At 65.7% G+C, this 56666-nt stretch carries 50 protein-coding genes and 1 pseudogene (1 of these 51 cut by a window edge); 27 read left to right on the forward strand and 24 right to left on the reverse strand.

Annotated features, from left to right (window positions below):
- Positions 1-46 precede the first annotated feature (46 nt).
- Complete coding sequence (locus tag APT63_00800) at positions 47-1375, forward strand: MFS transporter (GenBank protein ID AMA44264.1); 1329 nt, start codon at positions 47-49, stop codon at positions 1373-1375.
- Between the two features lie 23 nt (positions 1376-1398).
- On the opposite strand, the gene APT63_00805 is transcribed toward APT63_00800, so the two are convergent.
- The 3 genes and pseudogenes from APT63_00805 to APT63_00815 form a co-directional block, all read right to left on the reverse strand.
- Entirely contained in the window at positions 1399-1713 is a 315-nt protein-coding gene (locus APT63_00805; protein AMA44265.1) for a ribonucleotide reductase, read from the reverse strand.
- Between the two features lie 70 nt (positions 1714-1783).
- A complete protein-coding gene (locus tag APT63_00810) occupies positions 1784-3466 on the reverse strand; it encodes a type II secretion system protein E (GenBank protein AMA44266.1) in 1683 nt (560 codons plus the stop codon).
- Positions 3467-3595: 129 nt separating this feature from the next.
- Positions 3596-3874, reverse strand: a pseudogene (locus tag APT63_00815) (hypothetical protein).
- Between the two features lie 127 nt (positions 3875-4001).
- On the opposite strand from APT63_00815, the gene APT63_00820 reads away from it, so the two are divergent.
- Complete coding sequence (locus APT63_00820) at positions 4002-4478, forward strand: AsnC family transcriptional regulator (protein ID AMA47755.1); 477 nt, start codon at positions 4002-4004, stop codon at positions 4476-4478.
- On the opposite strand, the gene APT63_00825 is transcribed toward APT63_00820, so the two are convergent.
- Positions 4475-5839 (reverse strand): adenylate cyclase, encoded by a 1365-nt coding sequence (locus APT63_00825; GenBank protein ID AMA44267.1) that lies wholly within the window; start codon positions 5837-5839, stop codon positions 4475-4477. The genes APT63_00820 and APT63_00825 overlap by 4 nt on opposite strands.
- A 167-nt stretch (positions 5840-6006) precedes the next feature.
- Here APT63_00825 and APT63_00830 point away from each other — a divergent pair, with 167 nt between their 5' ends.
- The 5 genes from APT63_00830 (at position 6007) to APT63_00850 (ending at position 13247) form a co-directional block, all read left to right on the forward strand.
- A complete protein-coding gene (locus APT63_00830; protein ID AMA44268.1) occupies positions 6007-7149 on the forward strand; it encodes an acetylornithine deacetylase in 1143 nt (380 codons plus the stop codon).
- Between the two features lie 120 nt (positions 7150-7269).
- Positions 7270-8568 (forward strand): N-acetylglutamate synthase, encoded by a 1299-nt coding sequence (locus APT63_00835; protein AMA44269.1) that lies wholly within the window; start codon positions 7270-7272, stop codon positions 8566-8568.
- Positions 8569-8785: 217 nt separating this feature from the next.
- On the forward strand, positions 8786-10228 hold the full coding sequence (gene gabD, locus APT63_00840) for an NAD-dependent succinate-semialdehyde dehydrogenase (GenBank protein ID AMA44270.1): 1443 nt from the start codon (positions 8786-8788) through the stop codon (positions 10226-10228).
- A gap of 182 nt (positions 10229-10410) precedes the next feature.
- Entirely contained in the window at positions 10411-11691 is a 1281-nt protein-coding gene (locus tag APT63_00845) for a 4-aminobutyrate aminotransferase (GenBank protein ID AMA44271.1), read from the forward strand.
- 224 nt (positions 11692-11915) lie between these two features.
- Positions 11916-13247, forward strand: coding sequence for a histidine kinase (locus tag APT63_00850; GenBank protein AMA44272.1), 1332 nt, complete (start codon positions 11916-11918; stop codon positions 13245-13247).
- Between the two features lie 38 nt (positions 13248-13285).
- On the opposite strand, the gene APT63_00855 is transcribed toward APT63_00850, so the two are convergent.
- Positions 13286-14269 (reverse strand): diguanylate cyclase, encoded by a 984-nt coding sequence (locus APT63_00855; GenBank protein AMA44273.1) that lies wholly within the window; start codon positions 14267-14269, stop codon positions 13286-13288.
- A gap of 245 nt (positions 14270-14514) precedes the next feature.
- Here APT63_00855 and APT63_00860 point away from each other — a divergent pair, with 245 nt between their 5' ends.
- Positions 14515-16410 carry a diguanylate cyclase gene (locus APT63_00860; GenBank protein AMA44274.1) on the forward strand — a complete coding sequence of 632 codons (1896 nt, stop codon included), beginning with the start codon at positions 14515-14517 and terminating at the stop codon, positions 16408-16410.
- 10 nt (positions 16411-16420) lie between these two features.
- On the opposite strand, the gene APT63_00865 is transcribed toward APT63_00860, so the two are convergent.
- From APT63_00865 to APT63_00875, 3 genes are read right to left on the reverse strand one after another with little or no spacing between them, the layout of a single operon-like run.
- Entirely contained in the window at positions 16421-17173 is a 753-nt protein-coding gene (locus APT63_00865; GenBank protein ID AMA44275.1) for an ectoine/hydroxyectoine ABC transporter ATP-binding protein EhuA, read from the reverse strand.
- Positions 17170-17844 (reverse strand): amino acid ABC transporter permease, encoded by a 675-nt coding sequence (locus APT63_00870; GenBank protein AMA44276.1) that lies wholly within the window; start codon positions 17842-17844, stop codon positions 17170-17172. The genes APT63_00865 and APT63_00870 overlap by 4 nt, the downstream gene beginning before the upstream one ends.
- Positions 17841-18632, reverse strand: coding sequence for a cystine transporter subunit (locus tag APT63_00875; GenBank protein ID AMA47756.1), 792 nt, complete (start codon positions 18630-18632; stop codon positions 17841-17843). Before APT63_00875 ends, APT63_00870 begins: the two co-directional genes overlap by 4 nt.
- A gap of 162 nt (positions 18633-18794) precedes the next feature.
- On the opposite strand from APT63_00875, the gene APT63_00880 reads away from it, so the two are divergent.
- From APT63_00880 to APT63_00920, 9 genes are all read left to right on the forward strand, one after another.
- On the forward strand, positions 18795-19730 hold the full coding sequence (locus APT63_00880; GenBank protein AMA47757.1) for a serine acetyltransferase: 936 nt from the start codon (positions 18795-18797) through the stop codon (positions 19728-19730).
- Positions 19731-19966: 236 nt separating this feature from the next.
- Positions 19967-21967, forward strand: coding sequence for a choline transporter (locus tag APT63_00885; GenBank protein AMA44277.1), 2001 nt, complete (start codon positions 19967-19969; stop codon positions 21965-21967).
- A 558-nt stretch (positions 21968-22525) separates the two neighbouring features.
- Positions 22526-23854, forward strand: coding sequence for a porin (locus APT63_00890; protein ID AMA44278.1), 1329 nt, complete (start codon positions 22526-22528; stop codon positions 23852-23854).
- 158 nt (positions 23855-24012) lie between these two features.
- The gene (locus tag APT63_00895; protein ID AMA44279.1) at positions 24013-24651 is read left to right on the forward strand and encodes a peroxidase; all 639 of its coding nucleotides are present in this window, start codon (positions 24013-24015) and stop codon (positions 24649-24651) included.
- Between the two features lie 342 nt (positions 24652-24993).
- Positions 24994-25959: an ABC transporter substrate-binding protein gene (locus tag APT63_00900; GenBank protein ID AMA44280.1), complete on the forward strand. Its 966-nt coding sequence runs from the start codon at positions 24994-24996 to the stop codon at positions 25957-25959.
- Positions 25960-26016: 57 nt separating this feature from the next.
- Positions 26017-27165, forward strand: a complete 1149-nt coding sequence (locus APT63_00905) for an alkanesulfonate monooxygenase (protein ID AMA44281.1) — start codon at positions 26017-26019, stop codon at positions 27163-27165.
- Positions 27166-27175: 10 nt separating this feature from the next.
- Positions 27176-27973, forward strand: coding sequence for an alkanesulfonate transporter permease subunit (ssuC, locus tag APT63_00910; protein AMA44282.1), 798 nt, complete (start codon positions 27176-27178; stop codon positions 27971-27973).
- Entirely contained in the window at positions 27970-28782 is an 813-nt protein-coding gene (gene ssuB / locus APT63_00915; protein ID AMA44283.1) for an aliphatic sulfonate ABC transporter ATP-binding protein, read from the forward strand. The genes ssuC and ssuB overlap by 4 nt, the downstream gene beginning before the upstream one ends.
- Before the next feature lie 31 nt (positions 28783-28813).
- Positions 28814-29029, forward strand: a complete 216-nt coding sequence (locus tag APT63_00920; protein ID AMA44284.1) for a transporter — start codon at positions 28814-28816, stop codon at positions 29027-29029.
- A gap of 87 nt (positions 29030-29116) precedes the next feature.
- Here the strand turns inward: APT63_00920 and APT63_00925 are convergent, their stop codons facing one another.
- From APT63_00925 to APT63_00940, 4 genes are all read right to left on the reverse strand, one after another.
- On the reverse strand, positions 29117-29743 hold the full coding sequence (locus APT63_00925) for a TetR family transcriptional regulator (GenBank protein ID AMA44285.1): 627 nt from the start codon (positions 29741-29743) through the stop codon (positions 29117-29119).
- Complete coding sequence (locus tag APT63_00930) at positions 29743-31335, reverse strand: glutamate--cysteine ligase (protein ID AMA44286.1); 1593 nt, start codon at positions 31333-31335, stop codon at positions 29743-29745. The genes APT63_00925 and APT63_00930 overlap by 1 nt, the downstream gene beginning before the upstream one ends.
- Before the next feature lie 138 nt (positions 31336-31473).
- Entirely contained in the window at positions 31474-31857 is a 384-nt protein-coding gene (locus tag APT63_00935; protein AMA44287.1) for a hypothetical protein, read from the reverse strand.
- Positions 31857-34178: an RNA-binding transcriptional accessory protein gene (locus APT63_00940; GenBank protein AMA44288.1), complete on the reverse strand. Its 2322-nt coding sequence runs from the start codon at positions 34176-34178 to the stop codon at positions 31857-31859. Before APT63_00940 ends, APT63_00935 begins: the two co-directional genes overlap by 1 nt.
- Before the next feature lie 280 nt (positions 34179-34458).
- On the opposite strand from APT63_00940, the gene APT63_00945 reads away from it, so the two are divergent.
- Both APT63_00945 and APT63_00950 read left to right on the forward strand, forming a co-directional pair.
- Complete coding sequence (locus APT63_00945; protein AMA44289.1) at positions 34459-35199, forward strand: two-component system response regulator; 741 nt, start codon at positions 34459-34461, stop codon at positions 35197-35199.
- A gap of 124 nt (positions 35200-35323) precedes the next feature.
- Positions 35324-36637, forward strand: coding sequence for an ATPase (locus APT63_00950; protein ID AMA44290.1), 1314 nt, complete (start codon positions 35324-35326; stop codon positions 36635-36637).
- 53 nt (positions 36638-36690) lie between these two features.
- On the opposite strand, the gene APT63_00955 is transcribed toward APT63_00950, so the two are convergent.
- A complete protein-coding gene (locus APT63_00955) occupies positions 36691-37596 on the reverse strand; it encodes a ribosomal protein S6 modification protein (GenBank protein ID AMA44291.1) in 906 nt (301 codons plus the stop codon).
- A complete protein-coding gene (locus APT63_00960) occupies positions 37593-38075 on the reverse strand; it encodes a ribosomal protein S6 modification protein (GenBank protein AMA47758.1) in 483 nt (160 codons plus the stop codon). Before APT63_00960 ends, APT63_00955 begins: the two co-directional genes overlap by 4 nt.
- Before the next feature lie 112 nt (positions 38076-38187).
- On the opposite strand from APT63_00960, the gene APT63_00965 reads away from it, so the two are divergent.
- Complete coding sequence (locus APT63_00965; GenBank protein ID AMA44292.1) at positions 38188-38589, forward strand: RNA-binding protein; 402 nt, start codon at positions 38188-38190, stop codon at positions 38587-38589.
- A 28-nt stretch (positions 38590-38617) separates the two neighbouring features.
- On the opposite strand, the gene APT63_00970 is transcribed toward APT63_00965, so the two are convergent.
- Positions 38618-39424: a phosphoesterase gene (locus APT63_00970; GenBank protein AMA44293.1), complete on the reverse strand. Its 807-nt coding sequence runs from the start codon at positions 39422-39424 to the stop codon at positions 38618-38620.
- A gap of 108 nt (positions 39425-39532) precedes the next feature.
- Here APT63_00970 and APT63_00975 point away from each other — a divergent pair, with 108 nt between their 5' ends.
- The 3 genes from APT63_00975 (at position 39533) to APT63_00985 (ending at position 42779) form a co-directional block, all read left to right on the forward strand.
- Positions 39533-40435, forward strand: coding sequence for a molecular chaperone Hsp33 (locus APT63_00975; GenBank protein AMA44294.1), 903 nt, complete (start codon positions 39533-39535; stop codon positions 40433-40435).
- Between the two features lie 181 nt (positions 40436-40616).
- Positions 40617-42158 carry a phosphoenolpyruvate carboxykinase gene (locus APT63_00980; GenBank protein AMA44295.1) on the forward strand — a complete coding sequence of 514 codons (1542 nt, stop codon included), beginning with the start codon at positions 40617-40619 and terminating at the stop codon, positions 42156-42158.
- A 198-nt stretch (positions 42159-42356) separates the two neighbouring features.
- Complete coding sequence (locus APT63_00985; protein ID AMA44296.1) at positions 42357-42779, forward strand: thioesterase; 423 nt, start codon at positions 42357-42359, stop codon at positions 42777-42779.
- A 42-nt stretch (positions 42780-42821) separates the two neighbouring features.
- On the opposite strand, the gene APT63_00990 is transcribed toward APT63_00985, so the two are convergent.
- From APT63_00990 to APT63_01005, 4 genes are all read right to left on the reverse strand, one after another.
- Positions 42822-43289 (reverse strand): hypothetical protein, encoded by a 468-nt coding sequence (locus APT63_00990; protein ID AMA44297.1) that lies wholly within the window; start codon positions 43287-43289, stop codon positions 42822-42824.
- Between the two features lie 211 nt (positions 43290-43500).
- Positions 43501-45840 carry a CbbBc protein gene (locus APT63_00995; GenBank protein AMA47759.1) on the reverse strand — a complete coding sequence of 780 codons (2340 nt, stop codon included), beginning with the start codon at positions 45838-45840 and terminating at the stop codon, positions 43501-43503.
- A 5-nt stretch (positions 45841-45845) separates the two neighbouring features.
- Positions 45846-46676, reverse strand: coding sequence for a formate dehydrogenase accessory protein FdhD (locus APT63_01000; protein AMA44298.1), 831 nt, complete (start codon positions 46674-46676; stop codon positions 45846-45848).
- A 131-nt stretch (positions 46677-46807) separates the two neighbouring features.
- Complete coding sequence (locus APT63_01005; GenBank protein ID AMA44299.1) at positions 46808-47470, reverse strand: haloacid dehalogenase; 663 nt, start codon at positions 47468-47470, stop codon at positions 46808-46810.
- Between the two features lie 65 nt (positions 47471-47535).
- Here APT63_01005 and APT63_01010 point away from each other — a divergent pair, with 65 nt between their 5' ends.
- Both APT63_01010 and APT63_01015 read left to right on the forward strand, forming a co-directional pair.
- A complete protein-coding gene (locus APT63_01010) occupies positions 47536-48099 on the forward strand; it encodes an ADP-ribose diphosphatase (protein ID AMA44300.1) in 564 nt (187 codons plus the stop codon).
- Positions 48096-48926 (forward strand): 3'(2'),5'-bisphosphate nucleotidase CysQ, encoded by an 831-nt coding sequence (locus APT63_01015; protein AMA44301.1) that lies wholly within the window; start codon positions 48096-48098, stop codon positions 48924-48926. Before APT63_01010 ends, APT63_01015 begins: the two co-directional genes overlap by 4 nt.
- Here the strand turns inward: APT63_01015 and APT63_01020 are convergent.
- From APT63_01020 to APT63_01040, 5 genes are all read right to left on the reverse strand, one after another.
- A complete protein-coding gene (locus APT63_01020) occupies positions 48915-49373 on the reverse strand; it encodes a thioesterase (protein ID AMA44302.1) in 459 nt (152 codons plus the stop codon). The genes APT63_01015 and APT63_01020 overlap by 12 nt on opposite strands.
- Entirely contained in the window at positions 49370-50779 is a 1410-nt protein-coding gene (locus tag APT63_01025) for a Fis family transcriptional regulator (GenBank protein ID AMA44303.1), read from the reverse strand. Before APT63_01025 ends, APT63_01020 begins: the two co-directional genes overlap by 4 nt.
- Positions 50776-52590, reverse strand: coding sequence for an ATPase (locus APT63_01030; GenBank protein AMA44304.1), 1815 nt, complete (start codon positions 52588-52590; stop codon positions 50776-50778). Before APT63_01030 ends, APT63_01025 begins: the two co-directional genes overlap by 4 nt.
- A 38-nt stretch (positions 52591-52628) precedes the next feature.
- Positions 52629-53504: a dTDP-4-dehydrorhamnose reductase gene (locus APT63_01035; protein AMA44305.1), complete on the reverse strand. Its 876-nt coding sequence runs from the start codon at positions 53502-53504 to the stop codon at positions 52629-52631.
- Positions 53505-53566: 62 nt separating this feature from the next.
- A complete protein-coding gene (locus APT63_01040) occupies positions 53567-54649 on the reverse strand; it encodes a dTDP-glucose 4,6-dehydratase (GenBank protein AMA44306.1) in 1083 nt (360 codons plus the stop codon).
- Positions 54650-54978: 329 nt separating this feature from the next.
- Between APT63_01040 and APT63_01045 the strand changes: the two genes are divergently transcribed.
- Both APT63_01045 and APT63_01050 read left to right on the forward strand, forming a co-directional pair.
- Positions 54979-56085, forward strand: coding sequence for an agmatine deiminase (locus APT63_01045; protein ID AMA44307.1), 1107 nt, complete (start codon positions 54979-54981; stop codon positions 56083-56085).
- Positions 56086-56542: 457 nt separating this feature from the next.
- On the forward strand, positions 56543-56666 hold the beginning of the coding sequence (locus APT63_01050; GenBank protein AMA44308.1) for a hypothetical protein. Its footprint extends 1166 nt past the window's final position; only the first 124 of its 1290 coding nucleotides appear in the window; the start codon lies at positions 56543-56545; its stop codon lies beyond the right edge, outside the window.

The following is a 56666-nucleotide window of genomic DNA, read 5'->3' on the forward strand; positions in this document are numbered from 1 at the left end:
CCACTCGGACCCTAAGGTCCGAAGCCAGCCATCAGGAGCACCACCCATGCACATGAGCGCAGACCCCCAGCAGCACGCCGCCCGACCCACCCCCGCGACAGGCATTTCCATCGATGACGCACCCCTCAACCTGCTGGTCGTGCTGGTGGCCATCAGCGCCTTCGGCGGCATCATCGTCGACGGCTACATCCTGGGGGTGATCGGCGCGGCCATCACACCGGCCGCGACCGAGCTGAGCCTGTCACCGCTGAGCCAGGGCCTGATCGCCGCCAGCGCGCTGATCGGCATCTTCGTCAGCGGGCTGGTGTTCGGCCGCGTCGCCGACCGCTTCGGCCGCAAGCGGGTGTTCTTCTGGAACCTGGTGGGTTTCATCGGCGTCTCGCTGGCGCAGCTGTTCGTGGTCGGCACCTGGGACCTGGTGGCCCTGCGCATGCTGCTGGGCCTGCTGATCGGTGTGGAGTACGCGGTCGGCACGTCGCTGCTGGCCGAGTTCGCGCCACGCCGGCACCGCAGCCTGTTGCTGGGCAGCATCGCGCTGTTCTGGTTCGTGGGGTTCGTCGCGGCGTTCTTCGTCGGGCATTTCTGGGCGCCTGAAGCCTGGCGCGGCCTGCTCGCCAGCAGTGCGATCCCGGCCCTGGTGACGTTGCTCATTCGCTTCGCCATCCCGGAGTCGCCGCGCTGGCTGCAAAGCCGTGGACGCGAGCAGGAAGCCCTGGCCATCGTGCACCGCCGCTACGGGCCTGAGTATGGCCTGCCCAGCGTGAAGCAGGTGCAGGGCGAAACGACGTTGCGGCAGTTCTTCGTCGAGAACGACTGGCGCCGGGTGCTGTACGCCGGGCTGTTCTGGTTCTGTCAGGTCGGTCCGATGTTCGCCATCTTCACCTTCATCCTGCCCGTCCTGGACAGCCTGGGGGTGAACGACGGGTTTACCACCGATCTGCAGATGAACGGGGTGCAGATCCTCGGCGCCTTGCTGGGGCTGTGGTGGCTGTCCAAGGTGTCACGGCGCACGTTCGTCATCTCCACCTTCGCGGCCATGTTCGCCTTGCTGCTGGTGCTCGGGCTCTGGGGCAACCCGCCGCCGCTGGCGTCGCTGGTGCTGTTCGGCGTGTTCGTGCTGGTGATCACCGGGTCGAACAACATCCAGTACGTGTATCCACCGGAGATGTTCGAGACCCGTTTTCGCAGCACCGGCGTCGGGTTCGCGGCGGCATTCAGCCGGATCGGTGCGGCCGGGGCGACCTACCTGCTACCGGTCACCCTGCAGCACCTGGGGATTTCCATGACGTTGCTGATCGCCTCGATCTTCCCCTTGGTCGGGCTGGTCACGTCGCTGTGGTGGGCGCCGCAGACCAAGCACCTCGGGTTGGACTGAGGCGATTCAGGCGCGCGCGTGGCTCATGGCCGCGCCGTGCCGCTGGCCAGGATCGCACTGGCCAGTTCCATGTCGCTGGCCTGCAGCCCGGGCTGCTCGGCGCGCACCCGGTGCAAGGCCGCTTCCAGATAGGGGCCGCGGATCGCGCCCTGACTGGCGACGTAGCTGCCGGCATCGTCACGGGCGGCGGCGACCAGCTTGTGATCCCTGGAGGTCAGGTAGGTCGAGGCCGTGGTCGCGCCCGACGAGAGCACGTCGCGCCAGAAGCCGTCGGCCATGGCCGAACCGATGGGCAGGGCGAGCAGGGCAGCAGCGGCGATCGTTGTTTTCAGACGCATGGGGTCACCTTGGCAAGGCATGGAGGAATGCCCCTTCGAGCGCGCCCGAGGCATCAAGTTCCCCACCTGCTCAGGCCTCGTCGCAGACACGCCGGACCTCCTCGGCACAGGTCAATCCGCGCGCGACCTTGTCCTGGCCGCTGCGGCGCAGGCTCCACAGGCCTTCACGCTCGGCCTGTTGTCGCAACGCCGTCAGGTCGCCGTGTGGCGTCAGCGCCTGGCGTGTCCCGTCGGTCATCACCAGCAGTTCGAACAACCCGGTGCGACCCTGGCAGGCCGTGCCTCGGCAGGTCGGGCAGGTGCCTTGGGCGTGCGTCCCCGTACCGTGGCACGCCGGGCACGGCGCACGCACCAGGCGCTGCGCCATGACGCCCAGCAACGTGGCCTTGATCAGGTAGTCGGCGACGCCCAGGTCGCGCAACCGCGCAATCGCACTGCAGGCATCGTTGGTGTGCAGCGTGGACAGCACCAGGTGGCCGGTCAGGGCTGCCTGCACCGCCACCTGCGCCGTGCTGGCATCACGAATCTCGCCGATCATCAGGATGTCGGGGTCCTGGCGCAGCAGCGCGCGCACGCCTGCGGCGAAATCCAGGTCCAGGTGAGGCTGGACCTGCAACTGGTTGAACGCCGGGTCCAGCCGCTCGATCGGGTCTTCGATGGTGCACAGGTTGACCGTCGGCCCGGCCAGCCATGCCAAGCTCGCGTACAACGTGCTGGTCTTGCCCGAGCCGGTGGGGCCCGTCACCAGCAGCAGACCGTGAGGGCGCCGCAGCAGCCGTTGCCAGCGCGCCAGCATCTCGCCTTCCAGGCCCAGCCCGAACAGGCCTTGCTGGAGCTGCAAGGCGTCGAACAGGCGCAGCACCAGCTTTTCGCCAAACGGTGTGGGCAGCGTCGACAGGCGCAGCTCCACGTCGCCACCGTTGGGCAGTCGGGTGCGCAGGCGACCATCCTGCGGCCGACGTTTCTCTGCCACGTTCATGCGCGCCAGGTGTTTCAGGCGGCTGGTCAGCGCCAGGGCGATGCCGCCTGGGAAGGTGTAGACCGGGTGCAGCAGGCCGTCGATCCGATAGCGCAAGTGGGCCTGGTCCTGACGCGGTTCCAGGTGAATATCGCTGGCTCGCTGCTCGATGGCGTACTGCAGCACCCAGTCGACGATGTGCACCACGTGCGTGTCCTGGGCGCTGCCGTCGCTTGGTCCTTGGCCCAGGGCAAGCAGATGCTCGAGTTCCACCAGGTCGGTGGTCGGGCGCTGGTGGGCACCCTGGACCGATGCGGCCAGGCGAAACAGGGTCTGACCCAGCTGCCGCAACTGCCGCGGGCAGGCCAGTACGCGGCGGACCGGACGGCCGAGACCCTGGGCCAGGTCGGCCTCCCAGTCGCGACGGTAGGGCTGGGCGCTGGCGATGGTCACGCCGGTCTCGTCCGCTGCCACGGGCAGGATGCCGTGGCGCTGGGCGAAGCCTGGCGAGATCAGCCCGGTGATGTGGGCCAGGTCCAGCTGCAAAGGGTCGAGCCGCAGGTACGGTTGCCCGACCTGATCGGCCAGCCACTGGCCCAGACGCTCGAGATCCCAGGTCCGGCCGGGGTGCAGGGCATCCTCGAAAGCAAAGGTCGCGAGGTGTTCGAGCGGGTGGTCGGTGACCACCGGGCTTTCGCGGGCCTGGGCAGCCTGTGCGGGGGTGAGCCGTGCGGTGTCGACCAGGCGGTCGAGCAGGCGATGCAGGTCGAGCGAGCCGTCGTCCGGTGTGTACATGAGGGGCATCCTTGCCGAGTCATCGATGGTCCTGGCAAGGCTAGCGGTTCAGGCATGTTCCAGCGCGGCACAATCGTTACCGTGTCTTGCGTCCTGTACGCAGGCCTCGGTCAGCAACGGCTGGCAACGCACGCTGGCGTCCTCGACGCAGATCAGGTTGCGGATCTTGCGGGCGATCAACTGCGCCCGTGGCGCCGCCAGTCCGCTCACGGCGATTTCCATGTCCAGCAGGTCGCCGCGCTGACGCACGTGCAGCTCGTGGGGCATCAGCGACTGCAAGGCAAACAGGTTCAGCACCCGACAGACGCTGTCGGACTCGGCCTCGGCGCTGAGCCAGTAGCGGACTTCCGCGGGGGCAGGGTGGGCGTCGAAAGCGTGTTGGGCGACAAGACGTTCAGGGTGGGACATGGCAGGCGCTCCAGGACAGATGACGCATTTTCCCATTCCGGTTCGGACAATGCTTCGCTCATGGTGCTCGAAAAAAGGCTGGAGGCGCATGATACTGGTCGTCTACTTGCCTATTCGAGAAACGATCATGCACAGTGAGTTGGACGCCTACGACCGGCGCATTCTGGCGTTGCTGCAAGAGGACGCTTCGCTGTCCAGCGCGCAACTGGCCGAACGGGTGGGGCTGTCGCAGTCACCCTGCTGGCGCCGGGTGCAGCGATTGAAGGAAGAAGGGGTCATCCGGGGGCAGGTGACCCTGCTCGATCGCAAGAAGGTCGGCCTGAACACGCAGATCTTCGCCGAGGTCAAGCTCAACGCCCATGGACGCTCCAACTTCGCCGAGTTCACCGAGGCGATCCGCGGCTTCCCCGAAGTGCTGGAGTGTCATGTGCTGATGGGGTCGGTGGACTTCATGCTGCGGATCGTCACCCCGGACATCGAAGCCTACGAGCGGTTCTTCTTCGAGAAGCTGTCCAATGTGCCGGGGATCCAGGAGGTCAACTCGATCGTGGCCTTGTCCGAAATTAAGTCCACGACCTGCCTGCCGTTGACGGCCAGGGCTTAGCCGACCAGCTGCTTCCAGGCCCGGCTCTGGTTGATCACGTGGGTCAGTTCGACACGGGCGGCCAGCACCTCTTCGCCCAGCGGCTGGTTGGCCAACTGGTGCAGCTTGACCAAGTCACCGTACAGGCGATCCACCTGCGGCACCTCGAGCACCTGGCGCGCGTGGTGCAGCCAGGCCAGCAGACGTTCGATGCGCGGCAGCTGTTCGGCCAGGTCCTCGGGCTGCTGGTTGTAGCGTGGCAGTTGCAGGTCGAGGGCTTCGGCGCCCAGCTGGTGCGCCAGCCAGTTGCCCAGTTGCGCACCGCCCTGACGCTCGCCACGCTTGTTGCGCTCCACGGTCCAGGCACGTGCCGTCAACCAGCGCGCGGTCTCCAGAGAGAACTGCCCCCAGCGCGTCTCCAGCAGCTCGTCGGCGAACTGCTCGGGCGCCGCGCGGCGGACGTCCTCGTCCTCGTTGCCGGCCAGCACCAGCGGGCGCCAGTCTTCGAGCAGCGCGTCGAGGCGGGCGCGCAGGGTGTGGGTGGTGACGCGGGGCGCGGCCTGGCCCAGGGTGGTGACCAGGGCGCGCAGCTCGCCCAGGCAGTCGCCCCAGTCCTGCAACAGGCGCCAGTGGCCGGTGTGGCGGTACTGCTCGGCCAGGCGCTGGCTGCTGCCCAGCAGTTGCCAGGCCAGGGCGGCGAACGCATCGTCCAGGGTCATGTCGGCGTCCAGCTCGCTGACCGGCAGGTCGAGGGTGTGCTGGTCGGGGTCGAGCAGGCGGTAGCCGCGCTCGGCCTTGCTGATGTCGCAGGGCATCAGTGGCAGGCTGGCGGCCAGCTCGGCAGCCAGCTCGAGCAGCGCCTGCGGGTCGCCTTCGCGCAGCTCCAGCTCCAGCTCGCTGATGGCTTCCTTGTGCTTGCCGACGATCACGAAGCCCTGGTCGAGGGCGGCCTCGATGACCACCTTGCTCTTGCCACGGCCCCAGGCGATGTCCGCGACCTCACGGGTGAAATCGGTGGTGAACAAGGGCTTGATGCGCTTCTTGTCCAGGTCGCGCAGGGCCTCGGGCCAGCAGCTGTCGTCGAGCTTCTTCAGGTCGAGCTTGACCTTCTCCAGCGGCCATTCGTATTCGTTGCGCTCGGACAGGCCGGCCACGCTCTGGCCACGGCATTTGAGCGTCTGGATGATGGCGTCGCCATCGCGACGCAGGCGCAGGGCGACCTTGGCCGCGGCGAGGTCGCGCTCTGGCGTGTCGAAATACTGGTTGAGCAGTTCGCGCGTCTGCCAGCCGGACTTGTTGCGCTTCTTCAGCAGGGGGTGCTCGCGCAGGGCGTCGAGGGTCTCGCGGCTGGCGCGCAGTTTGAGTTCGGTTTCTTTGTGCATCGCGGGGTGATCCAGGCTCAGGGGTGGGTGCCTACATAATTTGCCGGGCATTCGTGCAGGCAAAAGCGCCTCGGCAGACGTGACGAGTGTACAGCAGTCGGCCTTTGACGGTTTATTCCCGGTGCCGGATGGTCCTATGATGGGGGCCGACTCCGAGGAGAACGCGCATGCCCCTGCCGCCGCTCAAAGACCAGTTCGCCGCCTTGATCGCCGCGCCCTCGGTCAGTTGCACCCAGGCCAGCCTGGACCAGTCCAATGCCCCGGTGATCGAGCTGCTGGCCGGCTGGCTGGGCGACCTGGGGTTCGTCTGCGAGATCCAGACCGTCAGCCCGGGCAAGTTCAACCTGCTGGCCAGTCGCGGCACCGGACCCGGCGGGCTGGTACTGGCCGGGCACAGCGACACCGTGCCGTTCGACGAACAGCTGTGGCAGACCGACCCGTTGAAGCTCGAAGAGATCGACGGGCGCTGGGTCGGCCTGGGCAGTTGCGACATGAAGGGCTTCTTCGCCCTGGTGATCGAGGCAGTGCGGCCGTTGCTCGAGCATGACTTCAAGCAACCGCTGCTGATCCTGGCCACGTGCGACGAGGAAAGCTCGATGTCCGGTGCCCGTGCCCTGGCCGACGCCGGGCAGCCGCTGGGCCGTGCCGCCGTGATCGGCGAGCCGACCGGATTGCGCCCGGTGCGCCTGCACAAGGGCATCATGATGGACCGCATCGACATCCTGGGCCGCAGCGGCCATTCGTCCGACCCGAGCCTGGGCCGCAGCGCCATGGAAGCCATGCACGCGGTGATGGGCGAGATGATGGACCTGCGCCGTGAGTGGCAAAAGACCTACCGCAACCCGCAGTTCACCGTGCCGACCCCGACCCTGAACTTCGGCTGCATCCATGGCGGCGACAACCCCAATCGGATCTGCGGCCAATGCGCACTGGAGTTCGACCTGCGCCCGCTGCCCGGCATGGACCCGGAGCCGCTGCGCGCGGCGATCCGGGCCAAGCTGGCGCCACTGGCCGAGCGCCACGACGTGCGCATCGACTACGCGCCGCTGTTCCCCGAGGTGCCGCCGTTCGAGCAGCCGGCCGACAGCGAACTGGTGCTGCTGGCCGAACGACTGACTGGGCATCGTGCCGAAGCCGTGGCCTTCGGCACCGAAGCGCCGTACCTGCAGGCACTGGGCTGCCAGACCCTGGTGCTGGGCCCGGGCGACATCGCCTGCGCTCACCAACCTGGCGAATACCTGGAGGTGTCACGCATCGAGCCGACCGTGCGTCTACTGCGTGAGCTGATCCAGCACTACTGCCTGAATTGACTGCCTACCTCAATCGTTCATGTTTTCAAGGAGACCGCGTGTGATGCCTGACCTGTTCCGACGATGACGTTCCTGTGCCACGCGTCGCCCTTTTTTTCCCCCTTTGCCACAGGCCTTGTCATGCCCGAATACGTCAACTGGTTGCGCCACTCCTCTCCCTACATCAATGCCCACCGCGACTGCACCTTCGTCGTGATGCTGCCGGGCGATGGTGTCGATCATCCCAACTTCGGCAACATCGTCCACGACCTGGTGCTGTTGCACAGCCTGGGCGTGCGCCTGGTGCTGGTGCACGGTTCGCGGCCGCAGATCGAAAGCCGTCTGGCCGCGCGCGGCCTGGCGCCACGCTATCACCATGGCCTGCGCATCACCGACGCGGCCACGCTGGACTGCGTGATCGATGCGGTGGGCCATCTGCGCATCGCCATCGAGGCGCGCCTGTCGATGGACATGGCGTCCTCGCCCATGCAGGGCGCGCGGCTGCGCGTGGCGACCGGCAACCTGGTCACGGCCCGGCCCATCGGCGTGCTCGAAGGCGTCGACTACCACCACACCGGTGAGGTACGTCGGGTCGACCGCAAGGGCATCGGCCGGCTGCTCGACGAGCGCTCCATCGTGCTGCTGTCGCCGCTCGGCTATTCGCCGACCGGGGAGATCTTCAACCTGGCCTGCGAGGACGTCGCTACCCGCGCGGCCATCGAGCTGGGCGCCGACAAGCTGCTGCTGTTCGGTGCCGAGGCCGGCCTGCTCGATGCCCAGGGTCACCTGGTGCGCGAGATCCGGCCCCAGCAGGTGCCTGCGCACCTGGAGCGGCTGGGCAGCGACTACCAGGGCGAGCTGCTCGATGCCGCCGCCGAGGCCTGCAAGGGCGGTGTGGCGCGCAGTCACATCGTCAGCTATGCCGAGAACGGCGCGCTGCTGACCGAACTGTTCACCCGTGACGGCGGCGGCACCCTGGTCGCTCAGGAGCAGTTCGAGATCGTGCGCGAAGCCTCCATCGAGGACGTCGGCGGTCTGCTCGACCTGATCACCCCGCTGGAAGCGCAGGGCATCCTGGTGCGGCGGTCGCGCGAGGTGCTCGAGCGCGAGATCGAACAGTTCAGCGTGGTGGAGCGCGACGGCATGATCATCGCCTGCGCCGCCCTGTACCCGATCGCCGACTCCGAGTGCGGTGAGCTGGCGTGCCTGGCGGTCAACCCGGAGTACCGGCACGGCGGGCGCGGCGACGAGCTGCTCGAGCGCATCGAGACCCGTGCGCGGCAGATGGGCCTCAGAACCCTGTTCGTGCTCACCACGCGCACGGCGCACTGGTTCCGCGAGCGTGGTTTCGCGCCCAGCGAGGTCGAGCGCCTGCCGGCGGCACGTGCTTCGCTGTACAACTACCAGCGAAACTCGAAAATCTTCGAAAAGTCACTCTGACTGGGCAGGAGGCAGGGCCGTTCGTTCTTTTTTTCGAACAGGCTATTGTTCTCCACCTAGCGGACCCTTAGGATTCGTTTGAGATTTCAAACGCCTGATGCCGTGTACCGACCCCGTTCGCCGTACACGGCGCGATGCCCGAAGACCGCCCTGCGGGGCGTTTCCCACCCTCGACCATTCGCTCCGTGCGCGCACGGCGCTGTTAAAGGAAGCCGACATGCAGCTCAAAGACGCTCAGTTGTTCCGCCAGCAAGCCTTCATCAACGGTGAATGGCTGGACGCGGACAACGGCCAGTCCATCCAGGTGACCAACCCGGCCACCGGTGAAGTGATCGGCAGCGTGCCGAAGATGGGCACCGCGGAAACCCGCCGTGCCATCGAAGCGGCCGACAAGGCCCTGCCGGCCTGGCGCGCGCTGACCGCCAAGGAGCGTTCGGCCAAGCTGCGTCGCTGGTTCGAACTGATGATCGAGCACCAGGACGACCTGGCTCGCCTGATGACCACCGAGCAGGGCAAGCCGCTGGCCGAAGCCAAGGGCGAGATCGCCTACGCCGCCTCGTTCATCGAGTGGTTCGCCGAAGAAGCCAAGCGTGTCTATGGCGACACCATTCCGGGCCACCAGGCGGACAAGCGCCTGATCGTGATCAAGCAGCCGATCGGCGTCACCGCAGCCATCACCCCGTGGAACTTCCCGGCAGCGATGATCACCCGTAAAGCCGGCCCGGCCCTGGCCGCAGGCTGCACCATGGTGCTCAAGCCCGCCTCGCAGACCCCGTACTCCGCCCTGGCCCTGGTCGAGCTGGCCACCCGTGCCGGCATCCCGGCCGGCGTGCTGAGCGTGGTGACCGGCAGCGCGGGCGAAGTCGGCGGCGAGCTGACCTCCAACGCCCTGGTGCGCAAGCTGTCCTTCACCGGCTCGACCGAGATCGGTCGCCAGCTGATGCAGGAATGCGCCAAGGACATCAAGAAAGTCTCCCTGGAGCTGGGCGGCAACGCGCCCTTCATCGTGTTCGACGACGCTGACCTGGACAAGGCCGTCGAGGGCGCGATCATCTCCAAGTACCGCAACAACGGTCAGACCTGCGTCTGCGCCAACCGCATCTACGTGCAGGACGGCGTGTACGACGCCTTCGCCGAGAAGCTCAAGGTCGCGGTCGCCAAGCTCAAGATCGGCAACGGTCTGGAAGAGGGCACCACCACCGGCCCGCTGATCGACCATAAGGCCGTGGCCAAGGTCCAGGAGCACATCGAGGACGCCGTTTCCAAGGGCGCTCGCGTGCTGTCCGGCGGCAAGCTGATCGAAGGCAACTTCTTCGAGCCGACCATCTTGGTCGACGTGCCGAAGACCGCTGCCGTGGCCAAGGAAGAGACCTTCGGCCCGCTGGCGCCGCTGTTCCGCTTCCAGGACGAAGCCGAAGTCATCGCCCTGTCCAACGACACCGAGTTCGGCCTGGCCTCGTACTTCTACGCCCGCGACATGAGCCGTGTGTTCCGTGTCGCCGAGGCCCTGGAGTACGGCATGGTCGGCATCAACACCGGCCTGATCTCCAACGAAGTGGCGCCGTTCGGCGGCATCAAGGCCTCGGGCCTGGGTCGCGAAGGTTCCAAGTACGGCATCGAGGACTACCTCGAGATCAAGTACCTGTGCCTGAGCATCTGATCATCGTGTAAGGCTTTACCTCTGCCAGCGAGGCGCGAGAGCGACGTCTCGCTGGTTTTTTTCATACCCGCAGCACCTGGTGGCCAGGGCCCTGCCGCAGTCGATCAACGCATGCTGCCGCAGTCGAATACCAGCCACCCCCGAATGTAAGCGCCACGCTGTTGTGGCGCGATGAGGGCATTATGAGCAAGACCAACGAATCCTTGATGCAGCGCCGTGTCAACGCCGTCCCACGTGGCGTCGGCCAGATCCACCCGATCTTCGTCGACACCGCCGAGAACGCGACCGTGATCGACGTCGAAGGCCGCGAGTTCATCGACTTCGCCGGCGGCATCGCCGTACTGAACACCGGCCACCTGCACCCGAAAGTCGTGGCGGCCGTGCAGAAGCAGCTGACCAAGGTCAGCCACACCTGCTTCCAGGTCCTGGCCTACGAGCCGTACGTGGAGCTGTGCGAGAAGATCAACGCCAAGGTGCCAGGCGACTTCGCCAAGAAGACCCTGCTGGTCACCAGCGGCTCGGAAGCGGTCGAGAACGCCGTCAAGATCGCCCGTGCCGCCACCGGCCGTGCCGGCGTGATCGCCTTCACCGGCGGCTACCACGGCCGTACCATGATGACCCTGGGCCTGACCGGCAAGGTCGTGCCGTACTCGGCCGGCATGGGCCTGATGCCCGGCGGCGTATTCCGTGCACAGTTCCCGAACGAGCTGCACGGCGTCAGCATCGACGAGTCGATCGCCTCGATCGAGCGCATCTTCAAGAACGATGCCGAGCCGCGTGACATCGCTGCCATCATCATCGAGCCCGTGCAGGGCGAGGGCGGCTTCATCACCGCACCGAAGGCCTTCATGGAGCGCCTGCGCGCCCTGTGCGACCAGCATGGCATTCTGCTGATCGCCGACGAAGTGCAGACCGGCGCTGGCCGTACCGGTACCTTCTTCGCCATGGAACAGATGGGCGTCACGCCTGACCTGACCACCTTCGCCAAGTCCATCGCCGGTGGTTTCCCGCTGGCCGGTGTCTGCGGCAAGGCCGAGTACATGGACGCCATCGCTCCAGGCGGCCTGGGCGGCACCTATGCCGGCAGCCCGATCGCCTGCGCCGCGGCCCTGGCCGTGATCGAGGTGTTCGAGGAAGAGAACCTGCTCGAGCGCAGCAAGGCCGTGGGCGAGCACCTGATGGCTGGCCTGCGTCAGATCCAGGACAAGCACCCGATCATCGGTGACGTGCGCGGTCTGGGTTCGATGATCGCCGTCGAAGTCTTCGATGCCAAAGGCTCGCTGACCCCGAACGCTGCCGCCGTCAGCCAGGTCGTGGCCAAGGCCCGCGACAAAGGCCTGATCCTGCTGTCCTGCGGCACCTACGGCAACGTCCTGCGTATCCTGGTACCGCTGACCGCACCGGACGAGCAGCTGGACAAAGGTCTGGCGATCATCGAGGAATGCTTCGCCGAACTGGCGTGATGTAACCTCGAGACGAACGACCCGCCGTGGTGCGGGGTTGCCCTTGTGGCAGCTCCGTCGCCACGGCGGGTTTTTTTGTGCCAGCGTTCCGCGGTATGCCCACCGTTCAGGGGCCTGCGTGTCGATTTTCCTCGCCACCCCTGCCTGGCACGCTATGGTTGTCACAACCACCGTCATCCTGGCGCGCCGAGGTGCGCGTCCGACACGTCGCACAGGAGGTGCCCATGCCTGCCACCCAGACTCATCCACCGTGCGTGCTGATCGCCGAGAGCGACCCGTGGGTGCGCGACCTGCTGCGCGACATGTTGCTCAGCGTACGCTGCGATGCCCGCCTGCACGTGTGTGCCGATGGCGATCAGGCCCTGGCCGCGATGACCCGCCAACCCGACCTGATCATCGCCGCCCGTGAGCTGGCGGGCATCGACGGGCTGGACCTGCTGCGCACCGTACGGACCCGCAGTCGTACGCCTGCCTTGCCCTTCATCCTGTTGAGCAGACGCACCGACCTGGCCAGCGTGCGCGAAGCGTTGCCCTTGCACCCCACGGCCTACCTGAGCAAACCGCTGGACCTGGAGGGGCTGCGCAGGCGGCTCGAGGCACTGCTGCTGGAGGTCGGTCAACAGGTCGCCTGCCCGGTGCCGTTGCTGCAGGAAGGTCTCGATGTCCGCACCTTCCTCACGCAGCAACGCACGACGGCCGAGGGTGCACCGGTGTTTCTCGACCTGCATCAGGTGATCAAGCAGGCGCTGACGCCCCACGGCCTGGACCTCGCGGTCGTGGCGCCGCTCGTGGAGGCCGACCCCCAGACCACCGCCGTGCTGGTGGCGGCCGCCAACAGCGCCTCGCTGCACCGTGAGGCCGGCGTGCAGAGCCTGGCCGAAGCGCTGACCGTGCTGGGCGGCACGCAGAGCATGAACCTCATGCTGGGCATGAGCCTCAAGCGCGGGGTGCGGCTCAGCGACCCTTTGCTGATCCGGTATGCCGAGACCTATCGCCACGCCGCCGTGGCCCTGGCCGAGCAGGCGCGTGCCCTGGCCCGTGCCTTGGCGCTCGAGGAAGGCCCGTGCCAGTGCGCCGGGCTGCTGCATTGCCTGGGTGAGCTGGCGGTGCTGCGCAGCCTTCAGGAATGGCGATTGGGTGGAGGCCCGCTGGAAGACGCGGAGGTGGGACAGGCGCTGCGCGATCAGGGCGCGGCCTTCGGCTCGGCACTGCGGGCCCGGTGGCGCCTGCCGCTGGGCCTGCGTGAACTGATCGCCGCGACCTATCAGCTGGGGGGTGGGGTGTATTCCAGGGCGCTGCTGGTCATGCACCTGGCCCGCGAACTGATCGACGTACCCGCCGAGCACGGGCTGGAGCGGGTCGCCCAGGGGCGCACGGCACGTCTGTTGAAGCTGGAGGCTGCGGCCCTGGAGCGCTTACGTGTCCGCCTCGCGCCGACGCCTGCCTTGCAGGACGCCGCACCTGTCGCCGACGCGCAGGCCCCCTCGGTTCAGACGAAGCCACCGGCGATGACCGTGGACGATCTGCCGGACGATGATACGCCGCTACTGGGGTAGCACGGTTGGCGTCGGGTGGCGCCCAAGTGGGTGTCGTCTCAACCCGTGACGATCTGGTTCTTGCCTTGGCGCTTGGCCTGGTACATGGCCGCATCGGCGCGCGAGAACAGAATGTCCAGGGCCTCGTCGGCTTCGCCAAGACCGGTCAGGCCCTGGCTGATCGTGACGCCGAAAGACCGTTGTCCATGGGTGAAGTGCAGGCGCTGAATCTCACGCTGCAGGCGCTCGGCGATCTGCTCGGCGACCTGCGCCGTGCACCCTGGGAAGACGGCGGCGAATTCCTCGCCCCCGATGCGCCCGAACAGGTCGCCCCGGCGCAGCACCGAGCGGCCGCTGTCGGCCACCCGCTGCAATACCTGGTCGCCCTGCTGGTGACCGTAGCTGTCGTTGATCTGCTTGAAGTCATCGATGTCCAGCAGCAGGAACGCCAAGGGCGAGCCGTCCTGACGGGCCGTTTCGAAGGCCTGGCGTGCGCAATCGAAGAAGTGCCGGCGGTTACTGCTCTGGGTCAGCACGTCGGTGGTCGCCAGACGCTGCAGTTCACCCTCCAAGCGCTTCTTTTCGGTGATGTCCTCCGCAATGCCGACGATGACCGGTCGCTTGCCGCCTTCCTGCTGGCTGATGAAGCACTTGTCGCTGAGCCAGCGCATCTCGCCAGCGCCGTTGATGATGCGGTATTCGCGGTTTTCGACGGCGCCCGTCACCAGCACCTGGGCCAGACTGCTCTCGGCATAGTCCAGGTCATCGGGGTAGACACTGTTGCGCCACTCGTTGAAGTCCGCCATCACCAGGTTCGGTGGTCGCCCGAAGATGCGCCCATAGGCCGGGCTGACGTACAGCACCTGACGGGTTTCCCAGTCCATGGCCCACAGGACCGCATTGACGCTTTCGAGCAACGAACTGAACAGCCGCTCACGCTCGCTCAGGCGCGCGACCTCACCCTGTGCATGCAGCAGGGCCAGCAAAGTCTTGGCGGTTTCGGACTTTGGATCGGGCGAATAAGAAGGGGTGTCATCGACCATGTGCACGAAAAGGGCTCTCGGCGGAGGTGCGCGCGACCCGTGATCGGCCCGCCACGCGGGCTATGGCCGTTTGAGCGGAAAACCGTGACGAAGTTCCGGTTTCACCTGGCTGCGTGCCGACGAACGCGAGGGGCCAGAGACGTGACAGGCCGCACGTATCGGACAAATCCACTGTCACATGGGCAGTCAGGACGACATTCACTCTCTATAATGCCGCATCCTTTTCAGGGGTTCGTCCACCGGTTATGTCTGCTTCACATCGTGACGCCTTGCGCATGGCAGCGCTCTACCTGGCCTTGTCGGTCATCTGGCTGACAGTCTCCGACCAAGTGTTGCGCACGTTCCTGGCCGACCCCGCCAAGCTGGCCGTAGGTCACCAGATCAATGGCCTGCTCTGGGCCCTCCTCAGCGCGCTGCTGATCTTCGTCTCACGTGCCCGTCTGCTCGACTCCATCGGCCTTGGTATGCAGCTGCGCCGCGAAGACCGCGAGCGTCTGCGCATGGCCTCTGCGGTGTTCGACAGCACCCTGGAGGGTGTTCTGGTGACCGACCGACACGGCGTGATCGTGCATGTGAACCGGGCCTTCATGCGCATTACCGGTTACGCCCAGGACGAGGTGCTCGGCCACCGCCCCAGCAAGTTCAAGTCAGGCCGCCATGGCGTGCCTTTCTACCAGGCGATCTATGCGACCCTGGCCGAGAAGGGCGAGTGGAGCGGGGAGATCTGGAACCGTCGCAAGAACGGCGAGATCTATCCTCAATGGCAGACCATCCGGGCCGTGAGCGACGACGACGGCCAGCACAGCCACTACGTGGCGGTCTTCAGCGACATCAGCGCGATCAAGCACTCCGAGCGCGAACTGGCCTACCTGGCCCACCATGATCCGCTGACCGGGCTGGGCAACCGCCTGCTGTTCAGCGACCGGGCCGAGCATGCGCTGGTCGCGGCACAGGCCGAAAAGTGCGGCTGCGCCTTGCTGCTGCTCGACCTCGATCACTTCCAGAGCATCAACGATGGCCTGGGGCACACCACCGGCGACACCTTGCTCAAGCTGGTCGGTGAGCGCCTGACCGAAACGCTGGGCAGCGGTACCACCTTGGCCCGTCTGGGCGGCGACGAGTTCGCCGTGTTGCTGGAAAACTGCCAGCAGCTCGGTCAGGCAGCGACCCTGGCGCAGACCCTGGTGGAGCGCCTGAAGGCGCCTTTCGATTTCGACGAGCATCGGTTGTTCATCAGCGCCAGCATCGGCATCAGCCTCTACCCCAGCGATGCGTCGAGCGCCGAACAGCTGCTGCGCAACGCCGACTCGGCGCTGTTCAAGGCCAAGCGCAACGGGCGTGCCTGCTACGCCCTGTATACCGAGGAACTGACCACCCACGCCCAGCACCGGGTAGAGACGGCAAGCGAGCTGCGCCATGCGCTGGAAAACCATGAACTGCGGGTGTTCTACCAGCCGGTGCATGCCCTGAACGATCTGCGCCGCGTGGGTTTCGAAGCCTTGGTGCGCTGGCAGCACCCGCAGCGGGGCATGGTTTCGCCGGGTGATTTCATTCCCATTGCCGAGCGCATCGGGCTGATCGCCGAGATCGATGCCTGGGTGCTCGACCAGGCTTGTCGGCAGATGGTGCGCTGGCAGGCCGAGGGCCGCGACCTGGCGTTCGTCGCGGTCAATCTGTCCAGTCGGCTGTTCGCCGACCACACGCTCCATCGCCAGGTCGACCGCATCCTGCACCAGACCGGCCTGGCCCCGGCCATGCTCGAGCTGGAGGTGACCGAGAGCGCGATCATGGACGAGCCGGAGGTGGCGCTCGAACAGCTGCACCGCCTGCGCGAGCTGGGGGTCAGGCTGGCCATCGACGACTTCGGCACGGGCTATTCTTCGCTGTTGCGGCTCAAGCGGATGCCGGTGCACAAGCTCAAGATCGACCAGGGCTTCGTCGCCGGGCTGGGTCATGACGATGACGACCGTGCCATCGTCGAGGCCGTCATCGCGTTGGCCCGCAGCCTGGACATGCAGGTGCATGCCGAGGGCATCGAACAGGCCGAGCAGGCGCAGTTCCTGATGCAGCACCAGTGCGAGCTGGGGCAGGGCTACTGGTTCGGCCGGCCGCAGCCGGTGTCGGAGCTGCGCTGGCCTTGAGCGTCAGCGCTCACGCCTGGGTCCCCAGAAACTTGCGCAGGAATTGCCGCGTGCGCTCCTCCCGTGGCGCGGCGAACAGCGCCTTGGCCTCACCCTGCTCGACGATCCTGCCCTGGTCGAAGAACACCACCCGGTGAGCGACGTCGCGGGCGAAGCTCATCTCGTGGGTGACGATGATCAGGGTCCGTCCTTCGTGCGCCAGGTCGCGAATGGTCGCCAGGACTTCGCCGACCAGTTCAGGGTCCAGCGCGGACGTCGGCTCGTCGAACAGGATCACCTGTGGCTCCATGGCCAACGCCCGGGCGATGGCGACGCGTTGCTGCTGGCCGCCGGACAGGCGACGCGGATACGCCTCCTCCTTGCCGGCCAGGCCGACCTTGGCCAGCAGCTGGCGACCCAGCGCCAGGGCCGTGTCCTGCGCCAGCTTGCGTACCACGGTGGGCCCTTCGATGACGTTCTCCAGGGCCGTGCGGTGCGGGAACAAGTTGAAGTTCTGGAACACGAAGCCGACCCGCTGGCGTAGCTGGCGGATGATCCCTTGCTGCGCCTTGAGCGGACGTTCGGCATCGATGTGCAGGTCATCCAGACGGATGCTGCCGGCGTCCGGTGTTTCCAGCAGGTTCAGGCAGCGCAGGAAGGTGGTCTTGCCCGAGCCGCTCGGCCCGATGATGGCGACCACCTCACCGGTCTGCACCGTCAGGTCGATGCCATCGAGCACGGTATGGCCGTTGAAGCGTTTGGTGAGGCGCTCTACCGCGATCATGGCTCAAGCTCCAGGTCATGACGGTTCACCCGCCGCTCGAGGCGATGCTGGACATGGGCCAGCACGCTGGCCAGCACCCAGTAGATCAAGGCGGCCGCCAGGTACATCGTGAAGACTTCGAAGGTGCGTGCGGTGATCAGCTGCGCCTGGCGGAACAATTCGGGCACCTGGATGGTGGCGGCCAGGGCGGTGTCCTTGACCAGTGAGATGAAGCTGTTGCCCAGCGGGGGCAGCGCCGTACGTGCGGCCTGTGGCAGGATCACCCGGCGCATGGCCTGGGCGCGGGTCATGCCGATGCTGGCGGCGGCCTCCCACTGGCCGCGCTCGATCGAGCCGATCGCCGCGCGCAGGATCTCGCAGGCGTAGGCCGCCATGTTCAGCGAAAAGCCGATCAGCGCCGCCGGCAGAGGGTCCAGTTCGAGCCCGACCTGGGGCAGACCGTAATAGATCAGGAACAGCTGCACCAGCAACGGCGTGCCGCGAAAGAACGACACGTAGACCCGCGCCAGCCAGTCGATCGGCCGCACGCGCGACAGTCGCATCAACGCCAGGCCGAAGCCCAGCGCCAGGCCGAAGGTCATGCCGCCGACGCTGAGCACCACGGTGAAGCCGGCGCCCTTGAGCAGGAAGGGCGCCGACTGGACGACCAGTTGCAGGCTGTCGTCGATCATTGCGTCACGTCAGCGCCGAAATACTGCGTCGACAGTCTGGCCAGGGTGCCGTCGGCCTTGAGTGCCGCCAGGGCCTTGTCGATGGCCGCGAGCAGTTCGGGCTCGCCCTTGCGCAGCGCCACGCCGGATTCAAGCCGCGAGAAGGCCTCGCCCGCCAGCACGGTGTCCTTGGCCTTCTGCGCATACTCCAGGGCGGCCAGACGATCGACCAGGATGGCGTCGATGCGCCCGTTGCGCAGGTCGGCGAACTTGCTCGGGTCGTCCTCATAGGTGCGCACGTCGGCCTCCGGAACTTCCGCTCTGAGCCACTGCTCGTAATTGGTGCCAAGGCCCACACCGACTTTCTTGTCGGCCAGGTCCTTGGCCGACCGGATGTTCAACGCCTCGGCCTTGCGCTTCAGGACCAGCGCCTGGATGCCCGACACCGTGTAGGGCGTGGAGAAATCGTACTTCTTGCGGCGCTCTTCGGAGATCGTCACCTGGTTGATGACGACATCCAGGCGTTTGGATTCCAGGGCGGCCAGGATGCCGTCCCACTTGGTGGGCTGGAGCTTGGCTTCGACGCCCAGCTGCTTGGCGATGGCCTTGGCCAGCTCGACCTCGAAACCGGCCAGCGCGCCATTCTCGTCCACGAAGCTGAACGGCGGGTAGGTACCCTCCAGGCCGACCCGAAGTTCGCCGCGCTGCTCGACCGCTGCCAGCGCCTCGCCGGCTTGGGCCTGGCCGACGACAGCGGTGCCGATGAGCAAGGCCAGACTGGCACGGATCAACGGTTGGGTGAATCGCATCATGGTACGGCTCCAGGCATGACAGGAAGGGACGTGTAGAAGGGTAGGCGAAGATTGCCGAACCGTCGGAACGACGCGAGCGATCCCCGTGAACAGCCATTGGCAAAGGTGCGAAGCGGCGCGCCGTTTCTTGAAAACCTGACCGCTGATGAGGACATCACCGTGAGCGACAATCCAGTAACCGAGCTGTGGCACCTGCAGCAGATCGTCGGCGAATTGCGCGGCGCCCGTGCCCAGTGGCGTGCCAGCAATGGCCGTAGCAGCGCAGAGCGGGGCGGGCGTCAGCTGCCTTCGCGCGATGCCATGGCCCAGATCCTCGAGCAGTTGCGCGGGGCGCTGTTTCCCATGCGCCTGGGACCGGTCGACCTGCGCGAGGAAAGCGAGGACTACTACGTGGGCCACACGCTCGACAGCGCATTGACGGCGCTGCTGGCCCAGGCGCGGCTGGAGCTGCGCTACGCCGCACGCCAGGACAAGGCCGAACTGGCGGCGGCAGATGCCCGTGCCCTGGCGGTGGTCCAGGACTTCGCGGCGGCCTTGCCCGGCCTGCGCGTGCTGCTCGATACCGACGTGCTGGCGGCCTACCACGGCGATCCGGCGGCGCGCAGCGTGGACGAGGTGCTGCTGTGCTATCCCGGTATCCTGGCGGTCATCCACCACCGTCTGGCGCACCACCTGTACCAGGCCGGTCTGCCCCTGTTGGCGCGCATCAGCTCGGAGCTGGCGCACTCGGCCACCGGGATCGACATCCACCCGGGCGCGCAGATCGGCCCCAGCTTCTTCATCGACCATGGCACCGGCGTGGTGATCGGCGAGACGGCCGTCATCGGCCAGCATGTGCGGATCTACCAGGCGGTGACGCTGGGGGCCAAGCGCTTCCCGGCCGACGAGTCGGGGCAGTTGCAGAAAGGCCACGCGCGCCATCCCATCGTCGAGGACGAGGTGGTGATCTATGCCGGCGCGACCATTCTCGGGCGTATCACCATCGGCCAGGGTTCGACCATCGGCGGTAACGTCTGGTTGACCCGTAGCGTGCCGGCCTACAGCAACATCACCCAGGCCAACCTGCAACTCGACTGTCAGGACAAGCAGGTTTGAACGAGCCTGGCAGAAAGCCATGTCCGGCCGTCATACGCCGCCCCGAGACGCGCTCGCACGCTGTCATGGCGCGGCCCCGCCTGTCATGGCCAGTTCGCATTGGCACACGATCCATGTTTAACTTGAACGCTTGTTCAACTAAAAACGCTGGTCCGTTGCCGGTGTTCACCCGGAGGTTTCCCTTTGCTGAACCCGTTCGATCCATATTCACGTTTCCATAACGAGGTGCACCGTCCATGAGTGCACCCACTGGCCTTGCACACGACAACGTCCGCATGAACCCCCCGGTGTTCTGGTTCGCGGCAAGTTTCATCCTGCTCTTCGGTCTGATCGTCATCCTCAATCCGCAAACCGCGGGTGAATGGCTGCTGGCCGCGCAGAACTGGGCGGCCAACACGGTCGGCTGGTACTACATGCTGGCGATGACCCTGTACCTGGTCTTCGTGGTGGTCACCGCCTTGTCCGGCTACGGCAAGATCAAGCTCGGTGCCGACCACGACGAACCCGAGTTCAGTTACCTGTCCTGGGCCGGCATGCTGTTCGCCGCCGGCATCAGCATCACTTTGTTCTTCTTCTGCGTGTCGGAACCGCTGACGCACATGCTGCAACCGCCGCAAGGCGAGGGCGGCACGGTGGAGGCCGGGCGCCAGGCGATGCAGCTGCTGTTCCTGCACTGGGGCCTGCATGGCTGGGGCGTGTTCGCGTTCGTCGGCATGGCGCTGGCGTACTTCGCCTACCGGCACAACCTGCCCCTGGCACTGCGCTCGGCGCTGTACCCGCTGATCGGCAAGCGCATCAACGGGCCGATCGGCTACGCGGTGGATGGCTTCGGCATCATCGCCACGGTATTCGGCCTGGGTGCTGACCTGGGCTTTGGCGTGTTGCACCTGAACGCCGGCCTGGACTACCTGTTCGGCATCAGCCACAGCCAGTGGGTGCAGGTCGGGTTGATCGTGGTGATGGTCGGCGCGGCCGTGGCCGTGGCGGTCGCCGGGGTGGAAAAGGGCGTGCGGGTGATGTCCGACATCAACATGTTCCTGGCCTGCGCACTGTTGCTGTTCGTGCTCTTTGCCGGCCCGACCCAGCACCTGTTCAACACCCTGATCCAGAACCTGGGCGACTACCTGGGCGCCTTGCCGAGCAAGAGCTTCGACGTGTACGCCTACAGCGAGAACCGTGACTGGCTGGGTGGCTGGACCGTGTTCTACTGGGCCTGGTGGATTGCCTGGGCACCCTTCGTCGGGCTGTTCATCGCCCGTATCTCCCGTGGCCGCACCATTCGCGAGTTCGTCTTCGGCGTGTTGCTGATCCCCCTGGGCTTCACCCTGGCGTGGATGTCGATCTTCGGCAACAGCGCCATCTACCAGGTGCTCAACCATGGCCTGACCGCGCTGGGCCAGTCGGCCCTGCAGGACCCGTCCATGAGCCTGTACCTGCTGCTGGAGACGTACCCCTGGAGCAAGACGGTGATCGCTGTGACGGTGTTCATCAGCTTCGTGTTCTTCGTGACCTCGGCCGACTCCGGCACCGTGGTGCTGTCGACCTTGTCGGCCAAGGGCGGCAGCCCGGACGAAGACGGCCCCAACTGGCTGCGCATCTTCTGGGGCGCGATGACCGCGCTGATCACCAGCAGCCTGCTGTTCGCCGGCAGCATCGACTCGTTGAAGTCGGCGGTGGTGCTGACGTCGCTGCCGTTCTCGCTGATCCTGCTGTGCATGATGTGGGGGCTGCAGAAGGCGTTCTACCTGGAGTCGCAACGCCGCATCGCCCAGACCCATTCGCTGGCACCGTTCGCCGTGACTCGCCGTGGACGCGGAGGCTGGCGCCAGCGCCTGAGCCAGGCCGTGCACTTCCCGTCCCGTGACGAGGTCTACCGGTTCATGGACGACGTGGTGCGCCCGGCCATTGGCGAGGTGACCGAGGTGTTCGAGCAGAAGGGCTTGAGCCTGATCACCCAGGACGACCCAAGCCATGACAACGTCAGCCTGAAGATCGGCCATGGCGAAGAGCAGCCGTTCATCTACCAGGTGCAGATGCGCGGGTACTTCACGCCCTCGTTCGCCCTGGGCGGGATCGGCAGCCAGGAGCTCAAGAACCGTCGCTACTACCGCGCCGAGGTTCACCTGAGCGAAGGCAGCCAGGATTACGACCTAGTCGGCTACAGCAAGGAGCAGATCATCAACGACATCCTCGACCAGTACGAACGGCACATGCAGTTCCTGCACATGGTGAGGTAAAGGCCGACAGCGGGTTTCACCACCTGTGAAACCCGCTCCCACAAGCTGCTTGCGCAGCCATGCCCGGACCGAAGGCTGTAGAGGTCTGGGTGGGAGCTGGCTTGCCAGCGATAGGGCCCTGCCAGGCGCCGCCTGCGTCGACCTGTCAGATCGGTGACCCATCCTCATCCGCCAGACCGCATAGCTTCCAGCCCCACGGCCTGTGCAGCATCTTCCTCCTCACCGACGAACGGTCAGTCATTTCACATTCCTTTCATCCGACGAATGCGTCCTTCCTGCTGATTTCTAGCGACTTGTATCGCCGACTGCTATACCTTTCCCTCGCGAATGCCCCACGGTTATTCCATAAAAATATTAGTTTTTAACAAAACGGTCATTTTGGATTTATAGGATTGTCACTATCCTAGCCAGCCGCGCCTTAGACCAAAGTCGCGAAATGATTAGTAACGATTGACTTGGATGTCACTCATTGGTGCTAAATCGCCGATCGAGCAGTAAGCGGGGCAGCAGACCCCTGCGCTGACGACTGACAAGAATTAGAACGTAAAGGAGCAATACATGCACAAGTCCAGCCTGGCCTTGGCCGTGGCCCTGGGTGTCTTCGCCCAGCAAGCAAGCGCTGCCGGTTTCGTCGAGGACAGCAAACTGTCCCTCAGCTCGCGCACCATGTACTTCGACAACGACAACCGTGAAGGCGCCAATGACAACCGTGAGTCGGGTCAGGGCTTCAAGCTCGACTACCTGTCCGGTTACACCCAAGGCGTCGTCGGTTTCGGTGTAGACGTTCAGGCGCTGTGGGGCATTCACCTGGACGGTGGCCGTGGTCACCACCCGAACAACAGCACCTTCTTCCCGAGCGACAGCGACGGTTCGGCCGTGCATGACTGGGCCCGTATCGGCGGCAACGCCAAGGCCCGTTTCTCCAAGACCGAGGCGCACTTCGGTAGCGCTCTGGCCCCGAACCTGCCGATCCTGGTGTCCAACGACGGCCGTCTGCTGCCACAGACCTTCGAAGGCGGCACCATCCAGTCGAAGGAAATCGACAACCTGACGATCAACGCCGGTCAGCTGACCCACGCCATGGGCCGTGCGTCGAGCAACCGTACGGGCCTGTCGGTCGCCGGTGCCACCGAAGACAGCAACAAGTTCCGCTACGGCGGTGCTGACTGGAAGGTCACCAAAGACCTGACGCTGCAGTACTACTACTCGAACCTGGAAGACTTCTACAAGCAGCACTTCCTGGGTCTGGTCCACGTCCTGCCGATCGCCGACAACCAGTCGCTCAAGACCGACCTGCGCTACTTCGACAGCAGCAGCGATGGCCGCAACGGTGACGCGGGCTACCGCTTCAACCAGAACGGCGGCTACGGCAAGACGCCAGGCGAGGTCGACAACAAGACCTGGTCCGCGATCTTCACCTATACCCTGAGCAGCCATGCGTTCACCCTGGGTCACCAGCGCGTCAACGACGACGGCGGTTTCGTCTGGCTGAACCAGGGCAACGTGACCAACGGCAACGGCCGTGCCGAAGGCGCCGGTGGTTCCAGCTTCTACCTGTTCACCGACAGCATGATCAACCAGTTCGCCCGAGCCGGTACCAACACCACCTTCGGCCAGTACGCCTACGATTTCACCAAGATCGGTGTGCCAGGCCTGAAGGCCTCGGTCACCTACCTGCGTGGCGACGACGTGCGTAACACCAATGGCAACGGCACCTACAGCGAATGGGAACGCGACGCCCGTATCGACTACGTGGTGCAGGAAGGCGTGTTCAAAGGCCTGGGCACCAGCCTGCGTCACGGTGTGTACCGTGGCAGCGGCGGCAACTCGCTGGCCGACCAGGACCAGACCCGTCTGATCTTCAACTACACTTACAACTTCCTGTAAGCCGTAGTCGAAAAAGCCTCGTTCATGACGAGGCTTTTTTTATGGGTGATATTTCATATGCCCACAGGGAATAAATAAATCCCTATTTATTCTTTTTCTTATTCCTCAAAAGCCCGCACAGTGACGCCATCAGGTCTACAGCACAGGAGCCCCACACCATGAGCCTCAAACTGGGCGACATCGCCCCCGACTTCGAGCAGGACTCCAGCGCCGGCAGGATTCGCTTCCACGAATGGCTCGGCGACAGCTGGGGCGTGCTGTTCTCGCACCCGGCGGACTTCACCCCAGTGTGCACCACCGAGCTGGGCCTGACCGCCAAGTTGAAAGACGAGTTCGCCAAGCGCGACGTCAAGGCCATTGCCTTGTCGGTCGATCCGGTCGATTCCCACCACGGCTGGATCAAGGACATCAACGAAACGCAGAACACCGTCGTCGATTTCCCGATCCTGGCCGATGCCGATCGCAAGGTCTCCGACCTCTACGACCTGATCCACCCGAATGCCAATGACACGCTGACCGTGCGCTCGTTGTTCGTGATCGACCCGAACAAGAAGGTCCGCCTGACCATCACCTATCCGGCCAGTACCGGACGCAACTTCAACGAGATCCTTCGGGTGATCGATTCGCTGCAGCTGACCGACAGCCACAAGGTCGCCACGCCCGCCAACTGGCAGGACGGTGACGAGGTGGTGATCGTGCCATCGCTCAAGGACGAAGACGAGATTCGCCAGCGCTTTCCCAAAGGGTATCGCGCCGTCAAACCTTACTTGCGTCTGACGCCGCAACCCAACCGGTGAGGGCAGACGCTGCACACGCTTAGCCAAAGCAGGGTACTCGGGCCGTTTCGACGGCCCTTTTTTATGAGCCATCGACAGGGAAAGAATCACGTACCCCAGGACCTATAAATATGGCATAACCAAATGAAAAAATATGATTTATGGGTATATGCGCTGACCTGTTAACGTGATTCCCAGTTCGACATCACCCCAAGACCTCGATAGCGCTCGCTACCAGGCACGGCCAGGGCTCCAGCTCAGCCAGCGATCCGAACCCGCCTTTCGCTTCATCGCTGTCCCACCTCACTGGTCCGTCAACGGACGAGCAGGTGCCACCTGAACCCATTCGTACAGGAGAGTGCCATGCGCACCGTCTTCGTGCGTCGTGGTCTGGTCGCCCTGTTCGCGGCGGCCGTGTCCTTCGGCGCGATCACCCAGGCCCAGGCAGAGACCCTGCGCATCGGCTACCAGAAATACGGCACCTTGGTGCTGCTCAAGGCCAAGGGCACGCTGGAAAAGCGCCTGGCCGCCCAAGGCGTCGACGTGCAGTGGACGGAGTTCCCAGGCGGCCCGCAGCTGCTGGAAGGGCTGAACGTGGGCTCCATCGATTTCGGCGTGACGGGCGAGACGCCACCGGTGTTCGCCCAGGCCGCCGGGGCCGATCTGGTCTATGTGGCCTACGAGCCGCCCGCGCCCCACAGCGAGGCCATTCTGGTGCCCAAGGACTCGCCCATCCAGTCGGTGCAGGCGCTCAAGGGCAAGAAGGTCGCCCTGAACAAGGGCTCCAACGTGCACTACCTGCTGGTGCGTGCCCTCGAGGACGCCGGCCTGACCTACCGCGACATCCAGCCGGTCTACCTGCCACCTGCCGACGCGCGTGCGGCGTTCGAGCGCGGCAGCGTCGACGCCTGGGTCATCTGGGATCCTTACCAGGCGGCCGCCGAGCAGCAATTGCAGGCCCGCACCCTGCGTGATGGCGAGCACCTGGTCGACAACCATCAGTTCTACCTGGCGACCCGCGGGTATGCGACCCAGCACCCGGCCGTGGTCAGTGCCCTGATCGACGAAGTCCGCGCGGTGGGCGAGTGGTCCCAGGCCAACCCCCAGCAGGTGACCGACCAGGTCGCGCCGCTGCTCGGGCTGCCTGCCGACATCACGCTCACTTCGGTCAAGCGCCAGGGCTACGGCGCTGCGCCGCTCACGCCCGAGGTGGTCGCCGCGCAACAGAAGATCGCCGACACCTTCCACACTTTGAAGCTGATCCCCAAGCCCTTGAGCATCCGCGACGTGATCTGGACACCCCCTGCCAAGGTCGCCAGCGCGCCTTGACGATCTGCCGCGCCGGGGCGCCGTCCCGGCCTGCGTCACCTTGAGGAGACAACTCCAATGAGTCTTGAAATATTCTGGTTCCTGCCCACCCACGGCGATGGCAAATACCTGGGGACGTCCGACGGTGCCCGTGCCGTCGACCACGGCTACCTGCAGCAGATCGCCCAGGCCGCCGACCGTCTTGGCTTCGGCGGGGTGCTGATCCCCACGGGGCGCTCCTGCGAAGATTCCTGGCTGGTGGCCGCCTCGCTGATCCCGGTCACCCAGCGACTCAAGTTCCTGGTCGCGCTGCGTCCCGGCATCATCTCGCCCACCGTGGCCGCACGGCAGGCCGCGACCCTGGACCGTCTGTCCGGCGGTCGCGCGCTGTTCAACTTGGTCACCGGCGGCGACCCGGACGAGCTCGCCGGCGACGGGCTGTTCCTGAGTCATGAGGAGCGCTACCAGGCGTCGGTCGAATTCACCCGCATCTGGCGCAAGGTGCTCGAAGGGGAGGTGGTCGACTACGACGGCCAGCACCTGCAGGTCAAGGGCGCTAAGCTGTTGTACCCACCGGTCCAGCAGCCGCGGCCGCCGCTGTATTTCGGTGGCTCTTCCGAAGCGGCCCAGGACCTGGCGGCCGAACAGGTCGAGCTGTACCTGACCTGGGGCGAGCCGCCGGCCGCCGTGGCCGAGAAGATCGCCCAGGTCCGTGCCAAGGCCGCCGCGCAAGGCCGCAGCGTACGCTTCGGCATCCGCCTGCACGTGATCGTGCGGGAAACCAACGACGAAGCCTGGCAGGCCGCCGAGCGGCTGATCTCGCACCTGGACGACGACACGATCGCCCGTGCCCAGGCTTCGCTGGCCCGCTTCGACTCGGTCGGCCAGCAGCGCATGGCGGCCCTGCACGGTGGCAAACGCGACCAGCTGGAAGTCAGCCCGAACCTGTGGGCCGGGGTCGGCCTGGTGCGCGGCGGTGCCGGCACGGCATTGGTCGGCGATGGGCCGACCGTGGCGGCGCGGGTCAAGGAATACGCCGCCCTGGGCATCGACACCTTCATCTTCTCGGGCTACCCGCACCTGGAAGAGTCGTATCGAGTGGCCGAGCTGCTGTTCCCGCACCTGGACGTGCAACGCCCGGCCGCAGCGGCCAGTGGCGGCTACGTGAGCCCGTTCGGCGAGATGGTCGCCAACGACATCCTGCCCACTGCCGCCGCACAGCGCTGAGGGCCTGGCCATGAGTCGTTCGAGCAACACCACCTGGGGTCAGCGCCTGGCGCCATGGGCACTGCCCGTGCTGCTGCTGGCCGTCTGGCAGCTGGCGGTCAGCGCCGGCTGGCTGTCGACCCGCATCCTGCCGGCGCCCAGCGCCGTGATCAGTGCAGGCGTCGAGCTGTTTCGCAGTGGCGAGATCTGGACCCACCTGGCCATCAGCGGCTGGCGGGCGGCCCTGGGCTTTCTGATCGGCGGCAGCATCGGCCTGCTGCTGGGGTTCATCACCGGCCTGTCGAACTGGGGCGAGCGCCTGCTCGACAGCTCGGTGCAGATGATCCGCAACGTGCCGCACCTGGCGCTGATCCCGCTGGTGATCCTGTGGTTCGGCATCGACGAGTCGGCGAAGATCTTTCTGGTCGCGCTGGGCACGTTGTTCCCGATCTACCTGAACACCTACCACGGTATCCGCAACGTCGACCCGGCGCTGGTGGAGATGGCGCGCAGCTACGGCCTGTCCGGGTTCGGCCTGTTCCGGCAGGTGATCCTGCCGGGCGCGCTGCCCTCGATCCTGGTCGGGGTGCGCTTCGCCCTCGGCTTCATGTGGTTGACCCTGATCGTGGCCGAGACCATTTCCGCCAACGCGGGGATCGGCTACCTGGCGATGAATGCCCGTGAATTCCTGCAGACCGACGTCGTAGTGCTGGCGATCGTGCTGTACGCCGTGCTGGGCAAGCTGGCCGACCTGGCCGCGCGTGGCCTGGAGCGCGCCTGGTTGCGCTGGCACCCGGCCTATCAACCTGCGAAGAAGGAGGGCGCATGACCTCGCTGACGGAACGACCCCCGCACCTGTTGCGCGGTATTCCCCTGGCCTCCCGTGGCCTGCGCAAGACATTCGGCAAGCGCGAGGTGCTGCGCGGCATCGACCTGCAGATCCCGGCCGGCCAGTTCGTCGCCATCGTCGGGCGCAGCGGCTGCGGCAAGAGCACGCTGCTGCGCCTGCTGGCCGGGCTGGACCAGCCCAGCGCAGGCCAGTTGCTGGCCGGTGCCGCGCCGTTGGAGGAGGCCCGCGATGACACGCGCCTGATGTTCCAGGACGCGCGCCTGCTGCCTTGGAAGAAAGTCATCGACAACGTCGGCCTGGGCCTGTCCGGCGACTGGCGCCCCCGTGCGCTGGACGCCCTGGCCTCGGTCGGTCTGGCCGAACGGGCTCAGGAATGGCCGGCGGCCTTGTCCGGCGGCCAGAAGCAGCGTGTGGCCCTGGCCCGCGCCTTGATCCACCAACCGCGCCTGCTGCTGCTCGACGAACCCCTGGGCGCCCTGGATGCCCTGACCCGCATCGAGATGCAGCAACTGATCGAACGCCTGTGGCACACCCATGGCTTCACCGTGCTGCTGGTGACCCACGACGTCCACGAAGCCGTGGCCGTGGCCGACCGCGTCATCCTCATCGAGGACGGCGAAGTCGGTCTGGACCTGACCATCGATCTGCCACGCCCACGGGTACACGGCTCGCATCGCCTGGCGGCGCTGGAAAGCCAGGTGCTCGAGCGCGTCCTGTCGCTGCCGGGCAACCCCCCGGAACCGGATCCTGTCGCCCCCCTGCCCACGCAACTGCGCTGGGCTCACTGAACCGTCCCTCGTCAGAAAAAGGAATCACGCCATGACCATCAAAGCGATCAACGTCCGCAACCAGTTCAAAGGCACCGTGAAGGAAATCCTCGAAGGCCCGGTGCTGTCGGAAATCGATGTCCAGACCGCCTCCGGCATCGTGACCTCGGTCATCACCACCCGCTCCGTGCGCGAGCTGGAACTGGTGGTCGGGAGCGAGGTGATCGCCTTCGTCAAATCGACCGAAGTATCGATCGCCAAGCTGTAGGCCAGGGCCGTACCGCCCCACGACCGCGCCCGTCGGCTGCCGCCTTTCGCTTCTGTCTGGAAGTCGTCGGGCGGCAGGCCTGCGGGGTTAGCGCTTGGCCAGCCACGGCGGCAGGTACACCCCCACGTACGCCACGAACACACGCAACCCTTCCTCGGCCATGCGCGGGGTGATCGCGCCATGCACCTGCAGCGAACGCGCATACACCCGGTCGCTCAACGCCATCGCCAGCGCGAACACGTCCACGTCATCGGGCAGGACCGGCAACTGGAAATGCCGATCGAACAAGGCCTGCATCAATGCACCCAGCTCCACGTCATGCTGCCGATCGGCCTGGTTGATCTCGACCAGGCCATGCTGCACCAGGATGAGCTGCCGCGCTGCCGCATCGGCCTGGTAGCGCTCGAGCATGCGCTGTTCGATCACCTTGGCCAGGTCGTGCCAGGTCTGCAACGAGGCGGCTTCCACCGGCGCCTGCAGCGTCGCGCGAAAGGCCTGATGCACGTCGAGGGTCAAGGCCTCGAGCAGGGCGGGAACGCTGGCGAAGAAGTGATAGACGGAGGAGGGCGGCATCCCGGCCAGCCGGGCCACGTCGTACATCGACAACCCGGCCACGCCCGATTCGGCCAGCAAGGTGCGAGCGGCCGCCAGGATGGCATCGATCCTCGCCTGGCTGCTGGCCCGCGGCTTGCGCGGGCCGGACATCCGGCTCATCAGTTGCTGATGGCCAGGATGCTCGCCTGGTAGGCGCTGACGAACAGGTCGAAGTCACCGACTTCCTCCTGCTCCAGGCGCGATTGCTCGAGCAGCGAGTCACGGGCGGTAGATTCGTAGGCCTGCTGGGTGGCGACGTCCAGCGGCGCTTCACGGAACGTCTCGGCGTGGGCACGGCTCTGGCGCAGCGAGAAGGCCACGAAGCCTTCCTGGTGCTCGTTCATGCGCGCCAGTACCTGGGCCGAAGGCGTCAGCGACACGTCGTCGACCTTGGCCTGTTGCGCTGCCAGGGCTTGGGCATGGGCGTCACCGCCATGGGCCTGGTCCAGCAGGTCGGCCACTTTGCCGATGCCTTCGAGCAGTTCGCTCGCCCATTGCGTCAGTGTCAACGACGCCTCACCCCGGCGCAGCTCCAGACCGGGGCGCCGACCTTCCTTGACCACCGACAGGAAGTTCTGCGTGCAGGTCTGGCATTCGTCCCCTTCGAACAGCGGGCTGTCCTGCAGCGCGCAATACAGCAGGAAGGCGTCCAGGAACCGTGCCTCGGTCAGGTCGATGCCGACCGGCAGCAGGGGGTTGATGTCCAGGCAGCGCACTTCGATGTACTGCACGCCACGCGCCATCAGCGCCTGGATCGGACGCTCGCCGGGGTAGGTCACCCGCTTGGGACGGATGTTCGAGTAGTACTCGTTCTCGATCTGCAGGATGTTGGTGTTGAGCTGGACCCAGTCGCCATCCTGGTGCGTGCCGACCTCGACGTAGGGCGGGTAGGGCGTCGCCACGGCCCGGCGCAGGCTGTCGGTGTAGCTGGCCAGGTTGTTGTAGCAGGGCGTGAGCCCGGCCTGGGCGTTGCTCTGGTAGCCCAGGTCGCTCATGCGCAGGCTGGTGGCGAATGGCAGGTAGAGGGTGTTGGCGTCGAAGGTCTCGAGCGAATGCGCACGGTCGCGCAGGAAGCCGGCGTCCAGCGCTGGCGATGCACCGAACAGGTACATGAGCAGCCAGCTGTAGCGGCGGAAGTTGCGGATCAGCGCGATGTAGGCCGACGACTGGAAGTCGCGGTCGCTCTGGCCGGTGTCCTGCCCGTCGCGCAACAGCGGCCACAGGGCCTCGGGCAACGAGAAGTTGTAATGGATGCCGGCGATGCACTGCATGGTCCGGCCATAGCGCAGGGCCAGGCCCTTGCGGTAGACGTGCTTGAGCTTGCCGAGGTTGGAGCTGCCGTACTCGGCGATCGGGATGTTCTCCTCGGTCGGCAGGGTGCACGGCATCGAGGGGCTCCACAGGTATTCGTTGTACAGCTTGCTGTAGACGAAGCGGTGGATCTGGTCGAGCTTTTCGAGCACCTCGGCCGGGTCGGCCAGCGCCGGGGTGATGAACTCCAGCAGCGACTCGGAATAGTCGGTGGTGATCTGCTCGTTGGTCAGCGCCGACCCCAGGGCTTCCGGGTGGGGCGTCTGGGCCAGACGACCTTCGTCGGTGACTCGCAGGCCCTCGCGCTCGATGCCGTGCAGGCACTGCTTGAGCAGGGGAAGATGGGCGCCGAGCAGGCTCAGGCGGCGGTTGAAGAGGTCGCTCAAGATGTATTCCTTCACACGTCAGTCGCCCCAATATGGGGGTAGCCTGGACGGTCTGCAAGGTTGGAAAAAGGGAACTGGCGTCGTCGCCCGGTCAACACGCGCTCCGGCAATGCCTGTGCACTGCCGAAGGTACCGTAAAGAATGCTCGGGCAGCTAGAGCAGGGCGAAGGTTCCCTGGGCCTTGGCGACCCGTTTGTCGCCCTGGAACACGTCGGCCTCCACCACCAGGGTGCGGCGACCTGCATGCAGCACGCGCGCCGTGCACAGGACCTCGCCTTCGCCGACCGCGCGCAGGTAGTTGATCTTGCACTCCAGGGTCACGCTGCTCTGGTCGAAACCGTGGCTGGCCGAGCAGGCCAGCCCCATGGCGATGTCGACCAGGCTGAACAGCGCGCCGCCGTGCAGCTTGCCGCCCCGGTTGCGCAGCGGTGGCGTCAGTTCGAGCGCGACCTCGGCCACCCCTTCGTCCAGACGGACCAGCCGGCAGCCGAGCAGCTGGCTGAACGCGCTTTCGACCTGGTCGAGCGGCACGTCCATCACTTCTTCTTCAACGACTTGGCATTGGCGAACAGCGCCGCCATGGCATTGTTGGCAGGGGCCGGCGTCTCGCGCTGACGGGCCGGTTGCGCGGCGCGCCCGCCTGACGGGGCACCGCTGCGGCCGCCGCGCTGGCCTTCGACCTTCTCACCCGGGGTGTCGCTCATGCGCATGGAGAGCCCCACGCGCTTGCGCGGAATGTCCACTTCCATGACCTTGACCTTGACCACGTCGCCGGCCTTGACCGCCTCGCGCGGGTCCTTGACGAACTTTTCGGACAACGCCGAAATGTGCACCAGACCGTCCTGGTGAACACCCACATCGACGAAGGCGCCGAAGTTGGTCACGTTGGTCACCACGCCCTCGAGGATCATGCCGGGCTGGAGGTCCTTGAGGTCTTCCACGCCGTCCTGGAAGGTGGCGGTCTTGAACTCCGGGCGTGGGTCACGGCCTGGCTTGTCTAGTTCCTGAAGGATGTCGGTGACCGTCGGCAGGCCGAAGGTCTCGTCGGTGAAGCGCTTGGGGTCGAGACGCTTGAGGAAGCCGCTGTCGCCGATCAGCGAGCGGATGTCGCGGTCGGTGGTGGCGGCGATGCGCTGGACCAGCGGGTAGGCTTCCGGGTGCACGGCCGATGCGTCCAGCGGGTTGTCGCCGTTCATCACGCGCAGGAAGCCGGCGGCCTGCTCGAAGGTCTTCTCGCCCAGGCGGCTGACCTTCTTCAAGGCTGCACGGGTCGCGAACGGCCCGTTGGCGTCACGGTGCGCGACGATGTTGTGCGCCAGGGTCGCATTGAGGCCGGAGATGCGTGCCAGCAGGGCGACCGAGGCGGTGTTCACGTCGACGCCCACGGCGTTCACGCAGTCCTCGACCACCGCGTCCAGGCCACGGGCCAGTTTCACCTGGGACACGTCGTGCTGGTACTGGCCGACGCCGATCGACTTGGGATCGATCTTCACCAGCTCGGCGAGCGGATCCTGCAGGCGGCGGGCGATCGACACCGCGCCACGCAGCGACACGTCCAGCTCGGGGAATTCACGGGCGGCCTGCTCCGAGGCCGAATACACCGACGCGCCGGCCTCCGAGACCATGACCTTGGTCATCTTCAGGGCGGGGTACTTCTTGATCAGCTCGGCGGCCAGCTTGTCCGTCTCGCGGCTGGCGGTGCCGTTGCCGATGGCGATCAGCTCGACCGAGTGCTTGGCGCACAGGGCCGCGAGCACGACCAGGGTGCGGTCCCAGTCGTTCTTCGGCACGTGCGGGTAGACGGTGGCCGTGTCGAGCAGCTTGCCGGTGCGGTCGACCACCGCGACCTTGCAGCCGGTGCGCAGCCCCGGGTCCAGCCCGAGCGTGGCACGCGGCCCGGCAGGGGCGGCCAGCAGCAGGTCGTGCAGGTTGTGGGCGAACACGTCGATGGCTTCGCCCTCGGCGCGCTCGCGCAGCTCGCCGAACAGATCGGTCTCCAGGTGGGTGTAGAGCTTGACCTTCCAGGTCCAGCGCACCACCTCGCCCAGCCATTTGTCGGCCGGACGGCCGCGGTTGGCCACGCCGACGTGCTCGCCGATCATCACCTCGCACGGGTGCAGGGTGCCAGGCAGTTCCTCGCCGACCTTGAGCGCGGCGCTCAACATGCCTTCGTTGCGCCCGCGGAAGATCGCCAGGGCACGGTGCGACGGTACGCTGCGCAGCAGCTCGTCATGGGCGAAATAGTCGCGGAACTTGGCGCCTTCTTCTTCCTTGCCGGCGACCAGGCGGGCGCTGAGCACCGCCTCCTGCTTGAGGAAGGTGCGCAGCTTCTCGAGCAGCCCGGCATCCTCGGCGAAGCGCTCCATGAGGATGTACTTGGCGCCTTCGAGGGCGGCCTTGACGTCGGCCACGCCCTTGTCGGCGTCGACGAAGCGCGCCGCTTCGGCCTCCGGGGTCAGCTGCGGATCGGCGAACAGGCCGTCGGCCAGCTCGCCGAGGCCCGCCTCGAGGGCGATCTGGCCCTTGGTGCGGCGCTTCTGCTTGTACGGCAGGTAGAGGTCTTCGAGACGGGTCTTGGTGTCGGCCAGGTTGATCTCGCGGGTCAGCTCGGGCGTCAGCTTGCCCTGCTCCTGGATGCTGGCCAGGATGCTGGCGCGGCGCTCGTCGAGTTCGCGCAGGTAGCGCAGGCGCTCTTCCAGGTGACGCAGCTGGGTGTCGTCCAGGCTGCCCGTCACCTCTTTGCGGTAGCGCGCGATGAAGGGCACGGTCGAACCTTCGTCCAACAGGGTGACGGCCGCCTCGACCTGCTGCGGGCGTACGCCCAGTTCCTCGGCGATACGGCTGTTGATGCTGTCCATGGAATCCACCTGAAAGTCTGTCGATGCCGGCGCCATGACCGGCGGCACTGGGAAAAGCCGCGCATTATACGCGCCGTATCCCGCTTGCGGTGATGGCCCGGCGCCAGGGCCGCGAAGCGGGTGCGGCGTTTCCTGGTGTGCATCGAGACCGTCCCGGCCTGGGCGAACCCGCGCCGCGCCGCGGATCCCGTGTCCTGGGAGGAAAAATCTGCTAACAATGCACCCGGCACGGCGACCCAGGGCTACGCCATAATGCGCGCCGAGATCAGAGGAGTTATCCATGAGCAGCACCGCAACCAACGCTGAAGGCGAAAAGATTCTCATCGTCGACGATGACCCGGGGCTGAGCAGCCTGCTGGAGCGCTTCTTCACCAGCAAGGGCTACCGTGCGCGCGCCGTCCCCAACGTGGAGCAGATGGACCGTCTGCTGGCCCGCGAAGTCTTCAATCTGATCGTGCTCGACCTCATGCTGCCGGGCGAGGATGGCCTCTCCGCCTGCCGTCGCCTGCGCGCGGGCAACAACCAGATCCCGATCATCATGCTCACCGCCAAGGGCGACGAGCTCAGCCGGATCAAGGGCCTGGAACTGGGGGCCGATGACTACCTGGCCAAACCGTTCAACCCCGACGAGCTGGTTGCCCGGGTCAAGGCCGTGCTGCGCCGTCAGGCCACCAGCGTCCCCGGTGCACCGGGCAGCGAGGACGAGACGGTCACCTTCGGCGACTACGAGCTGTCGCTGGCCACCCGCGAGCTGAAGAAGGGCGACGAAGTGCACATGCTCACCACCGGTGAGTTCGCCGTGCTCAAGGCCCTGGTCATGCACGCCCGTGAGCCGCTGACCCGCGACAAGCTGATGAACCTCGCCCGGGGTCGCGAGTGGGACGCGCTGGAGCGTTCTATCGACGTGCAGATCTCGCGCCTGCGGCGCATGATCGAGCCGGACCCGTCCAAGCCACGCTACATCCAGACGGTCTGGGGTGTCGGCTACGTCTTCGTGCCGGACGGAAACGCCGGCAAATGACGGTCAGCCCACTGGCTGGCTGTGCCGCGACAGGGCGGGCCCACGGGCTCGCCCTGTTTTCGTCTGTGGTGTCCGAGCCGGGCTCCCTGGTCCATTCGTCCCTGTACCCTGGTAGCCGTCCCCGATGAAAACCCCCGTGTGGTTCCCGCAAAGCTTCTTCGCCCGCACCCTCTGGCTGGTGCTGATCGTGGTGCTGTTCTCCAAGGCCCTGACTCTGGTCTACCTGCTGATGAACGAAGACGTGCTCGTCGATCGGCAGTACAGCCATGGCGTGGCCCTGACCCTGCGTGCCTACTGGGCGGCCGACGAGGAAAACCGCGACCAGATCGCCGAGGCCGCGGGCCTGATCCGGGTCACTGGCGCGGGCGTGCCCGAGGGCGAGCAGCACTGGCCCTACAGCGAGATCTACCAGCGCCAGATGCAGGCCGAGCTGGGCGAGGACACCGAGGTGCGCCTGCGCATCCACGCACCGCCCGCGCTCTGGGTCAATGCGCCCAGCCTGGGGCCTGGCTGGCTGAAGGTGCCGCTGTATCCGCACCCGCTCCGTGGGCAGAAGATCTGGAACGTGCTGGGCTGGTTCCTGGCCATCGGCCTGCTCTCCACCGCGTCGGCCTGGATCTTCGTGCGTCAGCTCAACCAGCCGCTCAAGCGCCTGGTGTTCGCCGCACGCCAGCTGGGGCAGGGGCGCAGTGTCCGTCTGCCGATCAGCGACACGCCCAGTGAAATGACCGAGGTGTACCGCTCGTTCAACCAGATGGCCGAGGATGTCGAGCAGGCCGCACGGGAGCGTGAGCTGATGCTGGCAGGCGTGTCGCACGACCTGCGCACGCCGCTGACACGGTTGCGCCTGTCCCTCTCCCTGTTGCCCAGCGAGAGCGAGCTGACCGACGGCATGGTGCGCGACATCGAAGACATGGACGCCATCCTCGACCAGTTCCTGGCCTTCATCCGTGATGGACGCGACGAGCCGGTCGAGGAGGTCGATCTGGTGAGCCTGGTGCACGAGGTGGTGGCGCCGTTCAATCAGCCGGAGGAGCGCGTACGGCTGTGCCTGGAACCCATCCCACCCTTCCCGCTGCGCCGGGTCTCGGTCAAGCGCATGCTGACCAACCTGGTAGGCAATGCCCTGTATCACGCGGGCGAGGCCGTGGAGGTCGCCGCGTCCGTGTCCGGGGACCAGGGCGCCCCTTACGTGGTGCTGAGCGTGCTCGACCGAGGCGCGGGCATCGACCCGTCGGAGCTGGAGACCATCTTCAACCCGTTCATCCGCGGCGATCGGGCCCGCAGTGGCAAGGGCACCGGGCTGGGCCTGGCCATCGTCAAGCGCATCGCCGCGCAGCATGGCGGCAACGTCGAGCTGCGCAACCGCTCGGGCGGGGGGATCGAAGCCCGTGTCCGTCTGCCGTTGGGGCTGTTGCTGCCGCGCGATGCGGTCTGAGCTGCCGCCCTGGGTCCGACCCTGCCAGGCGAGGTGACTGGCAGGGCCCGGAGTCAGCCCTTGCCCTTGGTGCGGGTCTGGTTCGGCCCGCCGTGTTTTTCCAGGTGCTCGATGATCATGCCGGCGACGTCCTTGCTGGTGGTGACTTCGATGCCCTCCAGCCCGGGCGACGAGTTGACCTCCATGACCAACGGCCCGTGATTGGAGCGCAGGATGTCCACACCGGCGACGCTCAGGCCCATGACCTTGGCGGCACGGATGGCGGTCATGCGCTCTTCGGGGGTGATCTTGATCAGGCTGGCGACACCACCGCGGTGCAGGTTGGAGCGGAACTCGCCAGGCTTGGCCTGACGCTTCATGGAGGCGATGACCTTGTCGCCCACCACGAAGCAGCGGATGTCGGCGCCGCCGGCTTCCTTGATGTATTCCTGGACCATGATGTTCTGCTTGAGGCCCATGAAGGCCTCGATCACCGATTCGGCGGCCTTGGTGGTCTCGCACAGCACCACACCGATGCCCTGTGTCCCTTCCAGCACCTTGATCACCAAGGGCGCGCCGTTGACCATCTGGATGAGGTCCGGAATGTCGTCGGGCGAATGGGCGAAGCCGGTGACCGGCAGGCCGATGCCCCGTCGCGACAGCAGCTGCAGCGAGCGCAGCTTGTCCCGCGAGCGGGCGATGGCGACCGATTCGTTGAGCGGGAACACGCCCATCATCTCGAACTGCCGCAGCACCGCGCAGCCGTAGAAGGTCACCGAGGCGCCGATGCGCGGGATCACCGCATCGAAGCCTTCCAGGGGCTTGCCCCGGTAGTGGATCTGCGGCTTGTGGCTGGCGATGTTCATGTAGGCGCGCAGGGTATCGATCACCACCATTTCATGGCCGCGTTGAGTACCGGCTTCGACCAGGCGGCGGGTTGAATACAGACGCGGGTTACGCGAAAGCACAGCGATCTTCATGCAGCACCTGTGGCTGGAATGGTTGAAACCGGAAAGGCCGGTTTATCCTGGACGTACTTCAGACCCGGGTTGACCACCAGCTGGCCCTGGACCAACGCCTTGGAGCCCAGCAGCAGGCGATAGCGCATGGTCTTGCGACAGGTCAGCGTGAACTCGACGTCCCAGACCCGATCGCCCAATGCCAGGGGCGTGCGGATCACGTAGCGATGCTGGGCGTGGCCGTTCGAGCTCTTGATGGTCTTCATGGTCACCAGGGGCGCTTCGCAGCGGCGATGCCGCAGCTGCACGATCGAACCGAGGTGGGCAGTGAATCTGACCCACGGCTGGCCGTCTCGTTCGAACGGCTCGATGTCCGTCGCATGCAGGGCGGAAGTGCTGGCCCCGGTGTCGACCTTGGCGCGCAGACCGGCCAGGCCGAGCAGCGGCAGGGCCACCCACTCGCGCAGGCCGATCACACTCAGGTGGTCAAATGTTTTCACGAATGCATAACCCTGTGAATGCAGGTGGGCACTGTAAAGCACGGCAGAGCGTTTTTGCATTCGCCACCGACAGTAGTACAGTTCTGTGACAGACAGCATTCGAGGAAGCGAGATGGCGCAAAAGCCGGAAGAAGACGACAAGGTCCGTCTGGATAAATGGCTATGGGCGGCGCGATTCTACAAGACCCGTGCCCTGGCCAAGGCGGCGATCGAAAGCGGCAAGGTGCACTGTCGGGGCGAGCGCTGCAAGCCGGGCAAGGAACCGCGCATCGGCGACCACTTCGTGCTGCGCACCGGCTTCGATGAGCGCACGGTGGTGGTCAAGGCGCTCTCCGTGGTACGCCGCGGCGCGCCGGAGGCCCAGACGCTGTACGAGGAAACCGAGGACAGCATCAAGCGCCGTCAGCAGGCGGCGGACCTGCGCAAGGCCGGGGCGCTCGGTGTGACCACCGAGGGGCGCCCGACCAAGAAACAGCGGCGTCAGATTCATCAACTGCACGGCAGTCACGACTGACGCGAAGGGGCGTCCAGGCGCCCCTGGGTCATCCACGTGGCGTCTTGACCACGCTCAGGCACTTGACCAGTGGCAGCCGCGCCAGCAGCGCGAACAACCCGGACGTCCAGCGCAGCAGGGCCGCGCTGGCCTTGGCCGCCAGGGGGGTGTAGCAGCTCCAGCCCAAGGCCAGGATCGCCATCAGCAGACCACCGATGTAGTCGTCCTGCCCCCAGTGGGCGCCGGCGACCAGGCGCGGCAGCATGAACAGCACGGCCAGGCCCCAGATCACCAGGTACTGCCCGACACGGCGGCTGAACAGGCTCATGAACAGGGCCCAGATCAGCAGCACCGAGGCATGGTCACCCGGGAAACTCTGGCCGGAACGGTCCTTGAGTTCCCAGCGCGATTCCAGGTGCGGATAGAAATCGCTCAGGCGCACGGCGTCGGGCAGCACCATCGAAGGGCTCTCGTGTTGCCAGCCCATCGCGTCGGTCCACTTGGAAAACAGCGCGCGAATCACCACTAACAGGATCAGCGTGACCAGAAAGCCAAAGAAGGCTTCGCGAACCTGGCAGGCCTTGAACACCCAGTTGCCCTTGATCAGCAGCCCCAGCAGGATCAGCCCCACGACGATGTCGAACGGGCGCAGGCTGCCCACCGTCCAGATGGAGCGCCAGACGACATGGTCGGTCAGCGGCGCGTTGAGGCTGTGGAACAGCCATTCGTCGAATGCGGTGCACAACATCTGGCCAAGTGGCCATAACCAGAAACACAGTAGAGCGATGGGCAGCAGGGTACAGGCTGCCAACGGCCCCCAAGACCACTTGGCTTGGAACAGTGGCCGATTGTCCATAAGATACCTTCCATTACACGCAGGGATTCGAGACGCCACGAGGGCGCCAAAACGGGCTCGTCATCGAGCTGCAAACATTTTGTCATCATTTTCAGATACCCAGAACTCATGCACGATATTCCCGAGACCGATTTCACCCAACGTTTCATCTTCGATGACCGCGATGTGCGCGGCGAGTGGGTGGAGCTGGACCGCAGCTACGCCGAAGTCCTGGCGCGCCATCCCTACCCGCGCCCGGTCGCGCTGCTGCTCGGCGAGCTCATGGCCGCTGCTGCGCTGCTGGTCGGCACGCTGAAGTTCGACGGCATCATGACCTTGCAGGCGCGCTCGTCGGGACCGATTCCCTTGCTGATGGTCGAGTGCTCCAGCGAGCGCGACATCCGTGGCATGGCCCGTTACGAGGCCGAGCAGATCGCCGACGATGCCACCCTGCACCAGATGATGCCGGCCGGTGACCTGACCTTGACCATCGATCCGGTCAAGGGCCAGCGTTACCAGGGCATCGTCGACCTGGACGGCGACGACCTGTCCCAATGCTTCACCAACTACTTCGTGCAGTCGCAGCAAGTGAATACGCGCTTCTGGCTCGATGCCGATGGCGAGCATGCCCGTGGCCTGTTGCTGCAACAGCTGCCGGTCGACCGTGAGCGCGACGAGGACGACCGTGCCGCCAGCTGGCAGCACGTCACGACCCTGGCCACGACCCTGTCGCACGAAGAGCTGCTGACGCTCGACAACCAGACCCTGTTGCATCGCCTGTACCACGACGAAGCCGTCCGCCTCTTCGAGACCCACCCGCTGCGCTTCCGTTGCAGCTGCTCCCGCGAGCGTTCCGGCAATGCCCTGATCAGCCTGGGCGAAGCCGATGCACTGGCCCTCGTCCATGAACTGAACAACCGCGTCGAAGTCGATTGCCAGTTCTGCAACGAGCGCTATGTATTCGATGAAGCCGATATTCGCCAACTGTTTGCAGGGGGCGGGACAGAAGCGCCGTCAGAAACTCGTCACTGAAACGTTTAATCTCAGGGGATTCTCCTGTCATGCAGCGCTAAGCGGCTGTTCTGACAGGAGGGGTCTACTTTTTTTGGGCGTTTCTGGCATAATCCGGCCACTTTTTTTCGCTGTAGTAGTTTGGAACAGACGACTACAAAACGTTTGGAACACTCGGCCGCAGGCCTGATAGGGTATTCTCATGACGCAAGCCAACAACACCGTGTACACCGACCTGAATGTCGATGATCTGGTAAAAGAAGCGCTGTCTCGCGGTGAAGGGGAGTTGGCTGACACGGGTGCGCTGGTCGTGCAAACCGGCCACCGTACCGGGCGTTCGCCAGCCGATCGTTTCATCGTCGACGAGCCGAGCACCACCGAGGCCATCGCCTGGGGCCCGATCAACCGCAAGTTCCCGGCCGACAAGTTCGATGCCCTGTGGGACCGCGTCGAGGCGTTCAACGCTGCTCAGGACCACTTCGTTTCCTACGTTCACGTAGGGGCGGCAGCCGAGCACTACCTGCCGGTCAAGATGACCACCCAGACTGCTTGGCAGAACCTGTTCGGCCGTTGCCTGTTCATCAATCCTGCCCAGTACAACCCGGCAGGCCGTGATGAGTGGCAGATCCTCAACGTGGCCAACTTCGAGTGCGTGCCCGAGCGTGATGGCACCAACTCCGATGGCTGCGTGATCATCAACTTCGCTCAGAAGAAAGTGCTCATCGCGGGCATGCGCTATGCCGGCGAAATGAAGAAAGCCATGTTCTCGGTGCAGAACTTCCTGCTGCCAGCGGCCGACGTGCTGCCGATGCACTGCGCTGCCAACATTGGCGAAGACGGCGACGTCACTTTGTTCTTCGGCCTGTCCGGCACCGGTAAGACCACCCTGTCGGCCGACGAAAGCCGTTACCTGATCGGTGACGACGAGCACGGCTGGGGCGAAGGCGTGGTGTTCAACATGGAAGGCGGTTGCTATGCCAAGTGCATCGACCTGTCCGAGAAGAACGAGCCGGTCATCTGGAAAGCCATCAAGCACGGTGCGGTGCTGGAAAACGTCATCATCAATGACGCCAAGCACGCCGACTACACCGACGTCAGCCTGACCCAGAACAGCCGTGCCGCCTACCCGCTCGAGCACGTTGCCAAGCGCTCCGACGCCAACCTGGGCGGCGAGCCGAACGCGGTCATCTTCCTGACCTGCGACCTGACCGGCGTACTGCCTCCGGTGTCGATCCTGAACAACGAGCAGGCGGCCTACCACTTCCTGTCCGGCTACACCGCTCTGGTCGGTTCCACCGAGATGGGGTCGGGCAGCGGCATCAAGTCGACCTTCTCCACCTGCTTCGGCGCACCGTTCTTCCCGCGTCCGGCCGGTGAATACGCCGAACTGCTGATCAAGCGGATCAATGGTTTCGGTTCGAAGGTCTACCTGGTCAACACCGGCTGGACCGGTGGTGGCTATGGCGTCGGCAAGCGCTTCAACATCCCGACCACCCGTGCGGTGATCGCGGCCATCCAGAGCGGCGCGCTGGTCGGTGCCGAGACCGAGCACCTGGGCATCATCAACCTGGACGTGCCGAAAGCCGTGCCGGGCGTCGAGACCAACCTGCTCAACCCACGCAACACCTGGGCTGACCCGGCTGCCTACGACGAAGCTGCCAAGGGCCTGGCCAAGCTGTTCATCGAGAACTTCAAGAAGTTCGAAGTCTCCGACGCCATCACGGCTGCGGGCCCACAGCTGTAAGACACTGCTGAATTGCCCGACGGCTCAGTCACTGAGGCCGTCGGGTTGAAGCACCCAGGGCCGCCCGGCGGCCCATCGCTGGCAAGCCAGCTCCCACAAGGCACGCACAGGTGCCACGTGCCTTGTGGGAGCTGGCTTGCCAGCGATTTGGCTGCGCAGCAGCCACCCGGACACCCTCTGACCCATAGGGCGCCCTCCATGATCGATGCTCCCTCCCGTACCGATTGCGGTTACTTCCATACCCTCACCAGCCGTTACCAGGACAACGACGCCAATGGCTTCCTGTCGGGCGCAGCCGTGCACGCCTGCTTCGAGTCCGCCGTGCAGGCGTTCTTGCTGCAACGGGCCGGGCTCGACCTGCGTGAAGGGGCGTTGGCGGCCTTCGTGATCCACACCTCGGCGGACTTCCTGGCACTGCCCGGCTTCCCGGACGAACTCGAGGTGGGACTGGGTATCTTGGGCGCCAGCGGCAGTACCGTGGAATATCGACTGGTGCTGTTTCGTCAGGGCGAGGACCAGGCCTGCGCTACGGGCAGGTGGGTGCAGGTGTTCGTCGATCGCGCCAGCGGCGAGCCGGCGCGGTTACCAGAAGGGCTGAAAGAGGCGCTGCGGGCCTTGTAGGGCGTTGACCGGCTGCAAGCCTGCGCCGGTCGGGCGCTGCCCTCAGCGATGGCGCCAGTGGCGCTTGTGCTTGCGATGGCCGTAGTGATGACCGCGATCATGGCGACGGTTGTCATAGCCACGGCGATCGCGACGATCGTCCTGGTCGGCCTTGTTACCCATGTAGTTGCCCAGGGCACCGCCAGCGCCACCGCCTGCCGCTGCACCGATCAGGCTGCCGGTGTTGCCGCCTACGCTGCGCCCGACCACGTTACCACCGGCTGCACCCAGGGCACCGCCAATGGCGGCTTCACCGCGCTGGCGTTTGTCGGCACCGACGGCACTGCCGGCTGCGCCACCCAGGCCGGCCCCGATGGCCGAACCGGTGCTGCCACCGATCGACTGGCCCACGACGGAGCCGAGTACCCCACCCAATGCGCCACCGACACCGGCTTCGGTGTTGCCACCCGCCATGACGGCACCACTGAACAGGCCAAAGGACAACAAAAGAATCGAGGAGTACTTCTTCATTGAGAAAGCCTCATGTAATTGACGAGGCGAATGTGAAGTGCGACGTTGAAACTGGCAACCAAAAACCGACGAATAACCCGTTGCACTAACAGTTTGTCAGGTTATTGTTTTTGCACTGAAACTTTATTCGAAAGCCCCGGTCTTAACGGGTTGCCTTACTTAAAAACCCCCTCTTTCACGAGGGGGTTCTTGTTTGCGCTTTACATAAGTTTTACACAATACGCCCGGTGTCGCGAGGGGCTTCCAGGCGAATGGCCACGAACTTCGACGTGGGGGTATGACTGCCATCGCCAATACTATCCAACGGCACCAATGGATTGACTTCAGGGTAATAAGCCGCTGCTTGACCACCCGGAATGTCGAACGCCAACAGCGTGAAACCATTGACCCGTCGTTCGACCTGGTCGCCCCACAACGACACGATGTCCACCTTCTGCCCCGGCACGAAGCCCAGGCGCATGATGTCCGCCTCGTTGACGAAGATCACATCACGTTGGCCGCGTACGCCACGGTAGCGGTCGTCCAGGCCGTAGATGGTGGTGTTGTACTGGTCGTGGGAGCGCATCGACTGCATGACCAGATCCGGCACCTGGCCGCTGGCAAGCACGCGTGCGTCGATCAAGGTGTCCGGCAGCAGGTTGGCCTTGAAGTTGGCCTTGCCCGTGGGGGTCTTCCAGACCCGTGAACCGGCCGTGTTGCCCAGGTAGAAACCGCCTGGCTCGAGCAGGCGCTCGTTGAACCCGGCGAAGCCTGGGATGGTGTCGGCGATCAGCTCGCGGATGCGGTCGTAGTCGGCCACGGCCCAGTGCCAGTCGATAGGGTAGTTGCCCAGGGTCGCGGCGGCGATGCCCGCTACCACGGCAGGTTCCGAGCGCATCGCCTTGGACAGCGGCTGCAGCTGGCCATTGGAGGCGTGCACCATGCTGAAGGAGTCTTCCACGGTGACGGCCTGTGGCCCTTCGACCTGACGGTCGATGTCGGTCCGCCCCAGGCACGGCAGGATCAGCGCCTGCTTGCCGTGCACCAGGTGGCTGCGGTTGAGCTTGGTGCTGATCTGCACGGTCAGGTCGCAGTTGCGCAGGGCCTGGTGGGTACGCGCGGTATCCGGGGTCGCTTGGGCGAAGTTGCCGCCCAGGCCGATGAAGACCTTGGCGCGGCCTTCGAGCATGGCGTGGATTGCCTCGACGGTGTTGTGGCCATTCTCACGCGGCACGGTGAAGCCGAAGCGGCGTTCGATGTTGTCCAGCAGCACCACCGGCGGGCGCTCGTTGATGCCCATGGTGCGGTCGCCCTGCACGTTGCTGTGGCCACGTACCGGGCACAGGCCTGCGCCAGGCACGCCCAGGTTGCCGCGCAGCAGCATGACGTTGACGATTTCCTGGATGGTCGGCACCGAGTGACGGTGCTGGGTGATGCCCATCGCCCAGCACATGATCACCCGCTTGCCCTTGCAGTACATCCGTGCGGCCTGCTCGACCTCGGCCAGGGTCAGGCCGGACTGCGCCTCGATGTGCTCCCACGGCGTGGCATCGACCGCGTCGAGGTAGGCCTCGATCCCATGGCCGTGCTCGGCGATGAAGGCGTGGTCGAAGATCGCCGGCTCACCCTTGGCCTGGGCCTCGCGTTCCCATTGCAGGAGGAACTTGGCCATGCCGCGCAACAATGCCATGTCACCGCCCAGGGCTGGACGGAAGTAGGCGGTGTTGGTCGGCCGGTCGCTGTTGGTGAGCATCTCCAGCGGGTTCTGCGGGTGCTGGAAGCGCTCCAGGCCACGCTCCTTGAGCGGGTTGACCGAGACCACCTGGGCACCACGCTTGACCGCGTCACGCAGCGGATCGAGCATGCGCGGGTGGTTGGTGCCCGGGTTCTGACCCCAGACGAAGATCGCATCGGCATGCTCGAAGTCGTGGAAGGTCACCGTGCCCTTGCCCACGCCGACACTCTGGCCGAGCGCCACGCCACTGGCTTCGTGGCACATGTTCGAGCAGTCGGGGAAGTTGTTGGTGCCATAGGCGCGCACGAACAGCTGGTAGAGGAACGCGGCCTCGTTGCTGGCCCGGCCCGAGGTGTAGAACTCGGCCTGGTCAGGGCTTTCCAGCCCCTTGAGGTGCTGGGCGATCAGGGCAAAGGCACCGTCCCAGTCGATCGGCTGGTAGCGGTCGGTCTGAGGGTCGTAGACCATGGGGTCAGTCAGACGGCCCTGGTATTCCAGCCAATAGTCGCTCTGCTCGAGCAGCGCGCTCACGCTGTGCTTGGCGAAGAAGGCTGCGTCGACCCGGCGCTTGGTGGCCTCCCAGTTGACGGCCTTGGCGCCGTTCTCGCAGAACTTGACCATGCCGCTTTCGGGCGAGTCGCCCCAGGCGCAGCCCGGGCAATCGAAGCCACCGTTCTGGTTGGTCTTGAGCAGGGCGCGGATGTTCTTCAGCGCGTTGTCGCTGCCGACCCAGGCCTTGGCCACGCTGCGCAGCGCGCCCCAGCCGCCGGCCGGGCCAGCGTAGGGCTTGTAGCGGGGGTTGGAGCGGGTCTGGGGAAGTTGCTGATGAGTGGTCATGGCGATCACGGCTCCCTCACGGGGCTGAATACCCGCGGTGCACTGTGTTTGGGCAAATGAATGAGGTTGAGGTTGTGGCGGCGCGCCCACTGTGTGGCCAGGCCGGTCGGCGCGGACAGGCTGACCAGGGTCTGGATACCGGCGCGCAGGACCTTCTGGATCAGTTCCAGGCTGCAGCGGCTGGTCACGATCGCCAGGCCGCCGGCCGTCTCGACACCCTGACGCAGCAGGGCACCGATCACCTTGTCCAGGGCGTTGTGTCGACCGATGTCTTCACGGCCCAGCAGCAGTTCGCCCTGGGCATCCATGAACAGGGCCGCATGCACGGCGCCGCAGTCCTGACCCAGCACCTGGAACGGTTCGATCCGTTGGCGCAGGCCTTGCAGCCAGGCCGCCGGAGGCAGCGAGGCGCCGGGCAGCGCGCTCAGCTCAGGCAGGGCCTGCTCCAGGGCCTCGACCCCGCACAGGCCACAGCCGCTGGTGCCCGCCAGTTGGCGGCGCTGATCTTTCAGCGCCCAGAAGGCGCGGCTGGAGATCTGCACGTCGGCATAGAGCGCTGAGCCACTGCCCGAGAGCGTAAGGTCGTACAGGTCGGACAGGTCGGCGACGATGCCACTGCCGACGCTGAAGCCGACCACGAAATCCTCGAGGTCGGTGGGGCTGACCAGCATGACGGCCTGGTTGAGCCCGTTGTAGGCGATGGCCAGGGCCACTTCCTCGGCGAGCGGTGTCGCCTCGGCAGCCTGTGCGTCGAGGGGATGATAGTCGTAGGTGCTGCGAGCGGCAGGCAGGGCGAAGGACGTGGATGCCGCGCAGACCGGAAGTGTGCTGTTCATGACAACGGATCACCGGCGGCGTTTATCACTCGATCAAGCGTATGCCTCAATGGACAACCCGTCTAATCGCTTGACTCGATACCGTGATAGACGCCGTCGATGGACGGTGGTCGCGTGGCCTGCCGACGCGGCTACAGCCCCTCGAGCACCGCCCGGTAATTTTCCACGGCCGCGAACTCCTCGGTGTCGCGCGGCCCGCGCCGGCTGTCCGGCTCGCGCACGGCCAGCAGGTGGCCCACGCCGAAGCGCTGGGCACTGCGCAGGACCGCCAAGGTGTCGTCGATGAACAGGCTGCGCGCGGGGATGAAGCCGATGTCCGCCTGCAGGGCGTCCCAGAACTGTGGGCTTTCCTTGGGGAAGCCATAGTCATGGGAGCTGATCAGGCGCTCGAAGTAGGGCGCCAGCTCCACCCGCTCCAGCTTCAGCGACAGCGAATCACGGTGGGCATTGGTGATCATCACCACGCGCTTGCCTGCGTCGCGCACGGCCGCCAGGAACACGTCGGCGTCCGGGCGCAAGGCGATCAGGTCGGCGATCTCGCGCTTGAGCTCGCGGATCGGCAGGTTCAGCTCGCGGCTCCAGAAATCCAGGCAGTACCAGTTGAGGGTGCCTGCATTGCGCTCGAACAGCGGTTGCAGTTCCAGTTCGGCCATGGCCCGACTCACACCGTGCACCTGGGCATAGCGGGCCGGCAGGTGCTCCAGCCAGAACTGGTTGTCGTAGTGCAGGTCGAGCAGGGTGCCGTCCATGTCCAGCAGCACGGTATCGATGGACGTCCAGTTCAGAAGAGGCATGTGAAGTTCTCGATCGGTCGGCAAGCCACGGTATAGTAACCCGTTCATGCCAAGGAGCCGTTCCCATGCGCCAGAAACCCACCGTGCTCGGTCGCGAGATCGTCGCCAGCAGTCGCCTGTTCCGAGTCGAAGCCGTGCAACTGCGTTTCACCAACGGGACCGAGCGGACCTACGAGCGGCTGGTCGGCAGCGGCACGGGCCATGGCGCGGTGATGATCGTGGCCATGCTCGATGAAGCGCATGCCGTGCTGATCGAGGAATACTGTGGCGGCACCGACAGCTACGAGCTGTCCCTGCCCAAGGGCCTGATCGAGCCGGGCGAGGACGTGCTGGCGGCCGCCAACCGTGAACTCAAGGAGGAAGCCGGCTTCGGTGCACGCCAGCTGGAGCACCTGACCGAGCTGTCGCTGTCGCCCGGTTACATGAGCCAGAAGATCCAGGTGGTGCTGGCCACCGACCTCTATGAAGAGCGCCTGGAAGGCGACGAACCGGAGCCGATGCGGGTGGACAAGGTCGACCTGCGCGAGCTGTCGTCGCTGGCCACGCACCCGCAGTTCTCCGAGGGCAGGGCGTTGGCCGCGCTGTACCTGGTCCGTGACCTGCTGACGCAACGGGGGCTGTTCGCATGAGTGACGATCGCGACCTGATGCAGGCCGTCGTCACCCTGGCACGTCGTGCCGGTGAGGCGATCATGCCGTTCTGGCGCGCCGGCGTGGCGGTGACCGCCAAGGCCGACGACTCCCCGGTGACGGCCGCCGATCTGGCGGCCCATGCGGTCATCGAGGCCGGTCTGAACGCGCTGGCGCCGGACATTCCCGTGCTGTCGGAGGAAGACTGCGACATCCCGCTCGCCCAGCGCGAAGGCTGGACACGCTGGTGGCTGGTGGACCCACTCGACGGCACCAAGGAGTTCATCGCCGGCAGCGAAGAGTTCACCGTCAACATCGCCCTGGTCGAGCGCGGCGAGGTGGTGTTCGGGGTGGTGGTGATGCCGGTCAATGGCCGCAGCTACCACGGTGGACGTGGCCTGGGCGCCTGGCGGGCCGACGCGGGCGATGTCGAGCGGCCCATTCGCGTCCGGCGCCAGCCACCGGCGGGCGAGCGGTTCACGGTGGTCGCCAGCCGCCGTCACTCCAGCCCTCGGCAGGAAGCCTTGCTGGCCGGACTGGGCGATGCGCTGGGGGAGTTGACGCTGGCCAACATCGGCAGTTCGTTGAAGTTCTGTCTGCTGGCCGAGGGAGCTGCCGACTGCTACCCGCGCCTGGCGCCGACCTCGCAGTGGGACACCGCCGCAGCCCAGGGCGTGCTCGAAGGCGCCGGTGGCGAAGTGCTCGACCTCGAAGGCCGGCGCTTCGCCTATCCGCCCCGGGAGTCGTTGCTCAACGCGCACTTCCTGGCGCTGCCCGCTGCGGCCCCGTGGCGCCAGACCCTGCTGACACTGGCCTCAACGGTGTAGCACGTAGTGCCCGCTGAAGGTCACGGCAGGCCTCGGGTCACCGGCATTGAGCACGACGGTGTCGAGGGCGAGCCGCGCACGCCCACGCCGCTGGTACAGCTTGACGAACCGGTCCCAGGCCTCGTCAGGCGGCGCCTCGCACACGGCGACCGCCGCACCGGTGACCGGTAGCGGGTAGCTGATCTGGCCCTCCTGGATGACGATGTGCCCATCGTCGATCCCGGCCTCGCGCAGGCGAAGATGCAACCAGCCCCAGCCGGCCAGCACGGCGACGCAGTACAGGCTGCCGCCGAACATGGTGTGCGCGTGGTTGACGTTGGCGGCCAGCGGCAGCCCCAGGCGCAGCGCACGGGCGTCCCAGCCCAGCACCTCCAGCCCCATGTGTTTCGTCAGCGGAATGTCGTCGTGCAGCAAGGCCTGCAAGTCGAGGCATGTCTGGCGGTTCACCGGGGTTCCTCCTGATCGTCCTGGGCGTGGCCGTCGGTGAAGCTCAGGCCATGTTTGCGCAGCTTGTCGTGCAAGGTCTTGCGCGGCATGCCCAAGGCTTCGGCCAGGCTGCGCAGGGAGGTGTGCGAGCGCGCCATTTCAGCGACGATCAACGTCCGCTCGAACTGCTCTACCTGCTCGCTCAGGCGCCCGTCGGACTGGGTGGCGGTACTGACGGGCGCCTCATCGAGCGGCGCCTGCCCATCGAGGGCCAGCTCCAGGCCGAGGGCGAAGCGCTCGGCGGCATTCTGCAATTCACGCACGTTGCCCGGCCAGGCATGGCGCAGCAGCAGGGCGCGCTGGGCAGGCTGCACGTCATGGGGCGGCAGACCATGGCGTTGGCTGGCCGCATCGGCAAAGTGCTGGAACAGCATCAGGATGTCGTCACCGCGCTCGCGCAAGGCAGGGATGCGCAACGAGGCGACGTTCAGTCGGTAGTACAGGTCGGCGCGGAAGCGGCCCTGGTCGGCGGCCTGGCGCAGGTCTTCCTTGGTCGCGGCGATCACGCGGATGTCCAGCGGGATCAACTGGTTGCCGCCCAGGCGCTCGACCACGCGCTCCTGCAGCAGACGCAGCAGCTTGACCTGCACATCCAGGCTCATGCTCTCGATCTCGTCGAGGAACAGGGTGCCTCCGTTGGCGAACTCGAACTTGCCGATGCGACGCTTCTGCGCACCCGTGAACGCTCCCGGCTCATGTCCGAACAGCTCGCTCTCGACCACCGATTCGGCCAGCGCGCCGGCGTTGATCGCCACGAAAGGCCCACTGCGCCGGGCCGACAGGTCGTGCAGAGCACGGGCCACGACCTCCTTGCCGGCGCCGGTCTCGCCCAGGATCAGCACGTCGGCGCGGGTGCCGGCCAAGGCGCCGATCTGCTCGCGCAGGCGCAGCATCGACGGCGACTGGCCCACCAGGCGGGTCGCCAGTTGCTGCCGGTCGCTGAGTGCCAGGCGCAGGCTGCGGTTCTCCAGCACCAGCCGGCGCACATCGAGTGCCCGCCGTACGCTGTCGAGCAGCGCGTCGCTGGCGAAGGGCTTTTCCAGGAAGTCGTAGGCGCCGGCCCGCATGGCCTGCACCGCCAGGGGCACATCGCCATGGCCAGTGATGAGCAGCACCGGCAGCTCGCGGTCACGGGCGTGCACCCGTTCGAGCAGCTGCAGGCCGTCGATGCCGGGCATGCGGATGTCACTGACCAGCACGCCGGGCCAGTCGGTCTCGATCCGCTCGACCAGGCCTTGGGCGCTGTCCAGGGTGACCACCTTGAGGCCGGCCAGGTCGAGGGTCTGGCTCAAGGCACGGCGCAGGTGCGGGTCATCGTCCACCAGGATCACCTGGACGTGACTGTCGATCATGTCTCCGGGTGTCATGCCGAAGGGTCCTCCGAAGATGGCAGGCTGGCGCCGGGCTTGGCGACCCGCAGTTGCAGGGTCAGCAGGGCGCCGCCTTCCGGGTGGTTGGCCAGCAGCAGTTCCCCACCCAGCGCGCGCATCAGGCTGTCGCAGATGGCCAGCCCCAGGCCCAGGCCCTGGGTGCGTGTCTTGGTGGTGAAGAACGGCTCCTTGGCCTGTTCCAGGGCCTGGCGAGTGAAGCCAGGGCCGTTGTCGCGAATGTACAGGTAGACGTGCTCGTCGCGCCGTTCGGCACTGATCCACAGGCGCCGTGGGTTGGCCTTCTCGGTCAGGGCATCCAGGGCATTGGCCAGGAGGTTGCCGAGCACCTGGCGCAGCCGGGTCTCGCCGGCCTGCACCCAGAGCGGCGCGTCCGGCAGGTCGCGGATCAGTTCCACCGCCATGGCCCGCCGACGCTTGGCCAGCAGCGCCAGGGCATCGTCCAGGGCCGGCTGCAGCGCCACGCTTTCCGGTGCATGCCGGTCGCGTCGGGCGAAGGCCCGCAGGTGCGCGATGATCGAGGCCATGCGCCCGGTCAGCTCGCCGATCAGCTTGAGGTTGCCGCGCGCGTCGTCCAGGCGTTGATGGTCGAGCAGGATCTCGGCGTTTTCCGCATAGCTGCGGATGGCCGCCAGCGGCTGGTTGAGTTCGTGGCTGATGCTCGCCGACATGGTGCCCAGCACCGACAGCTTGCCGGCCTGGACCAATTCGTCCTGGGCGCGCACCAGGTCCTGCTGGGCCTGCTCGCGTTCCAGCACTTCTTCCTTGAGGCGGGCGTTGAGCCCTTCGAGGTCGGCGGTGCGCGCCACCACGCGCTTTTCCAGCTCCTGGCGGCCATGGGCCTCCAGGTCAATGCGGTCGATGTAGTGGCGCCGCCGCTGCATGGCCAGGCCCAGCAGCAGCATCAGCACCAGCAACGTCCCTGCGCCGATGGCCATGACCGTCTGCACCGAGCGATCGACCAGCGTGCGCGGCGCCAGGATGCTCACCTGCCAGCCGGTTTCGGCGATCCCTTCGCTCTGTACCAGCCAGGCGTCGGGCTTGAGCTCCAGCGGTTGCGGCGACTTGGTGGGGTAGGGCTGGATCGCCGCGACCGCTTCACGCTCGGCGTCGGTCAGCGGGCGCGTGGCGCGGAATCGCCACTCCGGGCGCGAGGTCAGCACCACCACGCCGTTATGGTCGGTCAGCAGCAGCTGTTCCGGGGTGTGGCCCCACAGGGTCTCGGTATGGTCCAGGTCGACCTTGACCACCAGCACGCCGATGACCTGCTCGCCATTGCGCACTGCGGCGGCGAAGAAATAGCCGCGCTTGGCCGACGTCGTGCCCTGACCGAAGAACCGCCCCAGGCGACCTTGCATGGCCTCCATGAAGTAGGGCCGGAAGGCGAAGTTGCGTCCCGCGAAACTGTCGGGCTTGTCCCAGTTGGAGGCCGCCAGGGTGTTGCCGTTGACGTCCATCAGGTACATCACCTCGGCGCCGGTCTGGCGGGCGATGTCCTTGAGCAGGCGGTTGGCGTTGGTCAGCCCCTCGAGCTTGAGCGGGTCGGCGAGCGCGGTGCGCAGGGCCGGCAGCTCGCCCAGGATCTGCGGCAGCGTCTCGTAGCGGTGCAGGGTGCCGAGCAGGTTGGCGACGTACAGGTCGAGGGTCTGGCGGTTCTGCGAGGCCAGTTCGCTCTGGTAGTAGCGCTCGGCCAGGTGATGCAGCGGCCACAGCAGGGGCGCCAGGCACACGGCCAGCAGGGCAAGGCTGCGCCACCGAGGGCGGCGCGGGGGTATCGAAATGGAGATCATCGCCAGCTTGCGTCAGAAGGGTCTGACGCAATTATGCGCTAGTTGAAGGCATCCACCAGTGCCTGCCGCCAATCCGGCTGCGTCACCTGCCACTGCTCGCGCAGTCGGTCGCAGTTCAGTCGTGAGTTGAGCGGACGTCGGGCGGGTGTGGGGTACTCGCTGGAAGGAATCGGTATCAGCCGAGCGCACGACGTGCCTTGGGCGGTGAGCCGTTCGGCGATGGCCTGGGTGAAGCCGAACCAGGACGTTTCGCCTTGGGCCGTCAGGTGATAGACGCCCCAGGCACCTGCCTGGCCATTCTGCCAGCGCTCGATCAGGGAGGCCGTGCTGGCAGCGATGGTGGCTGCGGACGTTGGCGCGCCGATCTGATCATCGACCACGCGCAGCTCGGGCTTTTCCTGCAGCAGTCGCTGCATGGTGAGGAAGAAGTTGCGACCGTGCTTGGAGTAGACCCAGCTGGTGCGCAGGATCAGGTGCTGACCGCCGGCGGCCATGACCGCTTGCTCACCGGCCCACTTGCTCTCGCCATACACGCCCAAAGGATTGGGGGTGTCGTCTTCGTCATAGGGCGCCGACTTGAGCCCGTCGAACACATAGTCAGTCGAGTAGTGAATGAACGGCACGCCCAGCTCGGCGGCGACCTGAGCCAGCAGCCCTGGCGCTTCACCGTTGAGGGCGAACGCCTGGGCCTGGTCGTTTTCCGCCTGGTCCACGGCGGTGTAGGCCGCTGCGTTGATGATCAGGTCCGGGCGCAATTGGCGGATGCGATCGCCGACCTGTGTTGCCTGGGTAAGGTCGATATCGGCGCGGCCCCAGGCGTGCAGGCGATGCTGCGCCAGGCGCTCGCGCAAGGCACGGGCAACCTGGCCGTCGTGGCCGATGATGAGGATGTCGAGCGTAGCGGTAGGGTTCATGAAAACTCCTGGATCAGTCGGTCAGGGCGGCTGCCTTGACCCCGTCGGGCGAACGTCCGTGATCAGGCGATCAGGTCTTTCGGCTCGCTGTTGCCCAGGCGTTCGCGCTGGTAGCTGCCGTCCTGCACATGACGGCACCACTCCAGGTTGTCCAGATACCACTGCACGGTCTTGCGCAGGCCGCTCTCGAATGTTTCACGTGGAACCCACCCCAATTCGCGCTCGATCTTGCTGGCGTCGATGGCGTAGCGCTGGTCGTGACCAGGGCGATCCTTGACGAAGGTGATGAGGTCGGCGTAGTGGGACAGCCCTGCGGGACGCTGCGGGGCCAGCTCTTCGAGCAGGGCGCAGATGCCGCGTACCACGTCGATGTTCTTCTGCTCGTTGTGGCCTCCGATGTTGTAGGTCTCGCCGACCTGGCCTTCGCTCACCACCTTGAACAAGGCCCGGGCATGGTCTTCGACGAACAGCCAGTCACGCACCTGCAGGCCATCGCCATACACGGGCAGGGGCTTGCCTTCCAGCGCATTGAGGATAACCAGCGGGATGAGCTTTTCCGGGAAGTGGTAGGGGCCATAGTTGTTCGAGCAGTTGGTCAGCAGCACGGGCAGGCCGTAGGTGCGGTGCCATGCGCGTACCAGGTGATCCGAGGCTGCCTTGCTGGCCGAATAGGGCGAGCTGGGGGCGTAAGGCGTGGTCTCGGTGAACAGGTCGTTCACCCCATGCAGGTCGCCGTACACTTCATCGGTGGAGATGTGGTGGAAACGGAAGGCAGCGCGTTCGGCGTCCGGCAGTGCCGACCAGTAGCCACGCACGGCTTCGAGCAGGCTGTAGGTGCCGACGATGTTGGTCTGGATGAACGCCGAGGGGCCATCAATGGAGCGATCGACGTGGGACTCGGCCGCCAGGTGCATGACGGCGTGGGGCTGAAAACGCTCGAGGATCTGGCTGACCGCCGCCTGGTCGACGATGTCGGCCTGCACGAACTCGTAGCGCGTGTCGGTGGCGATGCTGCTCAACGACTCCAGGTTGCCGGCGTAGGTCAGCTTGTCGAGGTTCAGCACTTCATGGGAAGTGTCGTTGATCAGGTGACGGACCAGGGCCGATCCGATGAAACCTGCGCCGCCGGTGATGAGAATTCGCATAGGAGTGCTGCCTTGCCTGACTGTCAGTTCTTGATAGGCATGAGGGTCGTCGTTCGGCACGCATTATTCAAGGCTGGCCGTATTCAGACGACGCTTCACGGTGAGACAGCCTTTGATGCCTAGGGTGTGAAGACGTTCTTGTTGTCGATTTTAATCGGTAATAGATAAAGGTTTTACAGAGATTTCGGGGTCTTGTTGCTTCCAGGCTCGATAAATATCGACTATAAAGGGGCGTCCGAAACGATACGCCCGGTCACGTATTCGCGTAGTCTTGGCCTTTCATTTCATCCATTCGGCCTGGCCGCTGGCCGCCCTTGAAGAGGTTACCCATGAAGACCCTCACCACCACCCCCCGTGCCGACGGCTTCCACATGCCAGCCGAATGGGCACCGCAGAGCCAGGTGTGGATGATCTGGCCCGAGCGCCCCGACAACTGGCGCCTGGGTGGCAAGGCGGCACAGGCCGCGCACATCACCCTGGCCAAGGCCATCGCCCGCTTCGAGCCAGTCACGGTCGGGGTGTCCGCCGGTCAGTACGAAAACGCCCGCAGCCGCCTCGACCTGCCCAACATCCGCGTGGTCGAAATGAGCAGCGATGACGCCTGGGTGCGCGATACCGGCCCGACCTTCGTCATCGACGGCCACGGTGAAGTGCGCGGCGTGCACTGGGACTTCAACGCCTGGGGCGGCTTCGAGGGCGGCCTGTACGCGCCCTGGAACCGGGACCAGGCCGTGGGCGTCAAGGTGCTGGAGATGGAGCGCTGCCAGCGCTACCACACCGAGGGCTTCGTGCTCGAAGGCGGCTCGATCCATGTGGACGGCGAGGGCACGTTGATCACCACTGAAGAGTGCCTGCTCAACCACAACCGCAACCCCCACCTGGACCGTGCGCAGATCGAGGCGATTCTGCGTGATCACCTGGCGGTGGACACTATCGTCTGGCTGCCGGAAGGGCTGTACAACGACGAGACCGACGGGCACGTCGACAACTTCTGCTGCTACGTGCGCCCGGGCGAAGTGCTGCTGGCCTGGACCGACGACCCGCAGGACCCGAACTACAGCCGCTGCCGCGCCGCCCTCGAGGTGTTGAACGCCAGCCGCGACGCCAAGGGCCGTGAGTTCCTGGTGCACAAGATGCCCATCCCCGCGCCGCTGTACGCGACGCAAGAGGAGTGCGACGGCGTCGACCAGATCGCCGGCAGCCAGGAGCGCAACCCCTCGGTGCGCCTGGCCGGTTCCTACGTCAACTTCCTCATCGTCAACGGCGGCATCATCGCTCCGAGCTTCGACGACCCCATGGATGCCGAAGCGCGCACCCTGCTGACCACGCTTTTCCCCGACCACGAAGTGGTCATGATCCCGGGTCGCGAACTGCTGCTGGGCGGCGGCAACATCCATTGCCTGACCCAACAGCAACCGGCGCCGTACAAGGGGTGAGTCATTAGCGGCAAGTTGCAAACTGCGAGCTGATCGTGTGGGGGGCAGCCATCGGTGCCCCCCTCAGCCCTATCGTTTATCTATCCTCGCTCCAATCGGCCACGCTCTTAGCTTGCAGCTCTTAGCTTGCAGCTTGCACTCTCAGACCCTTCCTACACCCCTCTCAGAAAAAACAGATTGCACCGATCCCGTCGGCATCTGCGCGTAATTTCTCTGCTAAGCCCCCAACCTTTGGTTATAACGCTCTGCTTTTCACGTTTTTTTGACATCTTCGCTTCAGCGCGGCTAGGATGCCGCGTCCGCCTGTTGACCCTTACCGGTTTGTGACCGTGGGCGCCCCTGCCGTCTTCGGCGAGCGCCGCCCGTCCAGACCTGTAAAACGTCGAACCTGCGAAGGGGCGTCAGGCCCGGCGTTTCGTTCAACAGCGCGTTTTTGATTCGCTACAAGGAAAACAACATGTTCAAAACCAGGATCAGTCTCGTCGCCGTGGCGCTGATGGCCGCGACCCAGGCTCAGGCCAATGACCAGGCCGCCAGCAACGGCTTCATCGAAGACAGCAGCGCCAGCGTGCTGCTGCGCA

Origin of the sequence: Pseudomonas monteilii, from assembly GCA_001534745.1 — a bacterium.
In the GTDB taxonomy this organism is placed as follows: domain Bacteria; phylum Pseudomonadota; class Gammaproteobacteria; order Pseudomonadales; family Pseudomonadaceae; genus Aquipseudomonas; species Aquipseudomonas alabamensis.

What these genes read in the sequence shown, in the direction of transcription:
- APT63_01040 (AMA44306.1), bottom strand. Translation starts at nt 54,649, where the DNA reads ATGCGAATTCTCATCACCGGCGGCGCAGGTTTCATCGGATCGGCCCTG.
- APT63_01000 (AMA44298.1), bottom strand. Translation starts at nt 46,676, where the DNA reads ATGAACAGCACACTTCCGGTCTGCGCGGCATCCACGTCCTTCGCCCTG.
- APT63_00935 (AMA44287.1), bottom strand. Translation starts at nt 31,857, where the DNA reads ATGGACGTGCCGCTCGACCAGGTCGAAAGCGCGTTCAGCCAGCTGCTC.
- ssuB (AMA44283.1), top strand. Translation starts at nt 27,970, where the DNA reads ATGACCTCGCTGACGGAACGACCCCCGCACCTGTTGCGCGGTATTCCC.
- APT63_00835 (AMA44269.1), top strand. Translation starts at nt 7,270, where the DNA reads ATGCCCGAATACGTCAACTGGTTGCGCCACTCCTCTCCCTACATCAAT.
- APT63_00980 (AMA44295.1), top strand. Translation starts at nt 40,617, where the DNA reads ATGACGCAAGCCAACAACACCGTGTACACCGACCTGAATGTCGATGAT.
- APT63_00940 (AMA44288.1), bottom strand. Translation starts at nt 34,178, where the DNA reads ATGGACAGCATCAACAGCCGTATCGCCGAGGAACTGGGCGTACGCCCG.
- APT63_01010 (AMA44300.1), top strand. Translation starts at nt 47,536, where the DNA reads ATGCGCCAGAAACCCACCGTGCTCGGTCGCGAGATCGTCGCCAGCAGT.
- APT63_00900 (AMA44280.1), top strand. Translation starts at nt 24,994, where the DNA reads ATGCGCACCGTCTTCGTGCGTCGTGGTCTGGTCGCCCTGTTCGCGGCG.
- APT63_00945 (AMA44289.1), top strand. Translation starts at nt 34,459, where the DNA reads ATGAGCAGCACCGCAACCAACGCTGAAGGCGAAAAGATTCTCATCGTC.
- APT63_01030 (AMA44304.1), bottom strand. Translation starts at nt 52,590, where the DNA reads ATGATCTCCATTTCGATACCCCCGCGCCGCCCTCGGTGGCGCAGCCTT.
- APT63_00920 (AMA44284.1), top strand. Translation starts at nt 28,814, where the DNA reads ATGACCATCAAAGCGATCAACGTCCGCAACCAGTTCAAAGGCACCGTG.
- APT63_00845 (AMA44271.1), top strand. Translation starts at nt 10,411, where the DNA reads ATGAGCAAGACCAACGAATCCTTGATGCAGCGCCGTGTCAACGCCGTC.
- APT63_00950 (AMA44290.1), top strand. Translation starts at nt 35,324, where the DNA reads ATGAAAACCCCCGTGTGGTTCCCGCAAAGCTTCTTCGCCCGCACCCTC.
- APT63_00890 (AMA44278.1), top strand. Translation starts at nt 22,526, where the DNA reads ATGCACAAGTCCAGCCTGGCCTTGGCCGTGGCCCTGGGTGTCTTCGCC.
- APT63_00965 (AMA44292.1), top strand. Translation starts at nt 38,188, where the DNA reads ATGGCGCAAAAGCCGGAAGAAGACGACAAGGTCCGTCTGGATAAATGG.
- APT63_00905 (AMA44281.1), top strand. Translation starts at nt 26,017, where the DNA reads ATGAGTCTTGAAATATTCTGGTTCCTGCCCACCCACGGCGATGGCAAA.
- APT63_00810 (AMA44266.1), bottom strand. Translation starts at nt 3,466, where the DNA reads ATGTACACACCGGACGACGGCTCGCTCGACCTGCATCGCCTGCTCGAC.
- APT63_00855 (AMA44273.1), bottom strand. Translation starts at nt 14,269, where the DNA reads ATGGTCGATGACACCCCTTCTTATTCGCCCGATCCAAAGTCCGAAACC.
- APT63_00885 (AMA44277.1), top strand. Translation starts at nt 19,967, where the DNA reads ATGAGTGCACCCACTGGCCTTGCACACGACAACGTCCGCATGAACCCC.
- APT63_00830 (AMA44268.1), top strand. Translation starts at nt 6,007, where the DNA reads ATGCCCCTGCCGCCGCTCAAAGACCAGTTCGCCGCCTTGATCGCCGCG.
- APT63_01005 (AMA44299.1), bottom strand. Translation starts at nt 47,470, where the DNA reads ATGCCTCTTCTGAACTGGACGTCCATCGATACCGTGCTGCTGGACATG.
- APT63_00970 (AMA44293.1), bottom strand. Translation starts at nt 39,424, where the DNA reads ATGGACAATCGGCCACTGTTCCAAGCCAAGTGGTCTTGGGGGCCGTTG.
- APT63_01015 (AMA44301.1), top strand. Translation starts at nt 48,096, where the DNA reads ATGAGTGACGATCGCGACCTGATGCAGGCCGTCGTCACCCTGGCACGT.
- gabD (AMA44270.1), top strand. Translation starts at nt 8,786, where the DNA reads ATGCAGCTCAAAGACGCTCAGTTGTTCCGCCAGCAAGCCTTCATCAAC.
- APT63_00850 (AMA44272.1), top strand. Translation starts at nt 11,916, where the DNA reads ATGCCTGCCACCCAGACTCATCCACCGTGCGTGCTGATCGCCGAGAGC.
- APT63_00955 (AMA44291.1), bottom strand. Translation starts at nt 37,596, where the DNA reads ATGAAGATCGCTGTGCTTTCGCGTAACCCGCGTCTGTATTCAACCCGC.
- APT63_00895 (AMA44279.1), top strand. Translation starts at nt 24,013, where the DNA reads ATGAGCCTCAAACTGGGCGACATCGCCCCCGACTTCGAGCAGGACTCC.
- APT63_00975 (AMA44294.1), top strand. Translation starts at nt 39,533, where the DNA reads ATGCACGATATTCCCGAGACCGATTTCACCCAACGTTTCATCTTCGAT.
- APT63_00985 (AMA44296.1), top strand. Translation starts at nt 42,357, where the DNA reads ATGATCGATGCTCCCTCCCGTACCGATTGCGGTTACTTCCATACCCTC.
- APT63_00825 (AMA44267.1), bottom strand. Translation starts at nt 5,839, where the DNA reads ATGCACAAAGAAACCGAACTCAAACTGCGCGCCAGCCGCGAGACCCTC.
- ssuC (AMA44282.1), top strand. Translation starts at nt 27,176, where the DNA reads ATGAGTCGTTCGAGCAACACCACCTGGGGTCAGCGCCTGGCGCCATGG.
- APT63_00805 (AMA44265.1), bottom strand. Translation starts at nt 1,713, where the DNA reads ATGCGTCTGAAAACAACGATCGCCGCTGCTGCCCTGCTCGCCCTGCCC.
- APT63_00865 (AMA44275.1), bottom strand. Translation starts at nt 17,173, where the DNA reads ATGATCGCGGTAGAGCGCCTCACCAAACGCTTCAACGGCCATACCGTG.
- APT63_00820 (AMA47755.1), top strand. Translation starts at nt 4,002, where the DNA reads ATGCACAGTGAGTTGGACGCCTACGACCGGCGCATTCTGGCGTTGCTG.
- APT63_01025 (AMA44303.1), bottom strand. Translation starts at nt 50,779, where the DNA reads ATGACACCCGGAGACATGATCGACAGTCACGTCCAGGTGATCCTGGTG.
- APT63_00870 (AMA44276.1), bottom strand. Translation starts at nt 17,844, where the DNA reads ATGATCGACGACAGCCTGCAACTGGTCGTCCAGTCGGCGCCCTTCCTG.
- APT63_00875 (AMA47756.1), bottom strand. Translation starts at nt 18,632, where the DNA reads ATGCGATTCACCCAACCGTTGATCCGTGCCAGTCTGGCCTTGCTCATC.
- APT63_01045 (AMA44307.1), top strand. Translation starts at nt 54,979, where the DNA reads ATGAAGACCCTCACCACCACCCCCCGTGCCGACGGCTTCCACATGCCA.
- APT63_00995 (AMA47759.1), bottom strand. Translation starts at nt 45,840, where the DNA reads ATGACCACTCATCAGCAACTTCCCCAGACCCGCTCCAACCCCCGCTAC.
- APT63_01035 (AMA44305.1), bottom strand. Translation starts at nt 53,504, where the DNA reads ATGAACCCTACCGCTACGCTCGACATCCTCATCATCGGCCACGACGGC.
- APT63_00990 (AMA44297.1), bottom strand. Translation starts at nt 43,289, where the DNA reads ATGAAGAAGTACTCCTCGATTCTTTTGTTGTCCTTTGGCCTGTTCAGT.
- APT63_00925 (AMA44285.1), bottom strand. Translation starts at nt 29,743, where the DNA reads ATGAGCCGGATGTCCGGCCCGCGCAAGCCGCGGGCCAGCAGCCAGGCG.
- APT63_00800 (AMA44264.1), top strand. Translation starts at nt 47, where the DNA reads ATGCACATGAGCGCAGACCCCCAGCAGCACGCCGCCCGACCCACCCCC.
- APT63_00860 (AMA44274.1), top strand. Translation starts at nt 14,515, where the DNA reads ATGTCTGCTTCACATCGTGACGCCTTGCGCATGGCAGCGCTCTACCTG.